The sequence below is a fragment of the Imperialibacter sp. genome (genome assembly GCF_040222815.1).
GTDB lineage: Bacteria > Bacteroidota > Bacteroidia > Cytophagales > Cyclobacteriaceae > Imperialibacter.
Map to the genome: position 1 here is coordinate 1 of NZ_JAVKCH010000015.1, position 57,671 is coordinate 57,671.

A 57,671-nucleotide genomic window follows, 5' to 3' on the forward strand; every position below is an offset into this window, starting at 1 on the left:
AATGTGCCCAAATCATCGACTGAAGTTGCGGCCGACTGAAGGCCGTTCCCATAAGTATACCTGAACAACTTATTATTGTCACGACTTGTAGCAAATAAATACCAAATACCTGAACTCTCTACCACAGACACTCCCAATGGCCTACTCGACCCACTCAATGTGGACACCTTTGTTGAGCTGGGCGTAACGGTCAACTCATCTGCACAAAAATCCCAAAAAAAATCAGAAAAATTTTCTACAGAATAGCTTAAGGGTAATTGCTCGTTGCGGCACAAAGCACCATCAATTGAATCAATAGAAACCGACGGGCAAATCGCTAAACTAGCAAAATGCCACAAAAAAGTACCGGTGAGAAAAAAAAATTTCATCTTATTTATTGAATCCAAGTGCTGCAAAACTGGCATCAAATACCTTCTGAACACTTATACTATTAATATCTAAATCTGATTTTAAAAGATATTTGTCTACTCTCTCCTTCTCCCCTAGGCGATCTACATCCTCTGGAAATACACAGGTTAATTTGTTTGAAATCGCTTTTGGATATGGCATAAACCGACCATAGTGATTCCCATTTGCCACACAAACAACCTGAACATTATGGCTCACACCGATATGCAAGGCCAGCGTATCATTTGTTATGAGAAGGTTTGCGGAAGATATCTGTTTGCAAAGGTTCAAAAGACTGGTCTGCCCAGCCAGATTCTTTACTGATTCCCTGTTCTCAATTTTTGATACAATATACTCCGCCAACTCGACATCGAGCGGCCCCCCCAGCACTCTAATCCGTACCCGGGAGGAAGCCTTGCAAAACTCGCCAATAAGTTCCGAGAAATTATCAGCCTTCCATATTTTAAACGATTCCGACGCAGAAGGGAAAATACATATAACAATATCATCACGCAACTCGTCTGTTTGAGTATTCGACGAGGCTTTTGGAAGCAAGCTAAAATTGAATGCTTCCATCTCTTGAGTTGTAATTTTTTCGACAAAACATTTCAACCTCAAGATTTCAAAAATAAGATCTTCGGGCACTTTTATCAACGTGGTGTAGTTCTTACTGCTCTCATTTACCTGGGTTTCCGGCTGTTCGGACAAGTTTCCCAAAAAACTAATTTTCTCTCTGGAAGAGACTATTCGTACAAAAAAATCTTCGAAGAAGTATCGCCTGGAAAACGTTGGGACTATGACACAATCGTATCTACCGCAAAATTTTAAAACAACCCTTATGAAGACCCTGTAGGCTCTCGAATCAGTAAGGGAGCTCCTCCTAATCCAGATATACTTGTGAAAAAAATGACCATCTAAACCAGTTGCTAGATCCTTCCAGATATAATTACCCAGCAACGTGACCTTATGATGTCGGTATTTGTCTGATTGGAGCAAAGCGGGTAAAAAGTTCCTAAACAGGATGTAGTCTCCTATTGCGTCAACCTTTATGATTAGCAGCTTTTTCCTAGAATGCTTGCCCCAGTAATCGGCTATATATCTCAAAAGATTCGTGTTTAATAGAAATGATCTTTTCTTTGTACTCCGAGTAAGTCTTCTGAAAATCTTTAAACGCTTTGACCAAATCGTCAACTGTGACCTCATTAACAAAAACTGATTTAAGCCCTATTTCGTCAGCCATTCTAGCCCTGGAGTCAGAGCCAATGATTAGCGAAGGAGCATATGAGGAGGCCATTTGAAAGCCTGCATGAACTCGATTTACAATGCCAAACTTAGCTTTCGAATAAAAGGAGACATATTCTTCGTGCTTCTCCGAAAAGAAAATTGAGGCCTCAGCATCTATTGACTTTGCCATTTCAACTTCTGATTTGTTATGACAAACCCAGACACATCGCTCACTATGTTTTACAGCCGAGTAAAATTCGCCAAACTTCGATAGCCACATAGACGAGTCGATGTTGTTCTTGAAGTCATAGTGTCCGGCACCATTCATGAAGTTCAATGCCACATACTCCTTTTTCTCTGGAATTTGCTCTAAAAGGTAGTCGGAGGAAAAAATTGACGGGCACGGGATTTTAGCAGTTTTAAGCCCGAGGGTGTTCAATAGTTTATGGCTTAACTGATCCCTTACAGTCGTAAGAGCACATCTGTTTGAAAAATCTTCCACATAAGACACAAACTTTTCAGACTTAAGAAACTCGGATCCATCGGAAAAGTAGTCCTGACACGTGCCAACCCCTATATTCATTAGTCGCTTATTCTCCATTTTGTCAAATCGCTTGACTATCAAGGGATCATACCATTCTGTTTTGTATGAAGCTGCTCCATTATCTTGCAGCCAAAAAAAAGGGGCGCCACTTTGCACAACCAAATCCGCCGTTAGTATTTTATCTCTAGATGCCCCAACTGGAAGATATTTTTCTATACGCTCCGACCACTTAAGAGACTTGATCTTCTCAAACCCATATCTAACCGTTGCCGGTAGATGCTTGTTAACATAGCTGTAGTGTATCCGCTCTTTGTAGACATTCTCCAAAAGATATTTGATTCCTTCTCTTACAAAATCATCACCAACATTGTGGTTAAGTGTGGTTATAAAGGTGACTTTCATCTAGCTTTAGTTAATTTGAGCACGACCTGCCGAATGTTTCTATCAAGATAGTCTTTCGTTAAGTAATGATATTTTTTTGAGTAGTTTCGAGAAACAATGTAGGGTAGAAGTGGCAATAGTTTGAAGGGAGTATGATTCACCCAATGATTGGCAATAGTCGTATCAATATAACCACTATTATGTATCAATGTTCCATTTGAATCCAGTTCAGGTTCCACTATTGGCCTCTCAGCAATATATGTAACTTCCTCTATTTGAAACCCCGATTCTTCCGCCAGTTTTGATAACTGATCACGATCATACCTCCTTTGATAAAAATGTCTCCCATTACTATCTGTAACCGACTCCCAATAGAACTTCTTTTCTACTTGCCACTCCTGCAGAGGCTTGTGAAAAGCTGGGAGAGAAATAACACAGGCACCCTTTTCAGAAAGAACTCTGTTTACCTCGAGCAAGGCCAATTTATCCCCATCGCCTGGAATATGTTCCAAAACCGAGATTGAAAATATCTTATCAAAAGAACCGGACTCAAAAGGCATGTTGCGAACATCGACCATTTCCAATTCAATCCCACCCGGGATGAGATCAGCATACTTACAAAAATCATCGACAAAGTATGGGTCGGCATCGGTCGCACAGACTTTAAAATTCTTTAATGCCATATACAAGGCCAGTAGCTTTGGGCTTGAAACGTCGAGAACCTTCTCATTCGGTGAGGGATTTAGCAGAGATAGCACCAATGGTATTTCTGCTTGTCTGACGTAGTTCATCGGCATTCTCAGCCATTCCTGATAATGTTTGGTTCTCCTTATACTCTTGTTAAAGAAATTTGATACCAGAAACTTTACAGTAACTCTCTGTAGGTCTTTAAAACAGACATCAAATGGGCCAGTATTGCTAAAGCTCATAATAGGTGTCTAAAAACAAAGGACATCATGCGCAAATAAGCCTTCTCAATAGCGCTACAGCCGACAAGCCCAAGATGCAATTGGTCGTAAATGCCGTCTGCTGAAACTTTTACATTACGAGTAAGTGGTAGCTTTGCCTCATATACAGGTATTGCCGACCATGGGTGGCGCAATTTTGTGTGGGTGGAGTCATCCCCAATTCCAATGTTCTGTATCATATTTCTTGTTGGTACTATAGACATCCCCTGATGTACTAGTCGGCAATAAGTCCACTGATAGTCCCAGGTATCAATTTCCTTGTTATACAATTTCTCATACAACTCAACTCTCGCTACGAGCTGCTTCTTATTGAAATACGGTGAAAGCACGGCCTCTGGATTTGTCTGCGCCCATCCTTTTAGGTCAAAATCATATTTTTCCCAAGCCCTCCTCCAAGTAGCCCATCCCCAAATTCCAGCGAAATACGAGTAAAAGTAGCTTTGTTTTTTCGGTTTCCAGGTCTCAGCAACATTCAATCCAGTTATCATCATTACATTTTCATCGTCCGAATGAAGGGCCAGTGCCTCTTGGCAAAATTCAAAGAAGCCCTGATTCGCCACTATGTCGTCTTCCATTATTATTCCTGCTTCCACCTGACCAAAAAACCAGTCGATAGCCTCACTAACAGCTTTACCACACCCTAAATTATCCGCTCTTAACAATGTTTTCACTTCGCAGTCCCAGTCGATCATTCCGAGAACCACCTCTCTTGCTGCGGCACATTTCTCCTCATCATCTTTTCTTCCCTGTCTCGGCCCATCGGCAGCAACAAAAAGATACCTAGGTTTAATTTCACGAATTCTTTCGAATGAAATTTCGGTGAGATCGGGTCTATTGAAAACAAGATATAATATTGGCGTATCAAACATCAATCACAAAAAGGTTGCCCTCTTTAGGTAATTCTTCACAAAGGTACTCAGTTTGCCTCTCGAAGTAAGGACTTTTCGATAGTCAGTTCAAAAAACTAGATGAACAAAAGTTACGGAGTCAATCCGACAAACTCAACACCTCGAGGTATACTTTTAAAGCCACATCTAATGAAAAGCGGTTTCTGGCGAAGTCTCTCAAAAATGGGGCAACCCCCAGTTTGGTTGAAACCTTCAAGTCGGATAAACCAGCTTCTCTCATTAGCTTGTCAACATCTCCCACTCCCTCACTACACACAACCGGCAGTCCCATCGCCATATACTCGGCTAACTTGGTAGGAGAAGATGCCTGCTTGCTAAACACAGGCTGAATATAAGAGATCGCCAAATCTCCAAGCGAAAGGTAAAGTGGCATCTCAGCCCTTTTGCACGAGCGAACGATGATATTTTTCCTAGCTACTATTAGCTCATCTGCATCTCTATATAATTGTTCTGGGTTATCCTTTGTCAAGACCAAGAACTTCCATCCTTGTGTGCGCTCACTTAGCCCAGCAAAATACTCCAGCATTTCCCGAACCATATACCAGGTACCAAGGGATCCGGCATAAACCAAGACCCTTTCACTCTCGCCGATACCGAGTGCTGCCCTAGCCTCAGACTTTTGCTTGACAGAAATACGAGAGGGGTCAAACAACTCACTATCTACGCAGCAAGGCACAACCGAGATTGCCTTTGGCACCGGATTGTCGTGAAGTTGTCTCATTTCCAAAATCTCCTTCGCCTTATTCGTCAACACAACAACATGGTCTGCTTCAGCAAGGAGCAATTGTTCCTTTTGTTTAAAATACCTATAAACTGCACGAAACACAGGATTGGATTGTGGCCAACTTCCCCCTTCGACCCTCTCATCAGGCCAAAAACCTCTCATATCAAAGATGAAAGGCACTCTAAACCTTTTCTTGAGATAGAGCCCGGCAAGAGCTGGTATATAGCTTCTGCACCAGATCGCTTTAAATTGAAACTCCGCATGAAGCTTAGTGGCTATAGCCTTCATTCTCAAGCTATCATACACGGTGGAGAGTATAGGCGGCGACTTGTGATAATTCATCCCATGCCAGACTATATTTGCATCTGAGGTGAGTTTGTCAATAATGGATTTATTCTCCTGATAGGCTGCCTCCTTTTCGAAGCTCAAAATATGAAAATAATATCCTTGAGCCGAGAGCGCAATTAGGTAAGGCAATACCTGACTTTGCCCCAGGGGATCGGTGAGCCCGTCATATGAAATATATAGGATTAATCTTGCTCTCATTATTTCTTTACAACAAGTCCAACATATTTTCCAGCTACTTCAACTATATGAGGCTTATACCCAATTTGTTCACTGAATTCCTTAAAAGCTATGTTATCTTGTATGTCGTCAGAAATAAATACACCCCCCCGTTTTAAATGCTTCCAAAGTTTTTGATAAGCCCATTTCCTCCCCAGATAGCTTTTGTCACTATCATAGTGAACAAAATCCAGATGTGGAGTTTGAGATATCACTTGAACTATCCCTTGCCTGTCAGCCAGCCTTATCAAACGCCATTTATTCCTCAATCTCTTTGGTACTACAAGGCCAACAAAATCCTCATTGCCCATCTTCACGTACGGCATATCGACGCTGTACAGGTCTCCAGCACCATACTCATGCATGGCCAGCAAAATCGCTAAGCTAGACCACCCGTATGCCACTCCTGTTTCTATGGGATATTCCGGTTTAAAAACTCGTACGATATGATACAATAAGTTGAGTCCAGCGGCTCCGCCCATTTTTACCGGCACTTTTGCTTCTACACTCCTAGCCGCATCAAAATCTTCAGTATATGTCTTTTCAATTGTTTTTTTAGGCATTTGGCCTATTATTTTTTGAAGCACGGCGTCCTCCTCACATGCGTTCTCTTGGCACCACACAATCGCCTCCTTTTCGCCATAGCGATCTCCCTTCCAATAAATTTTACGTTTAAATATCTGCCAACTTTGCGGTAAATATTTAGGGTTCAAAACAAACCACTTGATAGTATTAAGCTTTTCGATCATACAAATTTCTTAACTTTTCGACCATTCCCTCTATTTCGAACAATTTAACTGTACACGTGGGCCCATTCGAAGCGAGCCTTTCTCGTAGCGAGTTGTTCTTAAGTATTTCAAAGACTCCTGTTGCAATGGCAATACTACTTTTGCCCGGCACAATTATCGCATTCTCTGCATCAACAATAAACTCAGGAGCCACACCTGAAAGCGCAAAAACACTGGGCACCCCATGCGCTAGTGCTTCCACGTAGACTTGTCCAAATGCCTCTACTTCTTTGTCTATCGGAGCGTGAACAAAAACATCAAAAAGCCGGTACACTTCCTGTATATTTCGTTCGAATTCAATTTCCCGATAAGAGTCTCCCGGCAGGGCAGATAACAACTTTTTCACCGGTTCAATAAAGGGACCTCTTGCATTTAGCAAAACAAGGCAGGCAGATGGATAAACTTTTAAAACGTCATGGAACGCAGGGATCACATATTGAACTCCCTTCCACTCAATATACCTGGCGATAACTCCAATGATCGGCCTTTTTCCTGCAATTCCGTGCTCTCGGATGAATTTTTCTCTAAACCCATGCTCTTGGGCCATAATTTGGTCAAAGTCAAAGCCGTGATGTATGAGCCGCACCTTAGATTGCTCGACATGTTCTCTTTGTATGAGCACACGCTTGACTAATTCACTTATTGCCACAACATCAGTAGCAAGTCTATTCGCCAACTTGTCGTACCAAACTCCTTTTGGGTGAAAACGATGATGAAAAACTGAATGATGTCGTGTATATACCCTCTGTGAAATTTTGCAAAGGGAGCCTGCAATCAGACCAGTTATACTTGCAAACAAAAAATGGCAATGGATGACGCTAGGCCTAATCCGCATCAGCACTATTACAACTTTGAAAACAATTATTGGCATTGTCAGTGTTGAGCCACGCCGAATACAATATGTTTCAAATCCACTCTTTTTTAAAAACAACTCGAAATAACTCTGCCTGGCATTAATCAAAATAAATGACATCTGATAGTGCTTCGATAGCCTGTCGGCTTGCCATTCAAACGACTGCCATCTGTCAACGTCAGAAATGATATAGGTAATTTTCCTTTTCATTTAGTCGATTTTTTTTCCAGGAAAATAACTTGACTGAGACCAAATGATAATCCTATACAGCCAATACCTAACTCTTACTGGAAGAAACCGGAGTCTACCTTCATCGACCCAGCGCACCCAAACTCGAAAAGAAAACAAACTGTAAAACGGGCGCTTAACACCTTCGTTTTCTATTGAGTGTCTATGTGTAGCTCGATATAACACGCTTAAGTCTAGCAATTTCTCGTGTGCCCGCAAATACTGTCGCCTACGATTAACATATCCAGCACAAGTCTGGAAGTCATCGTGATAAGCAAGGATCGTTTTGTCAATTCCTACCCTAGCTCCCAAATTTAACGCCCGCAGTGCAAACTCAAAATCTTCTTTGTCAGTCAACCGCTCGTCGAATCCTCCCAATCTTTCAAAAGTGGTTTTCTTAATAGACATATGGGCTGCAGTCAAATAAAGGTTGTCCTCATCGAGAAGCATCAGCCCATCGGGAAACCGATCATGCCACTGTCTTTCAAGATGGCTCTTAAATTTCTGAAAATCTGAAACGGTATTTTTTGTATCATCTCCAATTTGTCCGCCCGACAAAATTAAATCCTCAAAAACCTCATGATGTTTATGGTGGGCCGACAAACAATCACTGGTCAGCCTCATATCGTCATCAACAAATACCAAAAGGTTCCCTTCAGCCTCACTGGCACCTCTGTTTCTTGAGCCTGCCCTTCCTCTGTTATTCTGCTCCAATATTTTTATCTTGAAATCAGGGTCATATGCGTTTAGGCGCTCAAACGTACCATCATTTGACCCATCAATTACTACAATCACTTCAAAGGCTTTATAGCCCTGAGAACCTATTGACTTGAGTGTAGTCAATACCCGGTTCGCTCCATTGAAAGTGGGAATAATTACGCTGATCTTCGTGAGTTTTGAACGACGCTCCAATTTTGAGTTGCCTAAGGCAATTATAAGGTTTTAGAATGTGTTCGATCTGGAGCATTGCTGGCTGCTAGCACATCACGCAAAGCAGTTAATGGCCACCTGGTTCGAAAACGAAGCTTGCCCACCAGTTTCAAATCGTCAGCTAATAACTTGCTTTCATCTATTAAACCAAGAATTGCCCTCGTTTTGTCATAGCACCTTCGATAATACTCTAAATCGGCCTGGTGTAGTAAGAAGTATTGAAAGGCTCTCTGAACCAGCGGAGGAAAACTTGGAAACTTCCTGCCTTGCACCAGAACGGAAGGCACGGGGTAAAGAGTCGCTATTTTGCTTGCACTCTCCTCAAAACCATTATTCATGGCCATTCTAACAAAAAGCTGAATTGTTTCCGGCTCAAAGAGACTCGCCTGGGCTACTGTTTTCGATCCTTGGTGCAGTCGAAAGTTGGCAAGTAATGAAGGAGTCTTAGCAATCCCTTTTAACCCATGCTTCAAAAGATATCTCACCCAAATATCTTTATCCATTACATAATGTAACCCAACATCCAGCCCGCCAATCTCATCAAGAATACTCTTGCGAAACCAGGTTTCCGGTTGATCAATCCTGGCCATCCCGATGGTCTTTGCGAGGTTGTCATCATATGTATCTGTTCCTCTGGAGGTCTTTATCACACCCCCACCTGACACTATGTTGCCACGTCCACACAGAACGTTGACACTGCTATCGCTAAAATGTTCTCCAATCAACTTTAAGGCGCCTGGCTCCAGGTAATCGTCAGAATTCAACCAGTTTACCGCCGTTCCTGTAGCTCTTTGAAGTCCCTTTCTTATCGCATGACTTTGCCCTCTATCTGGTTCTGACAGCCAAAAAGTCAGGTGTTTCTCATATCTCTTGATAATGTCAACTGAACCATCTGTGCTACCCCCATCAATTATTATATATTCCAAGTTCTTGAAACCCTGACTTAAAACAGAATCAATTGTCTGCTCTATAAAATCGCTTTGATTAAAAGAAGGGGTGATAATTGAAATTTTCACATCCATTTTTCTTACCCTTACCGGTCAATTGGCTATTTGTGTCATGCATTCATGAATATACCTACCTAGTACCTCTCACTCTTTCACTGCTAGAATATTCTGCATACGAAATATTTCGTTCCTCGTATTATAACTCCCCAACGGAAGGAGCCCTTTGCTTGATATTCGAAAGAATTTGTACCCTTTAAGCAGGTCATAAAAGTCTTTTAAAAAGACTCGGCTTACAATGTTCATTTCGTTGAACTCAAATTGTATAGCATGGATGACACCACTCGAAAGTAGTTTGGTTGCTCCCTGCAGCACTGCCAACTCACTTCCTTCTGTATCAATTTTTAAGAAGTCAATTCGACCTATCTCTCTTTCTGCACAAAAGTCATCAATAGTGGTAATTTGCACCTCTACATATTCAGTATCCTTGCGTCCATGAATATCAGTTAATACATCCCTAAAAACAGAAGCATGGCTGGATTTCTTGCTCGATTTATAATAGTGAAGTAGCTGTTTCCCCCCCTCACTCCCTAAACCAGCATTGATGGTCTCGCATTTTTCGTGGCTTGCCATTTCAGCTTGCAACGATGAGAAGGAATTTGGGTTCGGTTCAAAAGAGAAGACTGTAGCCGAGGGAAACCGCTGACACACCAGTTTTGAAAAATCGCCAACATTTGCGCCAATGTCAAAAAAAATACTCGTTGAGCTAGAATCAGAAAACAGCCCAGCCAAGGCTTTCATCTCCCCATTTTTTTCAGGATTTGTTTCATTCGTGATTCCCTTACCCTCGTATGCTAATTTCTGAAGGTTCACCTTTAAAAAGGTAGCTACTTTGCTTACCAGCTTTTCTTTAAAACTCAACATTTATAACATAGTTTGGAAAAACAACACCTTGAATTTCGTTTGTATTATTGTAAGAAAATGGATTGCCATCCTTTACTAGAAAAGAACAGACATTTGATAACCAATCCTGAATGTCCCCATTTACTCGCAGAAAAAGTGTAACGTAGTAGGTTCCCGGCCGAAGAGCATTTTCAACTTCAATGTGAAGTTTGGTTGCTTCATTCTCCACACTTATCAAGTGGCCCGTAAACAAGTTACTCCCGTGTATAATACCAACAGCTTGCATGTTACTAATTGCAAATGCAAATTCAATGTTCGGAATTGTCTGATTTCCTTTGACCCTTTTCAATATCACATCAAATTCAACATCTTTTCCAAAATCAAATTTCGTTGTTTCGAATACTACTTCTTTGAATTCAACAACCCGGTCCTTTTGCGTTCTCCTGACACCAGAAAGGTCAGTCACATTTTTTAAAGTTTGCGTATTGGAAGTAAGATACCCCTCAACAACTGAAGCAGTATCTCCATCAAGCTTTACTTGCCCAACGTCAACCAACAAACTTCGTGCGCACAAATTTCCAACAGCAGCCATATTGTGGCTTACAAACAAAACAGTCCGTCCCTCGCCGGCCACCTCTTCCATTTTCCCAAGACACTTCTTCTGAAAATCAGCGTCTCCGACTGCGAGCACCTCATCAATAATAAGAATCTCCGGATCCAAATGGGCAGCTACTGCAAATGCCAATCTCACTTTCATTCCGCTGCTGTAGTGCTTGATTGGTGTGTCTATGAATCCCTCTACACCGCTAAAGGCAATGATTTCATCAAATTTTGCTTTTACCTCTGAGCGTGTCATTCCAAGAATGGTTCCATTAAGAAAAACATTTTCCCGTCCCGTTAATTCGGGATGAAATCCGGTACCTACTTCGAGCAACGATGCCACTCTTCCGTAAAGGTCAACTCTTCCTTTAGTTGGATATGTTATACTGCTTAGAATTTTTAACAGAGTGCTCTTACCAGCGCCATTTCGCCCGATAATACCAATCGCCTCCCCGTGCTTCACTTCGAAGGAAATTTCTCGTAGAGCCCAAAAATCATCCTCCTGTGCCCTTTTTCTGAACCACCACGACATTGATTCTCTAAGCGTAGGGGCTTTCGCACTACCCTTCCTATACTGCTTCCAAACATCATCAACCTTAACTGCAATATTTCCCATTAGTATCAATCAACCTCTCATACATTAAACAATATCCGCCATTACACGCTCCATACGCTTGAAATAAAATACGCCAGAAACAAACATTACCAGCACTACCGCAAACGAAATAAACGACGTAGGTGCTGGTGGCTCAGCCCCCAAAATAGACCAACGGAATCCCTCCACAATTCCCGCCATGGGGTTAATGTGGAATAACAACTGATACTTCTCTGGAATAAGGCTAGCAGGATAGGCAATCGGCGTGGCATAGAGCCCAAACTGAACCATAAAGGGTATTACATGCTGGAAATCACGGTACCTGATGGTCAAAGAACTAAGCCAGATGCCAACACCCAGTGCGGCAATAATATTCAACAGCATAAAAAATGGCAGCCAAACGATCTCTACTTGGAGCGGTAGTCCGTGGTATACCATCAATCCAAATAGCAATACAAGGGTTATGCCAAAGTCGACAAAAGCAACAAGTGCCTTACTAAGCGGAATAATAAGTCTGGGAAAATAAATTTTCTTAATCATTTCCTGGGCCCCCACAATAGAAGTACCGCTTTGGTTCATGACGAATGAAAAATATGACCAGGCACTCATGCCGCATAAAGCAAAAACCGTGTAAGGAATAGCACCGGTGTCGACCTTTATCGCCCTGCCAAAGATGAGAGTAAATATCAGCAATGTGAAAAATGGCTGAAGGAGCGCCCAAATCAATCCCAAAAAAGTCTGCGCATACCGTACCTTAAGATCTCTCATGGCGAGTACAAAAAACAAGTCTTTGTAAGCCACAAGCTCCTTCAAGTTTATCCGGCTACCCGATTCAGGCGTGATAGAACGATAAGGTCGCATTCTTTGAGTGTTTTTTGAAATTTAATATTATCAACCCGGCGGCCAGAAAAGGCAACATTGGTATCTTGTATCTTACTAGAGACCCAAAATTATAGGTAGTAACACCGATAGCGAAAGAAAAAAGCAGGCTGAACGAAAAGCATAAAATCAGCAGCTTTTTATTTTCCAGGTCATTAAACCGCCTAAATTTGAATATTCCTCTGACGAAAAGTATCAGAATCACCAAATTCTCCAAGGCGGCTAACAACATCACAGGGTTTCTGGTCTCCCACAAAAAAGGCCTGAAGAGGGCTGTAATGACAGCAAGAGGTATTTTTCTTACAAGACCCGCAGGTGTGAAATCAAAATCTCCAAGCGTGTACCCTGATCCATCGTTTCTCTCACTAACATAGTAATTCCAGCGAGCAGTTTGTTCTGCTGTGTAGGCGACTTCCTCCAAAGAATACCTATAGTGTTCCTCACTCACCAATAAAGTAGCGTAACCGGCCGCAAGTCCCCCTATCGCCAAAAGAACAGGACCTATTGCTATTTTCACAATTAGTGACCTAATCCTATTCTGATAGTTTAGGAAAAGCCAAAAAATTAAAGCAGGAACAAAACATATGATGATGTATATCTTGACTATGTACAGCACATAAAACCCAATTAAGATAGAAATGGCCGCGATAAATATGTTTTTTTTAAATACAAACAGGTGAGTAGCACCAAAAAAAAATAATCCCAAGGCTCCAAGTGTTAGGGTGTCTTTCATTAAGCCAGAGCCCCAAAAAAAAATGGATGGGATGAATAGTATCGCATAAGCAAAATAACTGCTAAGCGTCGGGTAGAATCGACAAAAAGACACATACATGGCCCACACTCCAGTAAAACTTATCGCCGCAAAGCAGAGCGCCGTGGCCAAATAGGTATGGCCAGTAAACAAATCAAAAAAACCAGCTACCCTCACTACAAAGTAAGAAGCCGGGTCGCCATAGGTATATATTCTCGACGAAAACTGAAACAACTCCGACGCATGCTCACCTCCAGCTACGAAAATCATTTTAAATGCATAGTATGGGTTAACCAGAAAAGCTTCCCAGATCCACCTGCTGCCTAAATGAAAATAGGTAAATGTATCTCCGCCGTCATAATAAAACTGATACACCAACCCCAATGCTATCGCCCCAACAAACTTGACCGTCAAGCCCGGAATGAAATACTTGCGGGTGTCCCGGTTAGTCACTTTGGGCCTGATCCAGTAGGCCAGAGCATACAAGAGGAGGAGGTAAACAGGTGTGACAATAAGGTCTTGGAGGCCCATGAAAGTTAATTACAGGTCGCAAATTACTAATTATATCGGAACACCGGTGCTTCACAGGCTGCTGTTAAAGCAGCATTTCGATGAATAACTGTCAATTGGAGATAAGCACCGTTTTATCATAAGGCAATCTTGCACTAATTTCGGCAGGTGAAAATTCTTTTCCTCTTTCCCTACCCCTTGCAGCAAGCGCCGTCGCAGCGCTTTCGGTTCGAACAGTACTTTGAGGCGTTGCTTAAGGCGGGGCATTCGATCGACAGTCAGTCGTTTTGGGGGGAATACTACTGGAAGGTTCTCTACAAAAGGGGCAACGCACTGCAAAAAGCATGGGGGCTAGTCAATGGATTCGGTCGGCGATTCAAAGTGCTTGGCCGGATTTCTTCCGCCGATTTCGTTTTTATTCACCGGGAGCTGACACCGCTGGGGCCGCCTATCTTTGAATGGCTTATTGCCAAAGTTTTTCGAAAAAAAATCATTTTTGATTTCGATGATGCCATTTGGCTGCCCAATACCAGCGAAAGCAACAAAATCGCTGCCTGGCTAAAGTGGCATTCCAAAACTGGCAGCATCTGCCGTTGGTCGTGGAAAATTTCTGTGGGGAACTCCTATCTGGAAAGCTACGCCAAGCAGTTCAATAACCACGTCGTGATCAACCCTACTACCATCGACATGGAGCATCACCGCCTAATCAACAAAAAAACAAAGCCCACCAACGCCCCTATCGTTATTGGCTGGACGGGCAGCCACTCCACCCTCCCTTACCTCGATATGCTTTGGCCTGTGCTTGAGAAACTTGCCAAAGATCAAATGTTCTCCTTTAGGGTCATCTCCAACCAGCCGCCGATAGTAACCTACCCCTGGCTGGTGTTTATACCCTGGAACAAAGAAACAGAAATAGACGATCTGGCTGCCATCGATATTGGCGTGATGCCACTCGCAGACGACGAATGGAGCAAAGGCAAGTGCGGCTTCAAAGCTTTGCAATACATGGCGCTGGAAATACCCACACTGGTTTCACCTGTTGGGGTGAACATTGACATTATAGATAACGGAGTTACCGGGTTTCTGGCAACCTCTGATGAGGAATGGCTGGTGGCATTGAAGACACTTATTGAAAACCCCGGCTTGAGCCAAGAACTAGGGACGCAAGGGCGAAAAACGGTCGAAGCTAGGTACTCGGTAAAGGCGAACACCAAAAATTTTCTTGGTCTATTCAGCAAATAGTTCTTCCAGCGGAATAGTCAACCCCGAGAACAATTTACTTTTCAAAGTCTCATCATTTTTAAGAATGGACAACAGGTAAAACCTCCCATTTTCGTCCAGCACAAACACACGAACATCCTCACCTTCCGGATCAACCACCCAATACTCCTTCACCTCAAATTTCTGATAAAGGAGTAATTTTTCTGACATATCTTTTTTTGAAGTGGAAGGAGAAAGAATCTCCACCACCAGATCGGGTGCTCCAATTGCCCCCTTCTCATCCAGCTTACTTTTGTCGCAAAAAACAGACAGATCGGGTTGGACAACGTTTTCCGTCAGTTCATCCTGTGAATAGTCCTCGGATAAGCGAACATCGAATGGCGATGCATAAACCTCACACTTTTTATTCATCAAAAATTTTTGGAGGTGGAAATGGATGGTTCCACTAATTTTTTGATGCCTTCTGCTCGGAGCAGGGCTCATATTATAAGGCATCCCATCAATAATCTCCCACCTTTCACCGTCGGGCCAGGTGAGGTAGTCAGCATAAGTGACTTTTTTGTTCTTATAGATGGGAAGAGCCATGAATAAATTTACCTGTTTTTCTTATCTAATCCATCTCCTTCAAATTCTTTTTGGCCACTTCCCATGCCCGGTCTTTTCGGCCTGCCAGGCGCTTGACTTCTTTGTAGTATTCCTTTGCCTCTTTTTGATTGTTTTCCTTTTCGGCTATTTCTCCAAGTGCCAGCAGAGAATACAGGTTATAGCCCATTTGTTGGGTTTCATTTTTAGAACTAAACCTTACCGCTTCTTTGTAAAACTTTTTGGCATTTGGATAGTCTTTTCTCGTTTGATATATCTGGCCCAGAAAGAAAGCAGCATACCTACCGCTGTTTTCCTCGTAGCCATCATATCTCTGATAATACTTATCTATGATCTCCAGAGAAGTCTTCTCACAAAGCTGATAGTCGCCGGTGCCATACAATAGCCGTGAATAGTAGCGATGGAAGTACGGGTTGTCAGGAAACGTTTGGTGCAAATATTCTGCTACCTGCAAAGCTTCATACATGTTTTTTCCTTCGCTGGATAAAATCCGCATGAGGAAATACTGAGCTTCTGTTCGGGTGTAAAAAGCATTCCTGGATACTTCTTTTAGCTGAGTAATGCCATCATCTTTATCCCCCTTGTCGAAAAACAACATTATAGGCTTCAGCAGAGGATAGTTCTCCGGCACCCAAACGGAGTAGTAGTTGTACAAAGCGTCGCCAAAAAGTATTTCGGGACTGAGGTCCTCCTGCCCACGGCATTCTTCAAGATAAGCAAGGGCGTTCTTACCTGCCACAGCCGCCTTTGTCCACTTTTTCCGTTCTGAAAGTAACCTTCCCTGAAACGAGTAGGTAGCAGACAGAAAAAAAGCGCCTTCAACTTTATTCACTTCCTTGTAAAGCCGCTCGGAGAGAACAAGAGCGGTATCCATATAAGCATAAAACTTTTTATCGTACTGCTCATTTTCAATATTGGGCACAATCTTCCACCATTCGGACAGCCCCATTAAAAAATAAGGCAGCGGATGCCAACCATACTTTTGCTTCAGCCACCTGAATTGCTTCTCGGCTGTCGCAAAATGAAAGTTATACATATTGTTGAGCGCCTCGGTGGCGTCAAGCTGCACCTTGATGTCGTTAATCAGCAGTGTACTAGCCACATCCACAGTGTCCGCCTTCACCTCTCCCACATTTATGCTTTGAGAAGATGACCGGTCCGCAAGGCCGACTGACAACAATAAAGTGATAATGATGAACCTCATGGTTTGGTGGAGTGCCAAAAGTCTGCCAATTTTCAAATTGAATATTTAAGATAACAACGAATCAACGGCAAACCCGTTCTGTGAATTGTAAATTTTTCCATTGATATGCAACTTTCCAAAGAAAGACGACAAGAACTTCTCGACGAATGGTTTTCATTTGGCACGGGACAGCTGTTTGCTGTCATCTGTGTTGTCACGTTGATACTGCTTTTTATCAAAAAAAGTTTCATCGAAGGAGAGTTAGCCGCATTCGAGATTCTACAGGAGCGGGGTGAGATGGGATTTTTCCACGCCTTAAGTGCAGTGCAGTACCTGACAGTTCCTCTCGTTTATGCCTGGAAGTTTACCGTCACCGCATTTATCCTCTATGTGGGCGGCTTTATGTTTGGCTACAAGCTCACTTTTAAAGACATGTGGCGGCTGGTTTTGGCAGCAGAACTTGTCTTTTTTATTCCCGAGCTTATCAAAATCGCCTGGTTTCTGGTAGTAAACACCGATCCTACCTATCAGGAAATTGGCGCTTTCTATCCGCTCTCTCTAATGAATCTGTTCGATTTTGAGTCACTGGCACCCCGCTGGCACTATCCCCTCAAGGCACTCAATCTCTTTGAGGTTGCCTACTGGATTGCGCTAGCCGCCGGTGTATACGTCATCTCAGGGAAGCAAAGAAAAAACAGCATCATCATAGTGGCAACGTCGTATGTGCTTTGGTTTTTTCTTTGGATTGGATTCTACCTGATTATCTATAAATAGTGCTCCAAGCTACTTCTTTCCTATCCACCCAAGGTGGGTATGTTTGAAATCGTCAGCATACTTTAGCCCATAGCCAAAAACCCTGTCCATGGCACTGTGGCCAAACAAAAGAAGCCCTGCGAACATCCATTCAGGTGACGACATCGCAAAGCCTGCTGCGAAGCAAGCCACAGCTACCCCTTTATGATGTGCTAAGTTGTAAAAGACAGCACCAATTTTAGTGTTGAACAAATAGCCTATCATACTTACATCTGGTGCAAGCAGCCAGGCAAAGAACACCCACCAGGCGTACTCCAGATAAATAGTGCCTAAAAAGGCTGCAATAAATATCGCTGCTTCCTCAAGGTTGAGTAGTGATTTCATGCTTCACAGGTGTTTAAAAGTAAATGCCGATAACATTACACCACATACGCATTAGTAAAGAGCAGGGTTTTTGGTGCAAAAATTATATAGAACGCAAAAGTCTGTTCGCTACGACAAACATTTTATTAAGGGTTCAAATAATATGAAAAGATACAAAATAGAGGCAACCCTGCGTTCATAAACAGAGTCTTAAGCTTATATGTAAAACCAGCTTTTGAGCATGAAGAACTTTAAACTGATCAACAACCTGACCGGTTGGGCGGTATTTTTTGTTGCGCTCACAGTTTATGCCCTCACATTAGAACCGACGGCCAGTTTCTGGGACTGTGGGGAATTTATAGCTGCCAGCTACAAGTTGCAGATTCCACACCCTCCCGGGCCACCCTTTTTTCTGCTGCTCGGTCGCTTTTTTACGTTTTTGGCATTAGGCGACACCGAGCAGATCGCATTTTGGGTGAACATGATGAGTGCAGTGAGCAGCGCTCTGGCAGTAATGTTTCTTTACTGGAGCATCGTTCTCCTTGCCTCCAAAATTCTCAAGGCTGAACACTTTGACCTTCAAAGCAAAGACGCACTTGTGTTGATGGGCTCCGGGGTAACAGGGTCACTCGCTTTCGCCTTCTCCGACACCTTTTGGTTTTCGGCAGTGGAAGCGGAAGTGTACGCCATGTCTATGTTCTTTACAGCAGTAGCGTTTTGGGCTATTCTCAGGTGGGACGCATTGGAAAATGCCTCGCTTTCCAACAAGTGGCTACTATTCATTGCCTACCTGATGGGCCTTTCCATTGGGGTGCACCCAATGAACCTGCTCACGATTCCATCTCTGGCACTCATCTATTACTTTAAGAATTACACTTTCTCCTGGAAAGGGCTTGCCGTTACAATTGTTTCGAGCGGGATAGGTATTCTATTCGTTATGTTTGGATTCCGGGTCGGCGTGATGAGCCTCCTCACCAAATTCGAAATATTCTTCGTCAACTCCCTCAAGCTTGACTTTGGCAGCGGTGCCGCCTTCGGCATGGTCATTATTACAGCAAGCATTCTGCTGGCGGTCTATTTTACGCAAAAAAAGGGGCTGGTGGGTCTCAACACACTTGCACTTTGCATTAGCTTTCTCATTATCGGCTATTCTTCCTTTGGGATACTTACTATTCGCTCGTCAAAAAATCCACTGATCGACATGTGGAACCCGGAGAACCTACCCAATTTTGTGGGTTATCTGGACATGAAGCAGTACGGAACCAGGCCTCTATTGTACGGCAACTACTATGACGCAAAGCTGATTGATCAACAGCCTGGTGATCCGGTTTATCAAAAAGGTGCTACTTCATACGAGATAGAAGACTATGACTATAACCTGACATACGACCCAACCAGAACGACAGTTCTCCCAAGGCTTTGGAGCCAAAGAGATCGTCACCCCGAGGCCTACAGCCAGATTTTAGGTCTACAGCCTGGGCAAAAGCCAAATTTCGCAGACAACCTCAAGTACCTGTTTACTTACCAGCTGGGGCACATGTACATGAGGTACTTTATGTGGAATTTTGCCGGCAGGGAAAGTGATCAGCAAGATGCTGGTTTCGTCGCCCTCACATCTTCAGTGGCTCCTTCAATGGAAGGGAATCATGCCAGAAACAGCTTTTTAATGCTGCCACTTGTACTTGGTTTGGTGGGCTTGTTTTTCAATTATAAGAAGAACGTACAATCATTTTCTGTTATCGGAGTATTGTTCTTCATCACAGGAGTGGGCCTGGTATTATACCTCAATTCCCCACCCTCAGAACCAAGAGAAAGAGACTACATCTACGTGGCATCGTTCTTTGCTTTCTGCATTTGGATTGGCCTTGGAGCCTTCGCATTCCTTCGCCAGTCGCAGCAATTTTTCGCAGAACGAAAGTTGGCCCTGGCCATGGCCTGGTTTGCTACACTCATGGTGCCTGGCATTATGATTATGCAGGGCTGGGATGATCATGACCGCTCCGGCAGGTACTACTCGGTTGATATGGCAAAAAATTACCTGGTTGGGTGTGAGCCAAATGGCATTTTATTTACCGGTGGCGACAACGACACTTACCCGCTGTGGTATGCGCAGGATGTGGAAGGCGTGAGAACTGATATGAGGGTAATAGTTGGCACGCTCTTTAGTGCCGACTGGAACATTGACATGATGAAAAGGAAAGCCTACGAATCGGAGCCCCTGCCCTTTTCTATTGAAAAAACCCTCTACAAGCAGGGAGGTCTGATCGACTACGTGCCCGTAGTAGAGAACCCTAACCTGAAGGGCGAAGCTATTAATCTGATACAATACCTCAATCTTCTGAAGAAAAAGCACCCGGCAATTATGGTGGAAACAAGAAGCGGGTCAAACCTGGCTTCCTTACCTTCAAAGTTGATTCGGCTGCCTGTTAATAAAGACGATGTGCTGGCCAGGCACCTGGTGCCCGACACCATGACCCAATATATTCCTGACTACATCACCTTTGAAGTCACTGGGGGCGGTCTTCAAAAAAGTGAAATCATGCTGCTCGACCTGATCGCCTCCAACAACTGGGAGCGGCCCATCTATTTCACTCATACCGCCCTGAGTTTGCTGCCATTTGATCTCAATAAGTACGTTGTACAGGAAGGAATGACTTACAAATTGCTTCCAATTGAAAATCCTGAGAGTGACAGCCATTTGGTCAATAGCCAGGTAATGTTTGCCAACATGACGGAGACTTACTCCTGGCGAAACCTCAACAATCCTGATGTCAACTATTCATCGTACTACCAAAAGCAACTGATGAACCCCCGCATGGGCTTCAACTCGCTGGCTGAAACCCTCATGCTGGAAGGAAAAAATGATCAGGCGGTCGAAGCACTTCACAAAAGCCTCAGCGCCATTCCTGACGACACCATTCCTTACGATATTTCGGCCGTAGAAACGACCGGGCTACTTATGGCACTCAACGACAGTGACACTGCCCTGACCATCGGAAAAACCCTGATTGAAAGAGCTGACAGGGAGCTCAGTTATTATTCTTCAGCCGTGAGGCAAGATGCTTTTGAGGTGAGGAAGAACCTGTTTGTGCTCGACAGGCTCCAGCGGATACTTAAAGCCTACGGCTTTCATGAAGATGCATTAAAAACTGAAGGCATTTTCAGAAAGCATTACTCGCATTTCGAGGGATAACAATCTCCCAATTTGATTTAGAGGCTCGCTACCCTTTTGTTTAGGTGGCAAGCCTTTTCTTCTCCCTCTCAATATTATAGGTATCCATAAGGCAGATAGCTTATTAATTACTATTTTCGCCCGAATAAAAAATTAATAGAATGAATTATATAAAGGTGAATAACCTTACCGGTTGGTTCGTTTTTGCCATTGCCACCCTCGTTTATTGGCTAACTGTTGAGCCCACCGCCAGCTTCTGGGACTGTGGAGAATTTATAGCAGTTTCGTATAAACTCGAAGTGCCTCATCCCCCGGGAGCGCCTCTCTTCTTGTTGATCGGCAGGTTCTTTAGTCTGTTTGCTCTCGGCGATGTAGAAAGAGTGGCTTATTGGATCAATATCTCAAGTGTGCTGAGCAGCGGGTTTTCTATTTTGTTTCTTTTTTGGACTATCACAGCTCTCGCCAACAAGCTAATGGGATTGAAGCCTGGCCAGGGCACCGACGATCAAAACTGGTCGATTATTGCAGCTGGCCTTGTTGGCAGTCTTGCCTACACCTTTTCCGATTCCTTCTGGTTTTCGGCTGTTGAAGCTGAGGTTTATGCTATTTCATCCTTCTTTACCGCCTTCGTTGTGTGGGCCATACTGAAGTGGGAGCAAATTGACGACGACAGGCACAGAAATCGCTGGTTCCTGTTGCTTGCCTACACTGTGGGTCTTTCTATAGGCATTCACCTTCTCAACCTTGTGGCCATTCCAGCCCTTGGACTTATCGTGTACTTCAAGTACTACAAGGAGGTCACTACGAAAGGCGTGTTAACAACCCTGGCCGTTAGTGGTGCGATCATTCTTATCATCATGGCGGGCGTTATCCCAGGCTTGCCAAGTCTCGCCTTCTCTTTCGAGCTTTTCTTTGTGAACTCACTTGGCCTGCCATTTAAGTCCGGTATCATCGTTTTCGTCCTTCTTTTCCTCGGCGCCCTTATTTACGGCATCATTTATTCCGAGAAAAAAGAGAAGGTCATTCTGAACACCTCATTGCTGGCTTTTGCCTTCATTTTGATAGGCTATTCTTCCTACACAATCGTGCTCATCAGGTCAAATTACAATCCACCTATCGATGAGAACAACCCTGAAAACGTAAACACTTTCGTTTCCTACCTCAAAAGAGAACAATACGGTGATCGCCCTCTTTTCTTTGGACAGTACTTTACCACCGAGCTTCAGGAGCAGAAAAAAGGAGCCCCTGTGTATGCCAAGGGAGAAACGGAATACGATATTATTGACTACAAAGTAGACGCTATTTATGACAAGAGCGGCATGACCATCCTGCCAAGGATGTACAGCTCCAGTGCAGAACATGCCAAGCGCTACAGAGAAATTACCGGTCTCAGGGCAGGTCAGAAACCCACCTTTGGCGACAACCTGTACTTCATGTTCAAATACCAGCTTGGCCACATGTACATGAGGTATTTCATGTGGAATTTTGCAGGCCGTGAAAGCGATGTGCAGGATGCCAGTTGGACGTCGCCCGCCGATGCTTTTAAGAAGGTACCCTGGGAGCTCGAAAACAATAAAGGTCGGAACAACTACCTTTTCATTCCGCTTATTCTTGGATTGATAGGATTCTTCTATCAATACAGAAAAGACCAAAAGAACTTTAGCGTGATGCTGCTGCTGTTCTTCTTAACAGGAGCGGCCCTGGTGCTTTACCTCAACTCCCCCCCCTCTGAGCCAAGAGAACGGGACTATATCTACGTCGGGTCTTTCTATGTATTCTCCATCTGGATAGGCTTTGCAGTATTGGCCATGTACGATTTATTCCAAAGGTTTATTGCCAATAAGAAAGCGGCCATCGCCACTTCTCTCATCATCTGTTTAAGCTGCCCGGCCATTATGGCGAGCGAAAACTGGGATGATCATGACAGGTCGGATCGCTATTTCTCCGTTGACACCGCCAGGAACTTCCTGGCCAGTTGCGCCCCCAATGCCATCCTTTTCACAGGCGGCGATAACGACACTTTCCCGCTTTGGTATGTGCAGGAGGTGGAAGGCTTCCGTACCGACGTGCGGGTGGTTGTACTCAGCTATTTCAACACCGACTGGTACATCGATCAAATGATGAGGCAGGCTTATGAATCTGAGCCCTTCCCATTCTCGCTGACCAGCAAAGACTACCGCCAGGGCGGCTTGAACGACTTTGTGGTGGTGATGGAAAGAGAGAATATCAAAGGCGCTATTAGCCTGGAGCAGTACATGAAGCTGGTGCGTGAAGGCAATCCTGCGCTCAGGGTAGCTACTTCCATCAGTGCCTACAATTCTATTCCTTCTAAGAGTGTGTACCTGAATGTTGACTCTGCCAGCGTAATGTCAAAGGGAATTATTCCTTCTACACTACAAGACTACATGGTGCCTAGAATGGTGTTCAACATCAAAGACAGGGTGCTGGAAAAGAAAGACCTGGCCATTCTGGACATCATACTGACCAACAAATGGGAGCGCCCTATTTATTTCAATAACACCTCGTTGGCCAGTGTTAATATAGACATCAGGCGGTATGCGGTGCAGGAAGGCAATGCTTACCGATTGCTCCCTGTCGAAAACCCAGATAACCAGGAAACCTTTGTAGATGTGGACATTATGTACGACAACATGATGAACAATTTCTACTGGAGAGGTCTTCAGGATCCGAGCATTTACTACACCGAAGACTACAGGAATTTTGTTCTTAACCATAGAGCGAGTTTCAACACGTTGGCTGAATCTCTCCTGATGGTAGACGACACTGAAAGATCCAGAAACGCACTTCTAAAATCTCTTGAAGTAATGCCAGACTCGGTGGTTCCCTATGATCACTTCACTGTGAGAATGGTCAGCCTGTTGATGGAAGTAGGCGAAGAAGAAAAAGCCAAAGAGATAGCAGCTACAATGAGTGTAAGAGCCGATGAAATGCTCACCTACATGTTCGACAATTTGATTGCTGACTCCTTTACTGTGCAAAAGAACCTAATCGTACTCAACGAGTTAGCGAGAGTATTCCGGGCCTATGAAGATCCTGAGCTGGGAAAAACATACGAAGAGCTCTTCCGAAAACACTACGGAATGATGAACAACTAATGAAAAGCCCCGGAATAAGGGGCTTTTTTTATTTCCTCAAAATCAGGAATAAATCAAGAGAAGTATCGGCGTTGTCCGACACCAGGTAATCATCGTGGGAAATGGATGACACCAGGCTGTCGGATGCCTTTTGCAGGTTATTCCGGTTAAACCTGTTCAGCAAATCATAGGGAATCCGAAGCATCCAGGCAGGCAATCGATACTGTAAATTGAGCACATCAAACCTTGTGATCCTTTTCACGGAAGCTCTGTTTTTGTCGTGGTAATCCATCACCTTTTCGCCTCCGGCAATTCCCTTCATTTCTACATTGGGAAAATACTTTTTTGCCAAATCGGTTAATTCCTGTGCTGTATACTCCCGGATATGCCATGGGTTTCTGGTCAGTGTCAGCTTGATGTTGGGCGTAGTGAGCAACGCCACCCCCCCGGGCTTTAGCACCCTGGCCATTTCTTTCAGAAACAGCTCGTCATCCGTTATATGCTCTATTACCTGAAAGGTAACAATGCTGTCGAATGCATTGTCTTCAAGGCCGCTAAATGGAGGAAATACAGCTTGTCTGAAATCACCCTTAGGGTTTTCTCTTTGGAGTTTTTCAACAATCTCCCCGATTTTGTCGAGGGCAGTATATTTCTCCACTAGGGGCATGAGCTCTTTCACTCCACGTCCCTCGCCGCATCCCAATTCCAGCATGTTCCCCTTCACATAGTCTTTGGCAACTATGTAGGGTTTCAAAAGTCGCTGGTGTATCGGATTGTCTGAAAGTATCTCTGCCGAGGTAATTTCCGTAGTATAAACTGCCATGAAGATTCAGTTCGGATTGCTTTTCGGCTTCAAAGTAAGATAAAATTATACTTTCGGTTCAAGTTTTTTAGTTACTTGGTTGTTATATGCTAAACATTCCCACGCATTTCAGTATGAACAAGGTTCAAAGCACCCTATTTTGTTTATTTGTCATTTCCTTATCGTTAGCAGGGCCTGACGTACACAGTCAGTCAATCAATAGTTTTAATCTTTCCTATACCTACAACCCTTCCGGGCCTATTCAATTCAAATATCGTTTGGTTAAATCCGACCCGGGCTACAAAGTTTACTTTCAACTGAATCTTCCGGCCTACGACACCATTGGCAATTACGAGTTAAACACTTTTTACCGAAGCTCGTATTCGGACTCCTCTGCCTTCAATGAGACAACCCACAATTGGGCTGACCTTACCGACGTTTCAGCCTATCCGCAGCTTGCAGGAAAGCTGGCTTTCCTGCCCTCAGAAGGTCAAAATGTAATTGTCTTTCACGTCAAAAGGCCAAGTACGCAAAAGTCGTTCTTTTTCGATGTAGCGCTGGAGGGCGACAACATGTTTACTCCCGATGGGATAACCCCTGTTGATAAAAATGGCATGCCGGTCTTAAAGTCTTTTTTCAGCCCAAGAGATTCGATCTCTTTTACAGCCGAAGACACGACTCAGCTTTACGGATTTTACTACAATATGGATTTTGAAGAAGCCAAGCCACCCATGGTTATCGACACTATTTCGGGAGGCAAAACGATGGCAATTGATAGCTCATTTATGATAAGAGCCGGTTACTTCTCTGCGACCAAGCCAGGTCTCTATCTGTTTCAAACCGATTCCAGTTCCGGCTCAGCGCTGGCCATGCGCCTGGCACCTTTTTATTATCCCAAGTTCGTTTCAGTTGACGAAATCATTGGCACCCTTCGCTACATCAGTTCCAAAGAAGAGTATAACAAGCTGGTTTCGTCTAAAACCCGAAAGAAGGCACTTGATAATTTTCTACTGGACATTTCAGGCAGTCAGGATCGTGCAAAACGAATCATGCAGAACTATTTCACCCGAGTGGCTGAAGCGAACTTGTTGTTTACTGGGTTCAAAGAAGGCTGGAAAACTGATGCGGGCATGATCTACATTATCTTTGGCCATCCCGATGTGGTTGAAAAGAATGACGTGGGAGAAGTTTGGACCTACCTCAAAATGGAGGACAAATCTGACCTTAAGTTTGAGTTTATGAGGGTCAAAAATATTTTCACCCCTGGCTACCTTACGCTAATTCGTAAGGACGATTATGACAGATATTGGTTTCGCTTCGTAGATTTGTGGCGCAAAGGAAGAATTTAAACTGTTCTTCGGCCTGCGGGGTCGCAGAACTAACAAGCATCAGGTGATAAGAAAATACCCTCAACAGCGAAGGCCGAACCCTTCCGACATGATCTATGGCACCAGGGCGGTGATAGAAGCCATCAAGGCCGACAAACAAATCGACAAAATTTTCATCCAGAAAAATGTTAAAAATGAGCTCACCAATGAGCTCATCAAGCTGCTGATCGAAAACGGGATTGTTTTTCAGAACGTACCCGGAGAGAAGCTTGACCGGCTAACCGGCAAAAACCACCAGGGGGTCATCGCCTTTGTCTCGCCCATCGAGTTTGCTGACCTGCACAGGGTTGTATCGTTCATCTTCGACCAGGGCAAGGATGGCTTGATCGTGCTGATTGACCGGGTAACGGACGTGAGAAACTTTGGTGCTATTGTTCGTACAGCAGAGTCTGCTGGGGCCGACACGATTGTTATCCCATCCAAAGGCAGCGCTCAAATTGGCAGCGATGCTGTAAAGACTTCAGCTGGGGCTCTTAATCACCTTCCTATTTGTAAAGTGAATGACTTCGAAGCGTCGGTCAAATACCTCAAAGAGTCAGGCTTCCATGTGGTGGCTTGCACCGAGAAAACAGAGCAACTATATTCAGATGCCGACCTTACCGGGCCTGTAGCGCTCATTATGGGTTCTGAAGAGGATGGTATTTCTGACAGCGTGCTTGAAATGGCTGATACGAAAGTGAAAATACCTATGCAGGGCAAAATTGAATCGCTGAATGTTTCGGTGGCAGCAGGTATTTTTCTTTTCGAGGTGGTAAGACAAAGAATGGCAGCCTTGAGGTAGACTGCCATCCCAAAAAGTTGCAAGAAGTGTTTACACCCCGAGCTTTCAGAGAAGCTCCTCTCCTTTTTTGTTTTTCACATCGTTGACAAACTCTCTGAATTTTGCTTCCTGGTCTTTTTTAACAATCATGAGCACATCCTCAAAATCTGCAACGAGGTAGCCTTCGAGGTCTTGTAGAATAACCAGCTTGTCCTTGTCCGTTTTGATGATGTTGCTGTGACTATCGTAAGAAAGTAGCTCTGCTCCCATCACAATATTCTCCTTGTCTTCCTTTTTTTGGTTGTCGTACAAAGAGCCCCATGAGCCAAGGTCCGACCATGCAAAATCACCGAGCACCACATAGACATCCTGCGCCTTTTCCATGATGCCGTAGTCGATGGATATGTTTCTACATTGCGTGTAGGCCTTGTCGATGTACTGCTGCTCGGTGTCGGTGTAATAATGCTCCATACCATCATCAAAGGCCTCAGCCATTTCGGGCAAGCTATTCTCATATTCCTTGATGATAGTAGACGTTTTCCAAATAAAAATCCCCGCATTCCAGACAAAATCGCCACTTTCCAGAAACTTCTTCGCCCATTCCAACTCAGGCTTTTCCGTGAATGTTTTAACCTTCCTGGCTGCGCCAAATTTCTCTTCCGAATATTGAATATAGCCATAGCCGGTTTCCGGCTTTGTTGGCTTAATGCCTATTGTAACCAGGTTGCCTTCTTTCTGAGCAGCGGCTATCCCGTCTTCTACCGTAGCAATGAACTTGTCTTCATTAAAAATTGCGTGGTCTGCCGGCGTGATTACCACTGTTGCATCAGGGTTTTTCTTGTGGATTTTATAGCACGCATACGCCACGCACGGAGCGGTATTTCTTCGGGCCGGCTCAAGCAGTATTTGATCCTGCTGGAGGTCAGGCAATTGTTCCTTTACTAATTCAGCGTATTGTTGATTAGTGACGATCAATATGTTATCTTTGCCCGCCGTTTGCAGGAACCGGTTGTAGGTCATTTGTAAAAGTGACTGACCAGTACCAAATATGTCAAGAAATTGTTTTGGGCGCTTGTTTCTGCTATAGGGCCAAAACCTACTCCCTACGCCACCGGCCATAATTATTACAAAAGTTTGACTGCTGTTTCTGTCCATTGCTTAGCTAAAACGTATTTCGTTGCAAATATAGGCTTTAAATACGGTCAGCAAAGGTCGTGGAATCATTAAAGAGCATGATGACGTTGTCATAAAACGACTGTGAGTGACGCCCATCACATCTTATAACTGATATTTGGAAAGTGAGAGTGTCATTTGAATTAAAATTAGTATATTCAATTGCTCAGCTAACTGTGTGTAAAAGCTGAAAAAGAAATTGCAGAGCCATATGATTGCGAGCCTGGAGGAACAATTAAAAGATAAGTTAAAAGAAGTTTTTGGGTACAGCAGTTTTCGAGGCACCCAGGAAGCGATCATCAAAAATATACTTGACGGACGGAATACCTTCGTCATCATGCCAACCGGTGCTGGCAAATCACTTTGTTACCAGCTGCCAGCCCTGATCCTTGATGGTGCAGCCATTGTTATCTCACCTCTTATTGCCCTGATGAAAAATCAGGTCGATCAGCTGAATGCGGTGGGCGTCAATGCCCAGTTTCTCAACTCTACGTTGACCAAGACGGAAATGAACAGGGTAAAGAGAGAAACCCTGAGCGGAGAGGTACAACTACTTTATGTGGCACCTGAATCTCTTACCAAAGAAGAAAACATTGAGTTCCTCAAAAAAGCAAACATTTCTTTTGCAGCAATTGACGAGGCTCATTGTATCTCGGAGTGGGGCCATGACTTCAGGCCAGAGTACCGGAGGATCAAGCAGATTCTGGCTCAAATCAGCAACATGCCCGTGATTGCGCTGACTGCCACTGCTACTCCGAAGGTGCAAATTGATATTCAGAAGAACCTGCAAATGGAAGAGGCCGATATTTTTAAGTCTTCTTTCAACAGAGAAAATCTATACTACGAGGTTCGCCCGAAGCAGCACACCAAGAAGCAACTGGTAAAGTTTGTAAAGTCGCAGAAAGGCAAATCTGGCATCGTCTACTGCCTGAGCCGAAAGAAAGTTGAAGAAATAGCCAACTTGCTTCAGGTGAATGATGTGAAAGCTGCTCCTTATCACGCCGGCCTTGATGCTGCAGTACGAATAAAGAATCAGGACGACTTCCTGAACGAAGAAGTAGATGTGATTGTGGCTACCATTGCTTTCGGCATGGGCATCGACAAGCCGGATGTTCGCTTTGTCGTGCATTATGACACTCCAAAATCATTGGAGGGATACTATCAGGAAACTGGCCGGGCCGGAAGAGATGGTCTGGAAGGTAACTGTATCATGTTCTACAGTTACAACGACATCATTAAGCTTGAGAAATTCAATAAGGACAAAACCGTTACTGAAAGAGACAACGCCAGAGTGCTGCTTGATGAAATGGTGTCTTATGCTGAGTCATCACTTTGCAGAAGAAAGCAATTGCTTCATTACTTTGGCGAAAGCTACGACCATGACTGCAACTTTTGTGACAACTGCCTGAAACCAAGGGAAAAATTCGAAGGTGAGGAGTACGTTCAATGGGTACTGAGAGCGGCGATGGAAACCGGCGAAAGATTCAACCTGGCACACCTGGTCGACGTGGTGAAAGGTACACCTTCACAATATGTAAAGAGCTACGGCCATGATGCGTTGTCCATTTTTGGCAAAGGAAAAGAACTGGAAGAAAGCCTCATCAAATCTGTGGTTCGCCAGTCTTTGTTACTGGAGTTTCTTGAGAAAGACATCGAAAATATTGGCGTGTTGAAAGTAACCGCCAAGGGCAAGGACTTTATTGTGGACCCTTTTGCTATCAAGCTCTCAAAAGACCACGAATACGACGTGGAAGTGACCGAGGAAGAAGAGGATGCAGAAAAAGTGCCTACCACAACCAAGGCCTACGACGAAGCCCTCTTCGAAATGCTTAGAAATCTTCGGAAGAAGGTTGCGAAGCAAATGGACCTGCCACCATATGTCGTTTTTCAGGATCCTTCCCTTGAGGAAATGGCCACTATCTACCCGACCACCAAAGATGAGCTTGCCCAGATCAACGGAGTTGGTATGGGCAAGGTGGCAAAGTTTGGCAAGCCTTTTCTCGAAACAATAGCCAAATATGTTGAAGAAAACGATATTGAAACTGCTTCGGACGTAGTAGTTAAATCAGCGGGACAGAAGTCGAAAATAAAAATCTTCATCATACAGCAAATTGACCGCAAGGTAGATTTGGAAGAGATTGCCGAAGCCAAGAGCATGGCCATGGAGGAGATCATCAACGAAATTGAACACATCTGCTATTCAGGCACCAAGCTCAACCTTGAGTATTATATCGATCAGGTACTGGACGAGGACAGGCAAGACGACATCATCGACTATTTTATGAATGCTGAAACAGACAGCATAGCCGTTGCGCTGGAAGAGCTGGGCGACGACTATTCAGAGGAAGAGCTAAGACTTGTCCGTATAAAATTCCTTTCAGAATACGCCAATTAATTGGTGCATCGCCTCCTCCTTCTTAAGTTTGTCGGCTAAACAATTCATCACTATGAACATAGCCGTCATTGGTTCAGGAGGAAGAGAACACGCACTTTCATGGAAAATTTCTCAAAGCCCGAAGTGTGATAATCTCTTTATCGTACCAGGCAACGCCGGCACTTTATCGGTTGGCACCAATGTCTCGCTTTCCACCACCGACTTTCCTGCGATAGCCGAATGGGCACTGAAGGAGAAAATAGAACTGATCATAGTTGGCCCTGAAGAACCCCTTGTAAAAGGCTTTCGGGATTACTTCGAAACAAGAAAAGACCTCGCTCACATAGCCATTGTAGGGCCCGGAGCCGCCGGCGCTGCGCTTGAAGGCAGCAAGGACGTTTCCAAGCAGTTTATGCTGAAACACGGCATTCCCACCGCCAGAGCGAAAACCATTATCGCCGACAACCTTTCCGAGGGCTTTCAATTTCTCGATTCTCTTCAACCTCCCTATGTACTAAAAGCAGACGGACTGGCCGCAGGCAAGGGTGTAATCATCACAAGCGACCTTACGAAGGCGAAAGACAGGCTCAGGTTCATGATTGAAGAGGCCGAATTTGGCGAAGCCAGCAGAAAAGTGCTGATCGAAGAGTTTCTGGATGGTATTGAGCTTTCGGTTTTTGTGCTGACCGACGGAAAAGACTATATCATTCTGCCTGAGGCTAAGGACTATAAAAGAATTGGTGATGGCGATACCGGCCCAAACACAGGTGGTATGGGAGCTGTTTCCCCAGTGCCGTTTGCTCCAGGCGAGTTTTTGAAAAAGGTGGAGGAAAAAGTAGTGAAGCCAACTGTTGACGGGCTGAGGAAAGACAAAATTGACTACAAGGGCTTTATTTTCATTGGTTTGATGAACGTGGGCGGCGAACCGTATGTGATCGAATACAACGTGAGAATGGGCGACCCCGAGACCCAGGTGGTTATTCCACGGATCAAATCAGATCTTGTTGACTTGCTGTTGGCCACAGGACAGGGCAAGCTAAAAGGCCAATCGTTTGAAGTTAGACCTGATTTTGCAACGACGGTGGTGATGGTGGCAGGAGGTTATCCTTCAGGATATGTGAAAGGAAAGCCGATTACTGGCTTGACTGGTAAATACGACTCGGAAGTGTTCCATGCCGGCACAAAAATCTCCGGCGACGACGTTGTTACCAATGGCGGCAGGGTGTTGGCCATTACCAGCTTTGGGAGCTCGATTCAGGAAGCAGTTAGCAAAAGTTATAAAACGATAGATAGTATTACGTGGGATCAGGCCAATTTCAGAAAGGATATCGGTCAGGACCTGGTAAAGTACAATGGATAGCAGGTATTGTTAGCACCTGATGGTTTTGAAATTATTTTTATATTTGAGAAGAGCTAACATAAAATTGCTTAGAGATGGGATGTAGCACATGCAGTAGTGTAACTACCGCAGATGGTAAAGTGGCTGGTTGCAAAAGCAATGGTGGCTGCTCAACAGGTGGTTGCAATAAAATGAACGTTTTTGACTGGCTTTCCAATATGGACATGCCAGCTTTAGATAAATTTGACATTGTTGAAGTACGATTTAAGAACGGCAGAAAGGACTTTTTTCGAAATAATGAAAACCTGCCTATCGTTACCGGCGATGCCGTTGTAGTAGATGTTCCGAACGGCCACCATATTGGCTACGTTTCTCTCCAGGGAGAGCTTGTTCGGCTTCAAATGCAGAAGAAAAAAGTGGCTAATGACAGTGAGGTAAAGAATATCTACCGAATTGCCACTCAAAAAGACCTGGAAAAATTCGAACAGGTTCAGGCCAGGGATCTCCCAACCCTCTTTCGTACAAGAGAAATCATCAGGGAGCTCAAATTGGAAATGAAGCTGACCGATATTGAATATCAGGCTGATAATACTAAAGCGACATTTTATTATTCGGCTGACGACAGGGTCGATTTCCGTGAGTTAATCAAGCTATTAGCCGCCGAGTTTAAAATTCGGGTAGAAATGCGCCAAATCAGCTTGAGACAGGAAGCCGGCCGACTCGGTGGAATAGGTGTTTGTGGCAGAGAGCTATGCTGCTCCACCTGGCTCTCTGAATTCAAGAGCGTGTCCACCTCCGCAGCCCGCTACCAGAATTTGTCGCTCAACCCAAGCAAACTTTCCGGGCAATGCGGCAGGCTGAAGTGCTGCCTTAATTACGAGCTCGACACCTACATGGAAGCGCTTGAAGGTATTCCAGAAATTGAAGCCCCACTGCTCACTGCCCGTGGTGAAGCCTCACTGCAGAAGACGGATATTTTCCGAAAAACCATGTGGTTCGGCTATAGAGATGAAAACACCTGGTATCCTTTAGACGTCGAGAGGGTAAAGGTTATTCTGGAAATGAACAAGAAAGGGCAAAAGCCCGACACGCTGGCTGTAGACAAAGAAGACACTGGAAGAGATGCCAACCAGGCTCTCAACAGCGACCTGGTGAACCTTGACAAGAAATTTGGTGGGCAAGGCAGCGGCAAAAAGAAGAAAAAGAACAAAAAACGATTCAAGAATCGTAACCGGGGTCAAAACAATCAACCACAACAATAGATGAGGACATCATTATCGGGAAGCAACCTTGGCGGCCTCATTTGCCTGTCAGCAGGTTTGATATTCCTCTTGTCATCATGCAGTGATTCAAGGATTTATGATGAGTACCACGACTTTGATGAAAATGTGTGGCACATGGATTCTACAGAGAAATTTACTTTTACTGTAGATACGACAGCAGACCAGTTTCAGCTTTCTTACCTGGTCAGAAACACTGCAGACTACTCGTACTACAACCTCTATCTCAAGTTCACCCTTGAAGACTCCCTTCATCAAGTGATCGAAAGTCAGATGCAGGAGGTTATTTTGTTTGACCCTAAAACCGGGAAGCCCTACGGCAGTGGGCTGGGAGATTTATTTTCTCATGAGTTTCCTGCCATCAGTGGCTTCACATTTCCTTACAAAGGGAAGTTCACCTTTTCAGTTCAGCAATACATGAGGGTGGAAAGCCTGGCGGGCATTCAGTCTCTTGGATTGAAAGTTGAAAGAGTTGAACAAGAATAACTGGTTACTCGATTTGCCCGATAAACTTGTAGAGTCGCTCTTCGGCACCTTCTGGGTCAATCCAAAACTCCCTGGAATAAAACTGAGTAGATCTCCATTTTTTATCCATCAACAAAGTGTGCCGGTATACATAGGTATCTTTTGCTGAAATACTGTTGAAGTAAGTGTCGTCATCCGTAAAAATGAGACCCAGAAATTCTTCCCTTTTCTTGACTGTGAGGTCAGCAAAATTCAGGTCCTCGGTCATGGATATATTTCGCATTTGAGGCACAGTCTCCAACCACTTTGTCATTCTCGATTTGAGGTACCAATGCTGCGAGAAGGTAGGCTCTTTAGGCGCATACGGCCTGAACTCCCCGTTTGAAACAGCAAAAGCGTACCCCAGGTATTTTCTCAGCATCTTAGGCCCCTCATTTCTTAAGCCATCAACGTTTAGCTGATGAGGCAAAATGCTGCTAACGACGAAAATCTGTTCTTTCGCCCTGGTCACGGCCACATTCAGCCGGTTTTCGCCGCCCTCAAGGTTGAGCGAGCCAAACTTCATCTGAAGCTTCCCTTTGGCATCGGGTGCATAGCCAATGGTGAAAATAATAATGTCTCTTTCATCGCCCTGCACATTTTCAATGTTCTTCACAAACAGCGAGTCAGGCAGCAGCTTTTTATGATCTGCCTGATATGTGTCCAGCAAGTCCAAAATATGCGACTGTTGAGCGGCGTTGAAAGTAACCACGCCAATGCTTTTGTCCGGGGACTTTTTAAGGCAACTAACAATCAAGTCCACGACTCTTGCAGCCTCTTCCTCGTTTCGGCTGCTTTCCCATATCCCATCCACTTTTTCGTAGGAAATGGCAGGCTTAGCCTCGTTGATTACCTCAAAATGTGGCACTAGTTGTAGCTTGCCTTTGTAAAAATAGTGGTTACTGAAGTCGATCAGGTCGAGCGAACGGCTGCGATAGTGCCCCTGCAAAGAAACCTGGTTCAGGTGCTGCCTCGCAAGTGTCAGCAAAGAATCCGCCTCAAGGGCTATTTCCTCCTCCTCTTCGCTTTGCTCCCACCTTATTTTATAGAGATCATTGGGCTGCAACTGCTTATCGTCTCCAGACACTACCACTTGCTTGCCCCGGTACATAGCAGCCAGACCATTTTCCACAAAACACTGGGAAGCCTCATCAAAAATGACAAGGTCAAATATCTCATCCAGCTGAAAAATAGCAGAAGCTGCCTCAGGAGATGTAAGCCAGCAGGGCACCAACCTGAACGCCTCAGCCGACATGTGAGCCAAAAGCCTCCTGATAGGCCAAACTCGCTTCTTTTTGGTGACCTGGTGCTGCAGGTCACGGTAAGTGATAGGGTTGTTGAGCCGGTTATACTCCACTTCGCTGTACGTCTTTTCCCTAATCCTCAATAAAAGTATATCGCCGCTCAGCTGGTTCTTCTTCAACACCGCCTCCTGAAGTTCTTTCGTCAAAGTGTCTAATTTCAGAGAAGACACTGCTCTCAAAATAGGATATTTGGTTTCAATGTGGTCGATCCATTGAAGATTGAGGCTATTCTCAAAAATCTCATTCCACTCCTTTTCGTCCCAGTCAGGTGAAATTTCCTCGAGCTTCTCAAAAATCTGGTTTTCATAGGGTAGTACGCTATCCAGCAGCTTATCGTATTCCACCAGGCTATCGAAATCCTTGTCGAGCCGCTTGAGCAACTCCTCTGCATACCCTTTCTTTCCGATAATCATTTTGACCTGCTTCGGCGTGAAGTATCCCTGCCACTGCTCCCATTTCAATGGAATCTCCTCCAAAGCTTCAAATGATCGATCAGTGAGCTCCTTCAGCTCTTCGAAAGTGTAGTTTTTTGGGTTGACTACTTTTGCAACCGGCCTCAGCGAGCTGAAAATCATCTTTGCGTTGATTGCCCTTCTTACAAAGAAAAACCAGTTTTGCAGATCTATCTTCGACATGGCATTCGGCGGATTCAATATCCATTCGCTGGTTCTTAACTTGGTGAGGTTGTGTTCCAGATTCAGGCGGCTGTCTACCATGATCATCAGCTCTTCAAACCCCTTTTTATTGCTCTCCAGGTTATTGGCTACCAGCACCCGGGAAATAAACACTTTGTCTTTAGAAAAGAATTTCCACCTGAACCAGCTAAAAAGTCCCTTTCTCGCCTTCCTTCCCCTTTCGAGGGCTTCCTGCAGCCTGCCTAACTCGCTGCCCGGGGTTGACAATTCAGGGCCCAGCCCCTTGTAGCACTCCATCAATATCCGCTCGTTATTGGCCAGCCAAAGGGCGTCTGTTTCACTATCGGGGTAAGCCGACATGTGCACAAAAGTTTCGTACACAGTCTTGTCATTGATGAGAGAAAACATCTCTTTTACCTGCCCCCGGCGCTCCAGCATGTCCTGGCACTCATCGAAGCTCAATGCCTCACCCAAGGCCTCTTTAGACCTTGTGGCTAAGGCTTGATTGAACTTGAGAATTTCAGCTACCAACTCCTTTACCCGCCCAAGCTCCGCCACCCCAAAATGGCTAAACGACACCCGGTCTACCCAGGGGTGCGCTTCCGTGCGGAAGACTGAAGAATACTTAACATAATAGCCAATCTTGCGTTGGAAGGCCTCCAATTTCTCGTAGGTAAAATATTTATATTCCTGCTTGAGGGTTATGGTTCTCCCTTTGAGGTCAGATGAGAGATAAAGTTCTTTCACAGATTTGCCTGACTCTTTATCGTCAAACAAAGCTTGCTTAAACTCATTGAGCTCTTCCGAAATCTGGTCTATTTTTCTGCTTACCTGGGTAAACTCTCGTTCCAGCTGAATAGCGTCCAGAGAGTTGTTTTTAAGCTTATACTCATCAAGTCGTTCAATTTGGGAGGCTAGCTGCTCGTAAATTTCCTTTCTGTCATTTTTGAAATCGTGCACGAGCGCTACAAATGCTCCCAGATCTTTCTCGCTTAATCGCTGATGCACCACGTCAAGCGCCGCCCTCTTCTGGCAAACCACCAGCACTTTTTTGCCACGTGCAATAAAGTCCGAAACGAGGTTGCAGATAAGCTGTGACTTGCCTGTGCCAGGGGGGCCCTGGATCACAAGTGAATGACCATTTTTTACCGTTTTCAAAGCATTTTCCTGAAAGGCATCAATGGCAAATGGCGTAAAGGTCTGTTCTTCCTTTATTTTGCTGACGTAGGAATACTCCACTTTGTCCACCACATCTTCCAGGTTGGTTTTACCAACGAAGAAGTCTTCCAGGCTTTCAAGCGTGTTTTCCTCAATGAGTTTGAGATAGTCGGGTACCATATAAGACCCATTTTGAGGAAAAATGCCCAGCACGGCTTCGGTCATCAGCTTCAGTTTCCCTGTGTCGTGGCCGAGCTCAAACTTGTCCTTTAGAAAAGGAGTGAAGCCGGTTAGCTGATCGGTAAAATTATCTGGATTGAAATTAACCTCTACCTTACTGTCTCTTAGAAGCTCGTAAAGGGCTGTGCGAAATACCCGGCTATCTTTATCAAAATCGTCGAAAACCCGCTCTATCAGGTCTTCGTCGAGGGAAATCTTGTTATAGTAGGCGTAGCCCAGCAGAAAGGTCTTATTGAGAGTGACGTTGACATCCTTTCGGGGTATCATCACCCAATTTTTCTGATCCATTTCGAGAGACACAGGAAAAAAAAGCAGAGGGCACCTTACCAGCGTGCCATCGCTGAATTTGCCATGTACAAATGGCCAGCCCACGTACAAATCCTTTCCGCCCCTCTCCTGAAAAACAAACTGATCAAGCCTGTGCAGCTTTTTAAGGCCAACGCTCAGGTTGTTGTTATTGTAGTCCCTGCTGTCCATGATCTGACACAGCGGAATCCTAGCTTTTTGTGCAATCAGGTCGCTGATGATATGAAACGAAGGCTGCCCAAGGGTGAAATCGAAATCATGCAAATCGAGAAACTGTTCGGAAGCCAGGCGCAACAAAAGCAGCGACCTATTGTTGGCAGTGAGATTGGTAAGCTTACGAAGGTAGGATTGCAGAATTTTTCGCATAAGACGGCTTGCGGCCTTTCGATAACTATCAGGTAAACGATAAACCTAATTGTTCATTATTCACTAGAATTCAAAATACGGCTTTAACTTTTGGATGGTTGAATCCGGGATGATTTTTATTTCTGCTACATCGTTCCAGCTGGCAAACTTTCCATGCTGATCCCGGTAGGCTACCAAAGCTCTTGCCTGGTTGTAGTTAATATAGGGTTGCCGTTTCAACGAATCCAAATGGATGGTGTTAACCGACAGCTTTACGCAGCAATTAGCAGGATTGAGATCAAATTTTTCCCACAAAGCAGCTACCGTTTCTTGCTTGAGCCCATATACTTCCGCCAGCTGCCCACGGTCGTGAAACCCACCAAGAGCATTCCTGTATTTGATGATCCTGGCAGAATAAGCCGGCCCTATGCCTCTTACAGTTTGCAACTCCTCAGCGGTTGCCAGATTTATATCGATTGACCTGGCAGTTTCCTTAGCAACCGTTGACTTTTCTCCAGCTATTGGCCTGCCCTCATCCGAATCGGGTTTTCTATTCGCTATTGATAAGTACGGGGCAAGCTGCTCAAAAATTGTGGAATCCATTCCATAGAGCTTGAGCAAGTCACCCTTATCGTAAAACCTACCTCCCCGGCTTGTATACTTACTCCAATTGGATGCCAGATAGGGTGGTATGTTCATTTCTCTCAATTGTGCCTCCGAAATCTGGTTGGGATCAAATTTTCCCAAATTGCTAAGGGCCAACATTTGCCGGGCGCTTTCCTTATTCTCCCCGACGTCTTCAGCCCATTGGAGCTCGGCTGCCCATTTGTCTAAAAGTTCCAAATCTTTTTCAGACGAATACTCGTTACTAGCATACCTGTAGTAGTCAAGTGCGTAGACTCCAAGGAACACTACACTAATGAGAAAGAGAAGAATGATGCTACCATTAATTTCCTTTTTACTGTAGCCAAAATTCTCTCTTAGCCATTTATTTAGTTGGCTCATAGACCGTAAGAAGCAATTGTTGAATATTAAGTTAGATATTTTTGGCTTCCAGTAAACAATTTCAAGGCAAAAAACTGTTGATCTACCAGCACCGGGCATTTGTCGGTAATTTAAACTCATTCTAAATTGAGTTATCTGACAAATGTCATTTCCTTTAAAATCAATACGGAGCTATTTTTGAACCCGAATTAAAGTGGAAAATGCATAAGCTTTTCAAAGCAGTAAGTCTATCGTACAAAAGCGCCCCGCTCAATATCAGAGAGCTTGTGTCCTTCGATGAGGAGGCCTGCAAGCGCTTGCTGAAGTATTTCAAAGAATTTACGCCCATCACTGAGGCGCTAGTGCTTTCCACCTGCAACCGAACCGAAGTATACTATTCTTCAGAAGCAGACCTTTCCGAAGACATCATCAAACTTATTGCCCTTGAAAGATCAATCAGTGATATCGGCGACTACAAAGATTTTTTCGTTGTTATCAGCAACCATAAAGACGCCCTTCAGCACCTTTTCGATGTGAGCATGGGATTGGAAGCACAGGTAGTTGGCGATTTGCAAATAGCCAATCAGGTCAAGCGATCATATCAGTGGTCGGCTGATGAGGACATGGCGGGCCCATTTTTGCACCGACTGATGCACACGATTTTCTTCACCAATAAAAAGGTAGTTCAGGAAACCTCTTTCAGAGACGGCGCAGCCTCTGTGAGTTATGCCGCCGTTGAGTTGATTGGAGAGCTCACTGCCGCCATCCCTACACCAAAAATTTTGATCGTCGGGCTAGGCGAAATTGGAGAAGATGTTTGCCGCAACCTGGAGTACATCAAGAGCAAAGAGGTTTTCATTGCCAACAGAACATTTGAGAAAGCTGAAGCAATAGCCCTTGAGTGTGGCTTTCAGGCCATACCGTTCGACACAGTTTATGCAGCCATGAAGGAGGCTGATGTTGTTATTTCGTCTGTAGCTAATAAAGAGCCGCTGATCAGAAAAGAGCACCTTCAAAACGGTGAATCGCTTTCCTTCAAATACATGCTTGACCTTTCGGTACCAAGAAGCATTGAAAAAGAAGTAGAAGAAGTGCATGGCACACTACTTTACAACATTGACGATATCCATAGCAAGACAAGTGAGGCGCTGGAGAAAAGACTGGCTGCAATACCGCAGGTAAAGGCCATTATTTCCGGGTCAATGGCTGAGTTGCTCGACTGGTCTAAGGAAATGGAGGTGTCGCCCACTATAAACAAGCTGAAGAACGCTCTTGAGCAGATCAGGCAGGAAGAAGTTGCCAGGTATCTCAAGGGAGCAAGCATGGATGATAGCAAATTAGTGGAGAAGGTGACGAGGAGCATGATGCAGAAAATCATTAAGCTGCCTGTGCTTCAGCTAAAAGCCGCCTGCAAAAGAGGTGAGGCTGAAACGCTTATCGACGTGTTGAACGACCTGTTTGACCTCGAAAAGCAGTCGGAAACGGCCAATTCGTAAGCACAAAATCCCCGATCGTTTAATTTCTTGCCGCTTTTCCTAACTGTTTGCTTAATTTAGCGGCGTATGAAGCTTTCTGTAGTTAGGTTCCTGTTCTCATTGGTGCTGGTTTTAGCACCAATTCTCTCGTATGGCAAAAAAGCCAGTGAACGGGTATTAGAAGTCTTCGAGCTAAATAACCGGAAAGGCCTGAAGAACGACCAGGGCAAAATTCTCATCCCTGCCAAATATGAAGATATCGGCTGGAGCGATGGGGGTGTCGACCCACTGTCGTCCACTATCGGGTATAAATCGAATGGCTTTTGGGGATTAACAACACTGAGCGACCAGCCTGTTACCAAAGCTGTTTACCGTGACCTCTCCCCCATGAGTAACGGTTTCCTGAGAGCGTCCCGAACCGACAGCTTCGAACATTTTCTTTACTTCGGCGTCCTCGACACCAAAGGCACGGCCCTGGTGGGCTTCCAATACTACGACATTGTCCCATCCGGCGACAACTACATTGCGTCACGCTATGAAAATCAAAAGACTTCCTACGGCCTTATTTCAGGAGTTGAGGCAACCTTAATCCCCTTCCAATTCAAATCCATCCAGTACGTTGGCAACGGCATTTACCAGGCTGTTGATGCAAGAGACAAGCTATCGGTATGGACTGTGGGCGGCTTGAAGTTGCCGGTAGAAAACCTTGATAGCATGTTCCGTGTCAACTCCAACCTCCTTATAATTTCCAAGGAGGGCAAGCTGGGTGCCATGCGCAATGATGGCAGTATGATACTTGAACCGTTTTACAAAGAAATTGTTCCTGAAAACGACTCGGTGCTGCGCCTGACCACCTACCCGTCGTGGCACCTGACCGATGGAAAGAACAAAAGACTGAAAACATTCTCTTTCGACGATATCGAAACCATCGGGCCCAGTTTGTACAGGGTTCAGACTTACCAGGGCGAAGCCATCATCAATATTTCGGGGGAACAACTGAGCAACAAAAGTAACTGGAGTGTTGTGCGCACAGATGAGAATTTTGTTGTGAGCAAAGAGCAAAACAAATTCAGGGTGTACAACAAGTCGGGCGAACCCTTTCTTGAACAGTGTTACGATTCTCTCTATTTCGATGGAAAATATTTTTACACTCAGGTAGTAAAAAACAACAAAGAGCTGTGGGATGTATATAACACTTATGGCCGGAAAGTTACAAGGCATTCTTACGACCAGGTAAAGCCCGAAGGATCCAAATTGATCATGGCCAGACGGGATGCCTACTGGGGGTTTCTTGACTTTAACGGCGGAATGGTTATCGACCACAAATTTGAACGGGCTCATAGCTTTGTCGAAGGCATGTCGGCAGTTGAGTATGTTGGAAAATGGGGCGTTATAGACGTCAACGGCGATTGGGTGGTCGAACCGAAGCACGACTATTGTGAGGTGATCAATGAAGCCGTGATTCTAACCAAAAATGGTGAGTCGACCGACCTCATAACGCCTGGGCGTGGATGGCTATATACAAGCAATTATTCGATATCTGCTAAAAAGTCGTGGCTGATCGAAGAAACTGAATCCGGAAGCTTTGGCCTGCTGACCTCAAAAGGACAAAAAGTGACAGCGCCTGAATTCGACGAAGTAATGATTCCCGATATGGATTCGGTTGTATTTCTAAGGCAAGGGGATTACTGGTGGTCTTATGGCAAAGACGGCAATAAGATTAGCGACGGAACAAGTAAATATCAGGGAGTGTCTGGGCTGAGTGAAGCATTTTTTGGCATTGTGAAAGACGAGAAATTCGGCTTTGTTGACCTCGATAATAAACTTAGAATTGCGAATAGGTACGACAGTGCAGCTTTTTTCCGGGAAGGAATGGCGGCGATAAAGCTCCGGGGACACTGGGGGTTTGTTGACAAAATAGAGCGGCTGGTTGTTCAGCCTATTTACGACTCGGTTACTCCTTTCTCGAATGGTATCTCTCTCGTGTCAAGAAACAGCAAGTCTGGTATCATTGACAAAAACGGCGATGAAGTGGTCGGGCTGGACTTTGACGAAATCAAATCCATTGACAAGAACACTTATATTTTAAGACAGGGAAATCAATACGGCTTTTACCACCGTAAGTCAGCCTACGTCATGCTTCCTCGTTTCAACCAGCTTGAATTACTGCCCAACGGGCTCTTCGTGGTGGAAAAAAGGGGGCAAAAAGGCCTGATCAATGAAAAAGGTGTTGATGTGATCCCTTCTGTTTACGACGACATTCACTACGACCTCTACAACGCCTTTTACCTCTGCAAAGAAGAAGGCAAGACGGAAACTTTTTTGATCCGTTAAGGTTTTCCTGGTGGCCACGAAAAAGGGTGGTGACAAATTAATTACCTAAATACCAACTTCTTAAGTTATGGAATTCCTAATTTTATGGTTTACCAAACTTATCATCCTATGAAAGCACTTAAGATTATCCTTTACATTGTCCTTGCCCTTGTGGTGATTGTGGCGGCGGCGATATTTATGATTCCCACGGAGTACAATGTGGAGCGAAGCACCACTATCAACGCTCCGAAGAAGCTGGTAATGCAACAAGTCGGCAGGTTCGAAAACTTCTCCAAATGGAATCCGTGGGGAAAGCTAGATCCAAATATGACCAAAACCATCACAGGAACTGATGGAGAAGTGGGTGCTAAGTATTCCTGGGAAGGTAATGACGACGTGGGGAAAGGCTCAATGGAAATTACTGCCATAACAGACTCTCGTGTTGACGAAAAACTAGTCTTTCTGACTCCTTATGAGTCAGAGGCGTCTACATACATCATTTTGGAAGAGGCTGACGGCGGAACAAAAGTTACCTGGGGCATGCAGGGAAGTAACCCAAGACCCATGAATCTGATGGTGCCAATGATGGACGGCTTTATTGGTAAAGACTATGAAGCTGGCCTCGCAGAGCTTAAAAAAATGACTGAGGCAATTGCCAGCAGCGACACTTTCAGAGGTTTAAAGGTTGAAAAGATGGAGCTTTCTCCACGAACATATATTGGCAGAAAAGATACTGTAAAATGGGCCGACATGCAGGGTTTTATGGCCAGCAGCTTTGGTGCTGCCTACGGCGAGTTGACGAAGAAAAAAGCACCGATGGCAGGAGCTCCCAGCAGCATTTACTTTGTCTGGGATGAAGCCAACGAACAGACCGTAATGGCAGCGGCCATTCCTGTCGAGGGCGAGTACACTCTCAAGGGGTTTGAGGCATTCCCGGCTGGTGGCAGCGGCTACAAAATTGCCTACTACGGTGCTTATGAGGGCAGCGGCGAAGCACACTACGCCATGGACGACTACTTCACAGCGAAGGGGCTTGAAATGACCGAGGACATCATGGTGATTGAAGAGTACGTAACTGATCCAACTACCGAGGCAGACACCAGTAAATGGCTGACTAATGTGTACTATATATTAAAGTAGTGCAGCCCACTGAAAAGTATGGAAGAAAAAAGGGGGCCAAATGGCCCCTTTTTTAGTATTACACACGCTTCAGTCGCAAATCAAAATGCAAAACATTGTTTCAATTGTCTTTGGCACCGTCGTCGACCCAGCAAGCTATCGTTTGAATCTCCAAATCAGTTAATGAGCCGACCTTTGGCATTGTTTTGTTGCCTGTTTTCACCTTGATAGTGGCAGCATTTTCCTGAATAGCTCCGAATGAAGTGAAGTTTGGAATGCCGGCCGTTCCATTATGGCATGTAGCGACAGCGCAATTAGTGGAGATAATTAAAGAGACCTGATCTTTGAAACTCACACCCGACGGCACCAAAACCTCCTTGTCCTCTTCGCAACCTGCTCCATCCTTAACAGTGACAATGTGAAGCCCGCTTGAAACCCCGGTGAACTCACTTGCGCTGCTGAAGGCACCATCATCCAACCTGTATTGGAAGCTTCCACCATCACCCGTAGCTTCAACGGCAATTGCGCCAGTCGACGCCCCACAGGTCGAGGAAGTGGAAGTAGCTTCGATGGTAAGGCCGTCTTCGTCAGAAAGACTGGCCGCCACAGTCTTCATACAGTCATTGGCGTCCCTCACGGTTACTGTGTAGTCACCTGCTTCCAACCCCGTGAAAAGCCCAGTACTTTGAAATGATTGCCCGTCGATAGAAAACTCATAGCTCCCGGCCCCATTAGCTGCCCTTGCTTCAATTTCCCCCATTCCTTGCCCGCAAACATCGTTTGACGAGCCTTCTATAGACACTGCCAGGTCGCTGACAGTGCAGTCTGGGGTGGCCTCTTCGTCGCCTCCGCCGCAAGAGGAAAGAAATACGGCGAGTCCTGTTAGTAAAAGTAAATCTCTTCTCATGGTCTTAGTTTATGGTTTTTTTAAAAAATGATATTTGGCTGTGACCAGGGTTCCTGTGGTAAACAAACGCACATCACCGTAGCCAACTCCTCCCAGCGGGGCTTTTACAAAAGGCTCTAGCTGAACTGAAAAATCCCTGGTCAAATAGGTCTCGATACTGAATGAAGCTGAAACCACACTGAGCGGATGGTTGCTCCAATTTTCCCCGGACCAACCTTTGTAACGCCCCTCCACGCCGTCTTCGTAGACGTAGCTATAGTTTTCTGACAGCATCCAGTAAGATGACATGCCTGCGCTAACCCAAATCCGGGTTTTGCCAATATTAACCACCTGCAAGCTGACAGTTATGGGTACGTCCAGCACACTACAAGAAGCATCTGTGCGGATCGGTTCTATCCCACCAGGCCAGCCCGACCCAAACGGTGGGTTGTAGTCGCCTGCACCGGCAGCATATACCTTGTCGAACTTATACACACCACCGGACAGCTTCCAGCGCCTGCCAGGACTATATTCAGCTAAAAAACCAAAGCCCTTGCCTACATCTTTAAGACTGGGGTGAAAGCCGATGCTGCTTACATCCGGAGAGGCGGCCAGGCCGACAGCAAACCGGTAAAAACCTTTGTCAGGAATTGTCTCTGGTGGATTGGGCGCATACAGCGGTGCCAGGTTAAGGGCTGCCTTGTAACCGATCAGCGGGGAATGTGCCAATGGCTTGCTATTCAGGTGGCTGATTGCCTCTCGACGCTCTTCATCATTTAGAACTATTTCTGGAGAATCATTTACGTTTCCCACACCGGGGTGATCCGCTGTTTGCAGTGTTTGGGGCACCACTTTGTTTCCATTCGATACTTCTTGTGACTTGTCGGCATCAAAGATGACTCTAGCTGCCTCATTTGCCCTTCCTCGCTGAGGAGATGACTCTCTTTGCTCCGCCCGGCCTTCCCTGGCAATACCCTCTGTGTTGGATGTTGAAGCTTCTCCGTTTCTATATGACAGTTCCTCGCTGCCGGGCAATTTGGCGTCGGTTTCCGTTGGCTGGTTCTCGTTTAAAATTTTCAGCTTACTTTCGCTTTCCTCCGTTGCCTGGCTATCCATTTGAAGAGTTGATGCGTCACTATTTTTTGGTTGGATCACTCTTCCGATCTCCCCATTTTTGCTCTCCCGGTTATCAAAATACTCTTTAAGAAACCACCCTGATAAGAAAGCGATGACAGTAAGCACTACTACTGCCGCAACAGCCTTCAGCCCTACAAAAGAACCCCCTCCTCCTCCGGTAGAAACAGCAGATGCATCGAGTCGGGCCTCCATCAGCAGCCAATCTTCATCTCTGAAAGGAAAGTCCTTTTGGCCAAGCCTCTTCCTGAAAAAGTTTTCGATATTTTGCTCTTTGTCAGACATTTTCCGATTCAAAGAAGTTTTTCAATTGTTCCTGAAGTCTCTTTCTGGCTTTAGCATAGTTAGATTTTGACGTTCCAACAGATATCCCCAGCTGCCTGGCTATTTCCTCATGCTTGTAGCCCTCAATGGCATATAAATTAAACACCGTCCGATACGCTGGTGAGAGGTTTTTCAATATCCCAAGTATCTCTTCATGCGAAATACCTGATAGTACCGTATCGGCACTTTCCGCCGACTCCGCTTCTTCGAGGTCTTTCATCTCATTAAATCGAAGATCCTTCCGTGTTCGGTCGATGGCTGCATTGATCATGATCCTCCGCAGCCAGGGAACGAACGGCCTGGAAAGGTCGAACTTGCCGATGTACTTAAATATTTTCATAAAGCCGTCATTCATAATTTCCACCGCATCTTCCCTGCTTTCTGCGTAGAGTACACAAATATTCATAGCATAGCTGTAGAATGACTGATAGAGCTCTTTTTGCTGAGCCCTTCTTCCATTCATGCAGCCTTTAATAATTCGCTTCAGCTCGCTATGATCAGAATCTTTCAATGACGGTGGTTGAGGTCTTTATAAACAGTACATGGTAACTAGTTGAAAAGGTTGCCTGCTAAAAAAACTATACTTCTTACAGTCAAAACAACAGAAGCGTCGGCTCACCACAAGACATCATGCAAAAGCGGGAGAAAAAACGTGACGCTTTACCGAATTTAATGAGAGTCGACTTTTAGAATGTACGGGTGTTTTACTAATATTGCAATCCCTTTGGGGAATCGAGGTGTCTGTAGTGCTTATTCATTCACCTGCCGATAAATGACTCGAGGTGTAGCGCAGCCCGGTTAGCGCACCACGTTAGGGACGTGGGGGTCGGAAGTTCGAATCTTCTCACCTCGACAAAAGGCCAGCAGAAATGCTGGCTTTTCTGCTTTATTCAAAGCCAAATTATTGTAGGGACGTGGCGGTCGGAAGGCTGGGCGCCCCCGTACTAGGCGTCTCCCATCCAATCTTCTCACCTCGACAAAAGGCCAGCAGAAATGTTGGCCTTTTTTATTCGATTGTAGCCACACACTTTAGCTCAATGGCAATGGGCGTGGGCAAAGCAGTTACTTCCACCGTGGTCCGGCAGGGCTGGTTGTCTTTGAAATATTCTGCGTAAAGGCGGTTGTAGGCAGCAAAGTCGTCTTTCATGTTGGTGAGAAACACGGTCACATCCACCAGGTTTTCCCACTTGCTTCCCGATGATTCAAGAATCAGTCTTACATTGTTAAAAACCGAACGGCACTGCACGTCAATGTCGTAGGAGACTATATGTCCGGCCTCGTCGAGTTCGACACCGGGAATCTCCTTCGCTCCCTTTTTCCTGGGCCCCACCCCAGAGAGAAAAAGTAAGTTTCCTACCTTGCGGGCATGTGGATAAAGCCCTACCGGTTCGGGAGCTCCTTCTGCGTTGAAAGCATTTTTCACGACCTGTTCATCAAGTCCTCGATCTCCTCTGCATGGCATGGCGCACCTGCCAGCAAGTTGATATGGCCCTCTCTGGTGATCACAATATTGTCTTCAATTCTGATTCCAAGGCCCTCTTCACGGATATAAATGCCTGGTTCTACGGTGAAAACCATTCCCGGCTCAAATACCTTGTAAATACTGGCGACGTCGTGTACATCAATACCCAGGTGGTGGCTTGTTCCATGCATAAAGTATTTCTTATAGGCAGGCCACTCAGGGTTCTGCTTCTTAATATCTGTCTTGTCGAGCAAACCAAGCCCCAGAAGTTCGCCCTCCATAATTTTCCCAACCTCCTTGTGGTACTCAGGTATCACGCCACCGGGCGTCAACATATCAATGGCCTCGTTCTTGACACGCAGCACCGCATCATACACTGCCCGCTGGCGTTTGGTGAACTTTCCATTGACCGGCACAGTGCGGGTAAGATCAGCATTATAGTTGCCGTACTCAGCGCCCACGTCCATCAACAGCACATCACCGGACTTAAGTTGCTGGTTGTTTTCGATGTAGTGCAACACACATGAATTGGCACCTCCTCCTATAATTGGGGTGTAGGCAAAGCCTCTGGAACGGTGCAAAACAAACTCATATATATATTCCGCCTCCACCTCGTATTCCCACACACCTGGTTTGATCAGTCCCAGCATTTTTCGAAAGGTGTTAGCGGTGATATCACAGGCGTGTTTGATGATTTCGATCTCTTTCTCTGATTTTATGCATCGCAGGTCATATAGTATTGGAGCAAGCCTTTCGTAGTTGTACAAGGGATATTGCTCCATACACCATTTTACAAACCGCTGATTGCTGGTGGTTACTTCTGAAGCCGCTCTTACATGCTCATTCGATTCCAGGTAGATATTGGTGCTCTCCGCCAGAATGGTGTATAACACTTTATGAAATTCGTGCGACCATTTCACCGTCCTGATGCCGCTTATCTCACGGCCTTCCTCTTTTGTAAACTTGTGCCCCTCCCAAATGGCTATCTCTTCGCTCGTCTCCCGCAGAAAGAGCACCTCTCTGAGGCTCTCATCCGGGAAATCAGGTGCGAGCAGCACGATGGTATCCTCCTGATCGATTCCTGTGAGATAGAAAAGGTCGGCGTTTTGCCTGAAGCCCATGGTGCCGTCGGCATTGGTTGGCATAATATCGTTGGCTCTCACAATAGCCACACTATTGGGCTTCAATCTTTTCTGTAGCTTTTCTCTGTTGTAAGTAAAAAGCTCCTTTCCTGCCGGGCGATATCTCATTCTATTAGTTAGATTTAATTCATCATTGGACCATGTCTGACTCAAAGATAGCACATCGGAAACATTTCAGAAGACGGTACGGACTGTTAAAAGTCTCGTTCATCGGCCTTTTGTTGCTCGAATTCCTGCCTGTTCGTGCGCAAGACAAGTATTGGTATTTCTTTAGCGAAGATATTTCGAAAACTGAAAGCCGAAAAATACTTGAAAACCACCAACTGGAACCGGTGACCTGGAGCAAGTGGTTTCACGCATGGTCGGCCCATGGAGCTCTTGATCACATGGTGGACGGCGTAGACAGCAGCAGAATCGTGACTCCGCTGAAACTGCTGCGCAGTTCATTTGACGAGTCTGCGCTGGGCTTTGCCCTGGAGCAAATTGGTGCCAAAGCGATTATCGAGGATGGACTGACCGGAAAAGGTGTTAAAATAGGCATCATCGATGGCGGCTTTCTGGGGGCTGACGAGAATGCATCTCTGGCATCGATTATTGCAGATGGCAGGCTAAAAGCATTTCGCAACTATCTACAGCCGTCAGATACCATTCCGTTCGGTGGCTCCCGAAGTTTGGATGATCAGCATGGCACCGAGGTGTGGGAGCTGACGGGCGGATACAATGCACAAAAGCGAATTCAATTTGGGCTTGCCACGGGTGCCGACTACTACCTGGCCCGAACAGACCACGGAGCACGGGAGCAGCGGCAGGAAGAAGATTTCCTCATCGCAGCCCTGGAGTGGATGGACAGTCTGGAGGTAAAGCTGGTCAATATTTCGTTGGGCTACAATACCAACTACGACAACCCGTCAGAAAACTACACGCCGGCAATGATGGACGGAAAAACCGTATTGGCCAGCCTTGCGTGCCAAAGGGCAACAGAAGAAGAAGGAATGCTGATCGTAGTGGCAGCGGGAAACGACGGCGACAGCGACTGGAAGGTGATTGACGTACCGGCAGATGCCCCGGGTGTGCTGTCGGTTGGCTCTACGGATCTAAAGTTCTGGCGAAAAATGCCCTTCAGCTCAACGGGTACTGACTTTACCCAGTTTTTAAAACCCGACATAAGCTGCTTTGCCTCATCCGGCACGTCGTTTTCTGCACCAGTAATCACCGGCCTGGCTGCCTGCTTGTGGGAGAAGTCTCCGTCTCTGACAAATACTACCCTCAAAGCACTTATTTTACAATCTGGCCACCTCGCCGGGGCTCCAAACAATTATATTGGCTTTGGTGTGCCCAGTGCAAACTGGCTGCTCGCCAAAATTACCGAGGGCCTGACGGAGATGACCGAACCACAGTTCGTCGCTCCAATATCAGCGAATAAGAAGAAGTCAATTAGGCTAGAGAGCGAAGGCAAAAAGAGCATAGTACTTTATCATAAAAAGGACAGGTTCAACGTGATAAAACAGGAGTTTTTTAGCTCAGAGGCAAACAGCCTTCAGGTGAAGCAGTTTGAAAATTCAAAGTTCACCACGGTAGTGGTTGATCACGAACTGGTGATGGAGGTAGAGTGGAAGTAAACTAGAATGTTTCAACAAACTCATTGAGGTAGCTGGCCTCTTTCAAGTTCAAGAAACGCTTTCTATTGGCTTTCAGGTCAGCGTAGGTCAATTTGTCAATCTCCTCCAGGGAGTAAGACAACATATCGTGCGGTTTCCCCCTTCTAACCACCCCGATCCCATAGTCGCAGTCAAGGGTGAAAACCTCAAGTTCCGGATGAAGAGATCTCAACCTCACTATTGATTTCCAAACATCTCCATTCCACTCATATGTTTCCTTTTTTGGAAACTTCTCTTTCATATCTTGAGGAGAGAAGGCAGGGGCAGCAGCCTCAACACTATCTGGATTGCAGTCATGGAACATAACGACTCCATTTTGCGAAAGATATTTGAAACAGTTCTCGAAGTCTCTGAATGACTGATCATAAGTATGCAACCCGTCTATAAATGCGACGTCCAGGGGCTTTTCTTTAAAAATATTGGAAGCCTGGTTCTTGAAAAAGTCGTCACTCGTCATTTCAAAAAATCTGGATTTAATATAGCTCAAAAAATACCAAATCTTACGTTTCAGCTTTATCTTAAAGGCTGGATCCACAGCTAGTTTTTTGGGGGCTGAAACCTTCAGGAAATTTTTTCCAGTTTGCACTCCAATTTCAAGGTACATTTCCACTCCCCAAGCACTATTAATACGGTTGATTATCTCTTTTCTATTCATTCTTAAAGTCTCCAATTATTAATGTAAAGCTAGTGGGTATTCCGTGATTTCTTTTGAACAAAATAGGACTATATTCTCATTATTGTTAACGTTTTCTTACCGCCATCACAAAAAAGGGCTACAGTCACTCCCTGCATTCAAATTAGCAGCAGCCAGCTATTTCAGCTTTCCCAGCCCATTTCGACAAACAAATTGTTTTTGTTCCTGCTTGTCTTTCATCAGCCGTTCATTTTCCGACTGATCCGTCCAATTCTCTTTATGATACAAATGATATTGTACTGCCAGGTTCCGCAACGAATACAGTTTGAAGCCCATACCCAAAAACCGCCACGTCAAATCAATGTCTTCCCCGATGGCAGGCAAAATATAGTCTTCGTCAAAGCCATTGATCTTCACAATGGCATCCTTGTAAAAAGACATATTACACCCTTTAAGCTGATGCATTTTTCTAAGTTTGGGCACGAAGCCCAACAGGCCATCCGGGTTGATGTAATAAGCCTCCTCGGTAAACTTTGCTCCGTCCTTCTTTGCCTTCGAAAGTTCGCTCTGCACTTGCTTTTCGAAACTAAGCAAACCGCCAGTATTCTGACGAAGAATAGCTGAATACTCAGGCCCCAGCTTCACCCGTTTGCCGGCAAGTATCCTTTCCCTCGACGCATACCTGTGGTGGTTCTCAACAAACTTATGGTGGAGCACACAGTCGCCGTCAATAAATATCAGGTAGCCAAACTTGGCCTTCCTTATTGCGTTATTCAACGCCTGGTTCTTTCTCCACCCAACATCTGGCTGAGTCAAATGCTGATAGTCATTATTAAAAGGGTAGTTGGCTACAAATTCTTTCATTTCCGGGCTCTCTCCGTCCTCAGAAACAATTATTTCAAAACCCTGATCAGTTTGAAAGGAAAGACAGTCGAGCACTACTTTCAGGTCCGCTGTGTTTTTATACACCGAAATAATCAGGGACGATTTCATACCGGCTGATCGCTTTTTTCTATCCCAAATTCAGTCCTCTTCTTGCCCGATTCTCTCGTGTTTTTTCGTATCGATCTGTTCTTGAGCACCGACTCCTGCGTTCTATAGCCCCGTTTATGGTCGAGGTGAATCACAATCGCACTGTACCTTATTTGAACACCACTTATCCCCATGTTTACAAGCCTTTCTCCAAGCTCCCGATCCTGGCCGCCATATTGCATCCTTTCGTCGAACCCATTAGCTTCCAGAATGTCATTCTTCCAGCCAGACGAATTATGGCCATTCCAGGTAGGTTTGGTTCTTGTAAGCCCATTCAGCAAGTATCGAAAAACTCCTCTTGCCGACAGCTTCAGCGTTTTGATGCTCCCCTTCAAGCCGTGTGCCTTAAGCCAGCTTACTTTAAAGCACCGTTGGCTCAAGATATCTTCTTTCCCAATAGCCAGACTTGTTTGCATAGGAAGCAAAAAATAGCCTCCGCTCAAAAAATCACCTGGCTTTCTCCTTTTCAAATGGATCTCAACAAAATCGTTTCTGGGAATGCAGTCTCCATCAGTGAAAATAAGGTAGTCGGCTTCAGCCGCCACAATAGCCTTGTTGAGAATCCGTGACTTCTGAAAGCCATCGTCTTCTTGCCATATATGTTTGACCGGGACGCCCATTTCTGGTCTCAGCCTTTCGATCAACTCTTCGGTTTCTTTCCCCGAACCATCGTCGGCAATGAGTATCTCGAAGTCTTTGGTTGTTTGCTTGCTAAAGCCCCACAACACCTTTTCGAGCCATGCCGTTGAGTTGTACGTACTGAAGATGACCGAAGCCTTCATGAGCGCAATGTTAATGGGGTAAAAATGTAACAAAGGCTTCAAATTTACCAACCTCACGCTACTAACTCCTCACGTTACCCGGACTTTCGCTAAAATATTTCCTGAAGGCAGTGGAAGCAGAATAGATAGAAACTAATTTGGATGCCGGGCCACAGTCTGTAGGAGATGGAAGAGCTTATCAGCCTGAGTGTGAATATTGTAGTCCTGCTCTATGCGCAGACGGGCCTTTCTCCCCATCTCAGCTGCCAAATCTGAATCTTGTGCGAGCCTCAACATTTGCCTAGCCATTCCCTCAATATCATGCTCTGCCACCAAATAGCCTGTCTCGCCTTCAACCACGGCGTCCTTGATTCCACCATGCAAAGTGCTAACTACCGGAAGTCCGCATGCTCCTGCTTCAAGAATGCTATTGGGCGTGCCTTCCATGTCGCCATCTCCGGACTGGACAGAATGTTGGACAAATATTGTTGCCCTGTTCATGAAATCAATAATCTCCGCATGAGGCATGCCCCCGGCAAATACTATTGACTCTTGAATGCCTAGTTCATCAATAAGCTGAACACATTTGTCGAATTCACCCGACTTGTCCCCTACCATAATTAACCGACACCCAGGCATTGATCTAAGCACTATGGAAAAGGCTTTGATCGTGGACTGTGGGGACTTCTTTTCAACAAACCTCCCAACAGTTAAGAATGTCGGCTGCCGGGGCTTGGGCTCATCCGACGGCTTGAAAATGGACAAATCAACACCATAGGGTATGATGTGAATTTTATCGGCACTGGCCCCCACCTCTACCAGCTTTTTCTTCATCTCACTCGAAACAGCGACAATGGCGGCGGCGTATTTAAACAGCTCCTGATAACCATGGGCATAGCGTTTGAACACCTTGCTTTTTGAAGCGTCTCTCCCGTGAAAGTGAGCGACCAAAGGAACGTTTGCCTGATTACAAATAGGAACAAAATATGAAGCGGTTGTTCCGAAATTGACCAGCAGCACTTGAATCCTATTTTTCTTGAGAAGTCTTAGAATGCCAAAGTTTCCAAAGTAATTGTTTTGACGTCCCGTTATCCATTTGTAAACCTGATGAATAAGCCAAAATGGATACGGAGACAGCAGCTTTCCATCATCCGAACGTTGAGGAAGTCTGCCCGAATAAATAGGAAATACTTCAGCCCGCTCTGACAGCCCCTTGATCTGATTTCTAATGAACGTCTGGGTCAAAACATCCTTATGGGAGCGAGCGATACAAATTCTCATTTTCTTTATCAAAGCGGGGGGTTTGTTTCAGTAGCTATCAATTTAACAGGTTTGATCCAACGTTTTCCCACAAAATCAGAAATACAGCCCTCTTTGTACCCGGTTCTCTGGTATTTTTTCGTGTCGTTCCGGTGCTCACAACAGAATCCAGCGTTCCGTAGCTGTTTATGATCGAGATGAAACGTAACCGCATTTTACCTTACTTGTATCCCGTGAACACTAGTATTGAAAAGACACTTTCCAAGCTCCCGGCCCTCTTCATACCGCCATCTTTCACAGAACCTTCATCGGCAATGGGTATCCCGAAGTCTTTCAAGGCCTCAAATTTACCAACGTCACATTACTAACTCCTCACATTACTGGGACTTTCGCCAAAATATTTCTTGAAGGCAGTGGAGAAGTGATTGGCATTCCGATAACCAAGTTTATCGGCTACAAGGCTTATGGTGGTGCTTTTTTGTGAAAGTAATTGCCGTGCAAACTCCATGCGAAGCTCCTGGATATAGCCAAACACAGTCCTTCCGAAGTGAGCTTTGAACCCACTTTTTAGTTTACACTCATTAATTCCAAACTCCTTACCAATCGCTTTCAAGCTTAAATCGTCCTGGAAGTGCAATTGAAGATACTCTCGTATGGCATGCATCAATTCAACATCTTTGGCCGCAGGCTGGTGAAAGTCAGATGTTTCATACTCCCTTTGCCAAACCTCAATTTGTAACGCCAGCAACTCGTAGACCTTCGACTCAATAAACAAGCGCCTGGCAGCTCCCTTTAGCGGGCAAAACCTGATGGACTGAATAATTGACTTTACTTGCACGGTAAGAGGCAAACTTGTTCTAAAGCCAGGAATCCCATTTTCCTTTAAAATACAATCCGCAAAACGATCATAAAGCGGGTCACCCTCGCCGATCAGCGAAAGTAACTTTTCCGCCTCAATGGTCATATGAAAAATGTTGTATGAGGTGCCACTATTAAAATAATGAGCCTTGGCTGGATCCGGATCGAAAAAGAAGTTGTAGTACCCTTTCCCAAGGTCATAGCGTTGCCCACAGTGCCTGGAGGCTACGTTTCCTTCAAAATTAAAGCAAAAGCTAAAAGTGCGCCTGGGCTCTTCATAAGAGATTTCCAACGCACTGGAAAATTCAGCTAACAAAAACGAAGTTTGGATTCCTTCGAAAAAATGGTTGGTGCAAATGTGGCTGCCAAAATCGGCCTTGAGCTTGAACTCTACATCGAGGCTAGATTGCACTTTGGGCTCAGCCTCTGGGGCAAATGGAAATACATCCGCATAAGCCAATTTCAAAAAATTATTGGATGGCATAAAAAATACTTTTTGCGTAGTAAACCCTCCGTTTTACGTAGCACCATGGCAAAGGTTTGCCCGTTAACCGCCTAGTCACAACAAATTTTTTATGCTAAAGAAAACATTCAAATGGGTCGGTATTGTTCTGGCCTGCATTTTTTCGCTGTTGATTATCGCCTATGCTTACATCTATCTGAGCACCGAGGCAAGGTTCAATAAAAAGTATTCGTTTCGGGAAGATCCTGTTACACTGTCTACAGACTCCGCTGTACTATCCAGAGGAGCCCACCTGGTGGCCATCAAAGCATGCGACGATTGCCACGGGCCCAACCTGGCCGGCAAGGTGTTTATTGACGATCCGTTACTTGGGCGAATCGTTTCCTCTAACCTCACCTCCGGCAAAGGCGGTCGCCCGTCGGACTACGGGGTGGTTGACTGGCTCAAAGCGCTTAGGCACGCAGTAAACAAGGAGGGCAAACCTTTATTGTTTATGCCATCGCACGAAATCGTTCAGCTTAGCAAAGCGGACATAGTCGCTATTTTGTCGTACCTCCAGACAATTCCACCTGTAGATAGCGACCTGCCGTCACACGACATCCGCTTTCTTGGAAGAATACTCACCCATTTTGATAAGGTTCCGTTGCTGCCCGTCGACATGATCGATCATAACATGGGCTGGCCCAAAGAGGTAGAGGAAAATGTATCAGCTGCTTTTGGCAAGTATCTGGTAGCTGTATGCACCGGATGCCACAGAGAGAACCTCAAAGGCGGAGGACCAATCGCTCCCGGATTGCCTCCTGTTGCTGATATCACTTCCACAGGTAGGGTTGGTCAAATGACAGAAGAGCAGTTCATGAATACGCTAAGAACCGGAATTACTCCAGAAGGAAGAACTCTTGATCCAAAAGAAATGCCCTGGCCCACTACCTCAAAGTATACAGAAACAGAGCTAAAAGCCATTTATGCTTATCTCAAATCAATATAAGAGACCGCCATTTTTTTGTCTGTCCGTCGGAAATCAATGAGCATCTTTGCGTAGTGTGAACCGGCAATTTTTTTTGGCCAGGAAACTTCCTGGCCATTTTTTTTGAACTTTCTTTCATAAAACGCATTATAACTCCATCGGCATTGTTGATACCGCTAACCTTCATAAAGAGAAAAACATTAGTTTTGCAGGCTGACAAATGTAAATGGCTGAATTCGACCTTATTACTTTACCTAACGGTATTAGATTAATCCACAAGCAGGTAGCTTCCACTAAAATCGCTCACGTTGGCATCATGCTGGACGTTGGGAGCAGAGATGAGTCGCCCGACCAACTGGGCATCGCCCACTTCTGGGAGCACATGGCTTTCAAGGGCACCAGAAAAAGAAAATCGTTCCACATCCTCAACCGGCTAGATTCGCTTGGAGGGGAGCTCAATGCCTACACCACCAAAGAAAAGATTTGCTTTTATGCCAGCGTCCTCGACCTTCACCTCGAAAAGGCACTGGAACTCCTTACAGATATCACTTTCAACTCCACCTTTCCGGAAAAGCAGATCGAAAAAGAACGAAATGTGATCCTTGAGGAAATGTCGATGTATAAAGACAACCCGGAAGACGCCATCATGGACGATTTTGATGAGGTGGTTTTTGCAAAGCATCCGCTGGGACACAATATACTCGGCACTCAGGAAACTGTTGGTGGGTTCAGTCAAAATGATTTCAGAAGGTTTTTAGAAGAAAACCTCGACTCTGAAAGAATGGTTGTTTCCACGGTAGGCAACTTTTCGCTGAAAAAAATAGAGCGGCTGGTGCGAAAACACCTCAACGACTCGCCAACTTTTAGTTCTTCTAAGCAGCGAAAGTTGTTTGGCCCTTATCGTCCCTCGTCTCTATCAGAAGTGAAGCCCATCACACAGGCCCAATGTGCCATAGGCCGGCCTGCCTACAAAATAGCCGACGAACGAAGAATTCCCTTTTTCATGCTGGCCAATATTCTGGGAGGGCCTGGGATGAATTCCCGACTGAATATGTCGCTCAGAGAAAAGTATGGCTACGTGTATTCCATTGACGCCAGCTATAACCCTTATGTCGACACAGGGTTGTTCTCAGTATTCTTTGGCACTGACCCCAGGCATATTTCCAGAAGCTTCCAGCTGATCAAAAAAGAGTTTGCCATGCTGAGAGAACGAAAACTCGGAGAGGTGCAATTTCACAAAGCCAGGGAGCAGCTCATGGGGCAACTGGCCATGAGTGAAGAAAACAATGGCAGCATGATGCTGATGATGGCTAAAAGCCTGCTGGACATGGGCTCTGTTCCAAGTCTGGAAAATGTGTTTCAGGACATTCGAAAGATCACCAGAGAGCATATTATAGAACTTGCTAATGAAATGCTGGTAGACGATGATATGAGCACGCTGGTGTTTGTTCCTGAAAATGGCAAACAAGGACATTAGTAGAAAAGCATGCTATTCCTTCAGAAAAAGGTATCTCATACCC

Annotated in this window: 48 protein-coding genes and 1 tRNA gene (1 of these 49 running past the window's edge); 17 read left to right on the forward strand and 32 right to left on the reverse strand. The window is 45.1% G+C overall.

Features of this window, described 5'->3' with window-relative positions:
• The 14 genes from RIF36_RS04560 to RIF36_RS04625 form a co-directional block, all read right to left on the reverse strand.
• A partial coding sequence (locus tag RIF36_RS04560) for a hypothetical protein (RefSeq protein WP_350121358.1) occupies positions 1 to 368 on the reverse strand: 368 nt, incomplete at its 3' end.
• Position 369: 1 nt separating this feature from the next.
• Positions 370 to 1,491, reverse strand: coding sequence for a glycosyltransferase family 9 protein (locus RIF36_RS04565; protein ID WP_350121362.1), 1,122 nt, complete (start codon positions 1,489 to 1,491; stop codon positions 370 to 372).
• The gene (locus tag RIF36_RS04570) at positions 1,454 to 2,557 is read right to left on the reverse strand and encodes a polysaccharide pyruvyl transferase family protein (RefSeq protein ID WP_350121365.1); all 1,104 of its coding nucleotides are present in this window, start codon (positions 2,555 to 2,557) and stop codon (positions 1,454 to 1,456) included. The genes RIF36_RS04565 and RIF36_RS04570 overlap by 38 nt, the downstream gene beginning before the upstream one ends.
• A complete protein-coding gene (locus tag RIF36_RS04575; protein ID WP_350121367.1) occupies positions 2,554 to 3,465 on the reverse strand; it encodes a class I SAM-dependent methyltransferase in 912 nt (303 codons plus the stop codon). Before RIF36_RS04575 ends, RIF36_RS04570 begins: the two co-directional genes overlap by 4 nt.
• Entirely contained in the window at positions 3,462 to 4,376 is a 915-nt protein-coding gene (locus tag RIF36_RS04580) for a glycosyltransferase family 2 protein (RefSeq protein ID WP_350121370.1), read from the reverse strand. Before RIF36_RS04580 ends, RIF36_RS04575 begins: the two co-directional genes overlap by 4 nt.
• Before the next feature lie 115 nt (positions 4,377 to 4,491).
• A complete protein-coding gene (locus RIF36_RS04585) occupies positions 4,492 to 5,682 on the reverse strand; it encodes a glycosyltransferase (protein ID WP_350121373.1) in 1,191 nt (396 codons plus the stop codon).
• A complete protein-coding gene (locus tag RIF36_RS04590) occupies positions 5,682 to 6,449 on the reverse strand; it encodes a class I SAM-dependent methyltransferase (protein WP_350121376.1) in 768 nt (255 codons plus the stop codon). Before RIF36_RS04590 ends, RIF36_RS04585 begins: the two co-directional genes overlap by 1 nt.
• Complete coding sequence (locus tag RIF36_RS04595; RefSeq protein ID WP_350121379.1) at positions 6,433 to 7,551, reverse strand: glycosyltransferase family 4 protein; 1,119 nt, start codon at positions 7,549 to 7,551, stop codon at positions 6,433 to 6,435. The genes RIF36_RS04590 and RIF36_RS04595 overlap by 17 nt, the downstream gene beginning before the upstream one ends.
• Positions 7,552 to 8,481, reverse strand: a complete 930-nt coding sequence (locus tag RIF36_RS04600) for a glycosyltransferase family 2 protein (RefSeq protein WP_350121382.1) — start codon at positions 8,479 to 8,481, stop codon at positions 7,552 to 7,554. It lies immediately after the preceding gene.
• A 20-nt stretch (positions 8,482 to 8,501) separates the two neighbouring features.
• A complete protein-coding gene (locus tag RIF36_RS04605; RefSeq protein ID WP_350121385.1) occupies positions 8,502 to 9,521 on the reverse strand; it encodes a glycosyltransferase family 2 protein in 1,020 nt (339 codons plus the stop codon).
• Positions 9,522 to 9,590: 69 nt separating this feature from the next.
• A complete protein-coding gene (locus tag RIF36_RS04610; protein ID WP_350149317.1) occupies positions 9,591 to 10,364 on the reverse strand; it encodes an FkbM family methyltransferase in 774 nt (257 codons plus the stop codon).
• The gene (locus RIF36_RS04615) at positions 10,354 to 11,562 is read right to left on the reverse strand and encodes an ABC transporter ATP-binding protein (protein WP_350121391.1); all 1,209 of its coding nucleotides are present in this window, start codon (positions 11,560 to 11,562) and stop codon (positions 10,354 to 10,356) included. Before RIF36_RS04615 ends, RIF36_RS04610 begins: the two co-directional genes overlap by 11 nt.
• Before the next feature lie 24 nt (positions 11,563 to 11,586).
• The gene (locus RIF36_RS04620; protein WP_350121394.1) at positions 11,587 to 12,402 is read right to left on the reverse strand and encodes an ABC transporter permease; all 816 of its coding nucleotides are present in this window, start codon (positions 12,400 to 12,402) and stop codon (positions 11,587 to 11,589) included.
• Positions 12,374 to 13,702 (reverse strand): hypothetical protein, encoded by a 1,329-nt coding sequence (locus tag RIF36_RS04625; protein ID WP_350121397.1) that lies wholly within the window; start codon positions 13,700 to 13,702, stop codon positions 12,374 to 12,376. The genes RIF36_RS04620 and RIF36_RS04625 overlap by 29 nt, the downstream gene beginning before the upstream one ends.
• A gap of 147 nt (positions 13,703 to 13,849) precedes the next feature.
• On the opposite strand from RIF36_RS04625, the gene RIF36_RS04630 reads away from it, so the two are divergent.
• The gene (locus tag RIF36_RS04630) at positions 13,850 to 14,923 is read left to right on the forward strand and encodes a glycosyltransferase family 4 protein (protein ID WP_350121400.1); all 1,074 of its coding nucleotides are present in this window, start codon (positions 13,850 to 13,852) and stop codon (positions 14,921 to 14,923) included.
• Here the strand turns inward: RIF36_RS04630 and RIF36_RS04635 are convergent.
• A complete protein-coding gene (locus RIF36_RS04635) occupies positions 14,909 to 15,487 on the reverse strand; it encodes a Uma2 family endonuclease (RefSeq protein ID WP_350121403.1) in 579 nt (192 codons plus the stop codon). The two genes, RIF36_RS04630 and RIF36_RS04635, sit on opposite strands and share 15 nt — an antisense overlap.
• A 25-nt stretch (positions 15,488 to 15,512) precedes the next feature.
• Positions 15,513 to 16,709: a tetratricopeptide repeat protein gene (locus RIF36_RS04640; RefSeq protein ID WP_350119909.1), complete on the reverse strand. Its 1,197-nt coding sequence runs from the start codon at positions 16,707 to 16,709 to the stop codon at positions 15,513 to 15,515.
• 105 nt (positions 16,710 to 16,814) lie between these two features.
• On the opposite strand from RIF36_RS04640, the gene RIF36_RS04645 reads away from it, so the two are divergent.
• On the forward strand, positions 16,815 to 17,462 hold the full coding sequence (locus RIF36_RS04645; RefSeq protein WP_350121406.1) for a hypothetical protein: 648 nt from the start codon (positions 16,815 to 16,817) through the stop codon (positions 17,460 to 17,462).
• 9 nt (positions 17,463 to 17,471) lie between these two features.
• Here RIF36_RS04645 and RIF36_RS04650 read toward each other — a convergent pair whose 3' ends face one another.
• On the reverse strand, positions 17,472 to 17,825 hold the full coding sequence (locus tag RIF36_RS04650; protein ID WP_350121409.1) for a DUF4260 domain-containing protein: 354 nt from the start codon (positions 17,823 to 17,825) through the stop codon (positions 17,472 to 17,474).
• Positions 17,826 to 18,045: 220 nt separating this feature from the next.
• On the opposite strand from RIF36_RS04650, the gene RIF36_RS04655 reads away from it, so the two are divergent.
• On the forward strand, positions 18,046 to 20,997 hold the full coding sequence (locus RIF36_RS04655) for a protein O-mannosyl-transferase family (RefSeq protein ID WP_350121412.1): 2,952 nt from the start codon (positions 18,046 to 18,048) through the stop codon (positions 20,995 to 20,997).
• 140 nt (positions 20,998 to 21,137) lie between these two features.
• Entirely contained in the window at positions 21,138 to 24,092 is a 2,955-nt protein-coding gene (locus RIF36_RS04660; protein WP_350121414.1) for a glycosyltransferase family 117 protein, read from the forward strand.
• Positions 24,093 to 24,120: 28 nt separating this feature from the next.
• Here RIF36_RS04660 and RIF36_RS04665 read toward each other — a convergent pair whose 3' ends face one another.
• Complete coding sequence (locus RIF36_RS04665; RefSeq protein WP_350121417.1) at positions 24,121 to 24,894, reverse strand: class I SAM-dependent methyltransferase; 774 nt, start codon at positions 24,892 to 24,894, stop codon at positions 24,121 to 24,123.
• 113 nt (positions 24,895 to 25,007) lie between these two features.
• Between RIF36_RS04665 and RIF36_RS04670 the strand changes: the two genes are divergently transcribed.
• A complete protein-coding gene (locus RIF36_RS04670) occupies positions 25,008 to 26,222 on the forward strand; it encodes a GWxTD domain-containing protein (protein WP_350121420.1) in 1,215 nt (404 codons plus the stop codon).
• A gap of 43 nt (positions 26,223 to 26,265) precedes the next feature.
• Positions 26,266 to 27,042: a 23S rRNA (guanosine(2251)-2'-O)-methyltransferase RlmB gene (gene rlmB / locus RIF36_RS04675; protein WP_350096060.1), complete on the forward strand. Its 777-nt coding sequence runs from the start codon at positions 26,266 to 26,268 to the stop codon at positions 27,040 to 27,042.
• A gap of 45 nt (positions 27,043 to 27,087) precedes the next feature.
• Here the strand turns inward: rlmB and RIF36_RS04680 are convergent, their stop codons facing one another.
• Entirely contained in the window at positions 27,088 to 28,176 is a 1,089-nt protein-coding gene (locus tag RIF36_RS04680) for a mannose-1-phosphate guanylyltransferase (RefSeq protein ID WP_350076318.1), read from the reverse strand.
• Between the two features lie 229 nt (positions 28,177 to 28,405).
• Here RIF36_RS04680 and recQ point away from each other — a divergent pair, with 229 nt between their 5' ends.
• The 4 genes from recQ (at position 28,406) to RIF36_RS04700 (ending at position 33,673) form a co-directional block, all read left to right on the forward strand.
• Positions 28,406 to 30,589, forward strand: a complete 2,184-nt coding sequence (gene recQ, locus RIF36_RS04685; RefSeq protein WP_350121422.1) for a DNA helicase RecQ — start codon at positions 28,406 to 28,408, stop codon at positions 30,587 to 30,589.
• Positions 30,590 to 30,641: 52 nt separating this feature from the next.
• Complete coding sequence (gene purD / locus RIF36_RS04690; RefSeq protein WP_350121425.1) at positions 30,642 to 31,928, forward strand: phosphoribosylamine--glycine ligase; 1,287 nt, start codon at positions 30,642 to 30,644, stop codon at positions 31,926 to 31,928.
• A gap of 74 nt (positions 31,929 to 32,002) precedes the next feature.
• Positions 32,003 to 33,169 (forward strand): PSP1 domain-containing protein, encoded by a 1,167-nt coding sequence (locus RIF36_RS04695; RefSeq protein ID WP_350121428.1) that lies wholly within the window; start codon positions 32,003 to 32,005, stop codon positions 33,167 to 33,169.
• Positions 33,170 to 33,673: a gliding motility lipoprotein GldH gene (locus RIF36_RS04700; RefSeq protein ID WP_152001133.1), complete on the forward strand. Its 504-nt coding sequence runs from the start codon at positions 33,170 to 33,172 to the stop codon at positions 33,671 to 33,673. It abuts the gene before it with no gap.
• Positions 33,674 to 33,677: 4 nt separating this feature from the next.
• On the opposite strand, the gene RIF36_RS04705 is transcribed toward RIF36_RS04700, so the two are convergent.
• Both RIF36_RS04705 and RIF36_RS04710 read right to left on the reverse strand, forming a co-directional pair.
• A complete protein-coding gene (locus RIF36_RS04705) occupies positions 33,678 to 37,700 on the reverse strand; it encodes an AAA domain-containing protein (RefSeq protein WP_350121431.1) in 4,023 nt (1,340 codons plus the stop codon).
• Between the two features lie 63 nt (positions 37,701 to 37,763).
• On the reverse strand, positions 37,764 to 38,684 hold the full coding sequence (locus RIF36_RS04710) for a helix-hairpin-helix domain-containing protein (protein ID WP_350121434.1): 921 nt from the start codon (positions 38,682 to 38,684) through the stop codon (positions 37,764 to 37,766).
• 200 nt (positions 38,685 to 38,884) lie between these two features.
• Here RIF36_RS04710 and hemA point away from each other — a divergent pair, with 200 nt between their 5' ends.
• The 3 genes from hemA (at position 38,885) to RIF36_RS04725 (ending at position 43,591) form a co-directional block, all read left to right on the forward strand.
• A complete protein-coding gene (gene hemA, locus RIF36_RS04715; protein ID WP_350121437.1) occupies positions 38,885 to 40,159 on the forward strand; it encodes a glutamyl-tRNA reductase in 1,275 nt (424 codons plus the stop codon).
• A gap of 66 nt (positions 40,160 to 40,225) precedes the next feature.
• Entirely contained in the window at positions 40,226 to 42,472 is a 2,247-nt protein-coding gene (locus RIF36_RS04720) for a WG repeat-containing protein (protein ID WP_350121439.1), read from the forward strand.
• Positions 42,473 to 42,580: 108 nt separating this feature from the next.
• Positions 42,581 to 43,591 (forward strand): SRPBCC family protein, encoded by a 1,011-nt coding sequence (locus tag RIF36_RS04725; protein ID WP_350121442.1) that lies wholly within the window; start codon positions 42,581 to 42,583, stop codon positions 43,589 to 43,591.
• 100 nt (positions 43,592 to 43,691) lie between these two features.
• Here the strand turns inward: RIF36_RS04725 and RIF36_RS04730 are convergent, their stop codons facing one another.
• Genes RIF36_RS04730 through RIF36_RS04740 form a run of 3 tightly spaced genes read right to left on the reverse strand, consistent with a single transcriptional unit; the run spans position 43,692 to position 46,425 of the window.
• The gene (locus RIF36_RS04730) at positions 43,692 to 44,477 is read right to left on the reverse strand and encodes a hypothetical protein (RefSeq protein ID WP_350121445.1); all 786 of its coding nucleotides are present in this window, start codon (positions 44,475 to 44,477) and stop codon (positions 43,692 to 43,694) included.
• A gap of 9 nt (positions 44,478 to 44,486) precedes the next feature.
• A complete protein-coding gene (locus RIF36_RS04735; RefSeq protein ID WP_350121448.1) occupies positions 44,487 to 45,875 on the reverse strand; it encodes a hypothetical protein in 1,389 nt (462 codons plus the stop codon).
• Complete coding sequence (locus RIF36_RS04740) at positions 45,868 to 46,425, reverse strand: RNA polymerase sigma factor (protein WP_350121451.1); 558 nt, start codon at positions 46,423 to 46,425, stop codon at positions 45,868 to 45,870. The genes RIF36_RS04735 and RIF36_RS04740 overlap by 8 nt, the downstream gene beginning before the upstream one ends.
• 267 nt (positions 46,426 to 46,692) lie before the next feature.
• Here RIF36_RS04740 and RIF36_RS04745 point away from each other — a divergent pair.
• A tRNA-Pro gene (locus tag RIF36_RS04745) sits at positions 46,693 to 46,767 on the forward strand.
• A 153-nt stretch (positions 46,768 to 46,920) separates the two neighbouring features.
• On the opposite strand, the gene RIF36_RS04750 is transcribed toward RIF36_RS04745, so the two are convergent.
• Positions 46,921 to 47,337, reverse strand: a complete 417-nt coding sequence (locus RIF36_RS04750; protein ID WP_350121454.1) for a RidA family protein — start codon at positions 47,335 to 47,337, stop codon at positions 46,921 to 46,923.
• Entirely contained in the window at positions 47,334 to 48,626 is a 1,293-nt protein-coding gene (locus RIF36_RS04755) for an aminopeptidase P N-terminal domain-containing protein (protein WP_350121457.1), read from the reverse strand. Before RIF36_RS04755 ends, RIF36_RS04750 begins: the two co-directional genes overlap by 4 nt.
• A gap of 32 nt (positions 48,627 to 48,658) precedes the next feature.
• Between RIF36_RS04755 and RIF36_RS04760 the strand changes: the two genes are divergently transcribed.
• Positions 48,659 to 50,137 carry a S8 family serine peptidase gene (locus tag RIF36_RS04760; RefSeq protein ID WP_350121460.1) on the forward strand — a complete coding sequence of 493 codons (1,479 nt, stop codon included), beginning with the start codon at positions 48,659 to 48,661 and terminating at the stop codon, positions 50,135 to 50,137.
• A 1-nt stretch (position 50,138) separates the two neighbouring features.
• Here the strand turns inward: RIF36_RS04760 and RIF36_RS04765 are convergent, their stop codons facing one another.
• From RIF36_RS04765 to RIF36_RS04785, 5 genes are all read right to left on the reverse strand, one after another.
• Complete coding sequence (locus RIF36_RS04765) at positions 50,139 to 50,831, reverse strand: class I SAM-dependent methyltransferase (RefSeq protein ID WP_350121463.1); 693 nt, start codon at positions 50,829 to 50,831, stop codon at positions 50,139 to 50,141.
• Positions 50,832 to 50,987: 156 nt separating this feature from the next.
• Complete coding sequence (locus tag RIF36_RS04770; RefSeq protein WP_350121466.1) at positions 50,988 to 51,803, reverse strand: glycosyltransferase; 816 nt, start codon at positions 51,801 to 51,803, stop codon at positions 50,988 to 50,990.
• Entirely contained in the window at positions 51,800 to 52,624 is an 825-nt protein-coding gene (locus RIF36_RS04775) for a glycosyltransferase family 2 protein (RefSeq protein WP_350121469.1), read from the reverse strand. Before RIF36_RS04775 ends, RIF36_RS04770 begins: the two co-directional genes overlap by 4 nt.
• 132 nt (positions 52,625 to 52,756) lie before the next feature.
• Complete coding sequence (locus RIF36_RS04780) at positions 52,757 to 53,896, reverse strand: glycosyltransferase (RefSeq protein ID WP_350121472.1); 1,140 nt, start codon at positions 53,894 to 53,896, stop codon at positions 52,757 to 52,759.
• 331 nt (positions 53,897 to 54,227) lie between these two features.
• Positions 54,228 to 55,205, reverse strand: a complete 978-nt coding sequence (locus RIF36_RS04785) for a helix-turn-helix transcriptional regulator (RefSeq protein WP_350121475.1) — start codon at positions 55,203 to 55,205, stop codon at positions 54,228 to 54,230.
• Positions 55,206 to 55,296: 91 nt separating this feature from the next.
• Between RIF36_RS04785 and RIF36_RS04790 the strand changes: the two genes are divergently transcribed.
• Positions 55,297 to 56,172, forward strand: coding sequence for a cytochrome c (locus RIF36_RS04790; protein WP_350121478.1), 876 nt, complete (start codon positions 55,297 to 55,299; stop codon positions 56,170 to 56,172).
• Between the two features lie 205 nt (positions 56,173 to 56,377).
• A complete protein-coding gene (locus tag RIF36_RS04795) occupies positions 56,378 to 57,628 on the forward strand; it encodes a M16 family metallopeptidase (protein WP_350121480.1) in 1,251 nt (416 codons plus the stop codon).
• A 12-nt stretch (positions 57,629 to 57,640) separates the two neighbouring features.
• Here the strand turns inward: RIF36_RS04795 and RIF36_RS04800 are convergent, their stop codons facing one another.
• On the reverse strand, positions 57,641 to 57,671 hold the end of the coding sequence (locus RIF36_RS04800; protein WP_350121483.1) for a hypothetical protein. The gene runs 443 nt beyond the window's last position; the window shows 31 of its 474 coding nt (coding positions 444–474); the start codon falls outside the window, past its right edge; its stop codon occupies positions 57,641 to 57,643.

Bases quoted from the DNA above. Each gene is read 5' to 3' on its own strand.
- RIF36_RS04570 (WP_350121365.1), bottom strand. From the start codon at position 2,557: ATGAAAGTCACCTTTATAACCACACTTAACCACAATGTTGGTGATGAT.
- RIF36_RS04575 (WP_350121367.1), bottom strand. From the start codon at position 3,465: ATGAGCTTTAGCAATACTGGCCCATTTGATGTCTGTTTTAAAGACCTA.
- RIF36_RS04585 (WP_350121373.1), bottom strand. From the start codon at position 5,682: ATGAGAGCAAGATTAATCCTATATATTTCATATGACGGGCTCACCGAT.
- RIF36_RS04590 (WP_350121376.1), bottom strand. From the start codon at position 6,449: ATGATCGAAAAGCTTAATACTATCAAGTGGTTTGTTTTGAACCCTAAA.
- RIF36_RS04595 (WP_350121379.1), bottom strand. From the start codon at position 7,551: ATGAAAAGGAAAATTACCTATATCATTTCTGACGTTGACAGATGGCAG.
- RIF36_RS04605 (WP_350121385.1), bottom strand. From the start codon at position 9,521: ATGGATGTGAAAATTTCAATTATCACCCCTTCTTTTAATCAAAGCGAT.
- RIF36_RS04615 (WP_350121391.1), bottom strand. From the start codon at position 11,562: ATGGGAAATATTGCAGTTAAGGTTGATGATGTTTGGAAGCAGTATAGG.
- RIF36_RS04620 (WP_350121394.1), bottom strand. From the start codon at position 12,402: ATGCGACCTTATCGTTCTATCACGCCTGAATCGGGTAGCCGGATAAAC.
- RIF36_RS04625 (WP_350121397.1), bottom strand. From the start codon at position 13,702: ATGGGCCTCCAAGACCTTATTGTCACACCTGTTTACCTCCTCCTCTTG.
- RIF36_RS04635 (WP_350121403.1), bottom strand. From the start codon at position 15,487: ATGGCTCTTCCCATCTATAAGAACAAAAAAGTCACTTATGCTGACTAC.
- RIF36_RS04640 (WP_350119909.1), bottom strand. From the start codon at position 16,709: ATGAGGTTCATCATTATCACTTTATTGTTGTCAGTCGGCCTTGCGGAC.
- RIF36_RS04645 (WP_350121406.1), top strand. From the start codon at position 16,815: ATGCAACTTTCCAAAGAAAGACGACAAGAACTTCTCGACGAATGGTTT.
- RIF36_RS04650 (WP_350121409.1), bottom strand. From the start codon at position 17,825: ATGAAATCACTACTCAACCTTGAGGAAGCAGCGATATTTATTGCAGCC.
- RIF36_RS04655 (WP_350121412.1), top strand. From the start codon at position 18,046: ATGAAGAACTTTAAACTGATCAACAACCTGACCGGTTGGGCGGTATTT.
- RIF36_RS04660 (WP_350121414.1), top strand. From the start codon at position 21,138: ATGAATTATATAAAGGTGAATAACCTTACCGGTTGGTTCGTTTTTGCC.
- RIF36_RS04665 (WP_350121417.1), bottom strand. From the start codon at position 24,894: ATGGCAGTTTATACTACGGAAATTACCTCGGCAGAGATACTTTCAGAC.
- RIF36_RS04670 (WP_350121420.1), top strand. From the start codon at position 25,008: ATGAACAAGGTTCAAAGCACCCTATTTTGTTTATTTGTCATTTCCTTA.
- RIF36_RS04680 (WP_350076318.1), bottom strand. From the start codon at position 28,176: ATGGACAGAAACAGCAGTCAAACTTTTGTAATAATTATGGCCGGTGGC.
- recQ (WP_350121422.1), top strand. From the start codon at position 28,406: ATGATTGCGAGCCTGGAGGAACAATTAAAAGATAAGTTAAAAGAAGTT.
- purD (WP_350121425.1), top strand. From the start codon at position 30,642: ATGAACATAGCCGTCATTGGTTCAGGAGGAAGAGAACACGCACTTTCA.
- RIF36_RS04695 (WP_350121428.1), top strand. From the start codon at position 32,003: ATGGGATGTAGCACATGCAGTAGTGTAACTACCGCAGATGGTAAAGTG.
- RIF36_RS04700 (WP_152001133.1), top strand. From the start codon at position 33,170: ATGAGGACATCATTATCGGGAAGCAACCTTGGCGGCCTCATTTGCCTG.
- RIF36_RS04705 (WP_350121431.1), bottom strand. From the start codon at position 37,700: ATGCGAAAAATTCTGCAATCCTACCTTCGTAAGCTTACCAATCTCACT.
- RIF36_RS04710 (WP_350121434.1), bottom strand. From the start codon at position 38,684: ATGAGCCAACTAAATAAATGGCTAAGAGAGAATTTTGGCTACAGTAAA.
- hemA (WP_350121437.1), top strand. From the start codon at position 38,885: ATGCATAAGCTTTTCAAAGCAGTAAGTCTATCGTACAAAAGCGCCCCG.
- RIF36_RS04720 (WP_350121439.1), top strand. From the start codon at position 40,226: ATGAAGCTTTCTGTAGTTAGGTTCCTGTTCTCATTGGTGCTGGTTTTA.
- RIF36_RS04725 (WP_350121442.1), top strand. From the start codon at position 42,581: ATGAAAGCACTTAAGATTATCCTTTACATTGTCCTTGCCCTTGTGGTG.
- RIF36_RS04730 (WP_350121445.1), bottom strand. From the start codon at position 44,477: ATGAGAAGAGATTTACTTTTACTAACAGGACTCGCCGTATTTCTTTCC.
- RIF36_RS04735 (WP_350121448.1), bottom strand. From the start codon at position 45,875: ATGTCTGACAAAGAGCAAAATATCGAAAACTTTTTCAGGAAGAGGCTT.
- RIF36_RS04755 (WP_350121457.1), bottom strand. From the start codon at position 48,626: ATGAGATATCGCCCGGCAGGAAAGGAGCTTTTTACTTACAACAGAGAA.
- RIF36_RS04760 (WP_350121460.1), top strand. From the start codon at position 48,659: ATGTCTGACTCAAAGATAGCACATCGGAAACATTTCAGAAGACGGTAC.
- RIF36_RS04765 (WP_350121463.1), bottom strand. From the start codon at position 50,831: ATGAATAGAAAAGAGATAATCAACCGTATTAATAGTGCTTGGGGAGTG.
- RIF36_RS04770 (WP_350121466.1), bottom strand. From the start codon at position 51,803: ATGAAATCGTCCCTGATTATTTCGGTGTATAAAAACACAGCGGACCTG.
- RIF36_RS04775 (WP_350121469.1), bottom strand. From the start codon at position 52,624: ATGAAGGCTTCGGTCATCTTCAGTACGTACAACTCAACGGCATGGCTC.
- RIF36_RS04785 (WP_350121475.1), bottom strand. From the start codon at position 55,205: ATGCCATCCAATAATTTTTTGAAATTGGCTTATGCGGATGTATTTCCA.
- RIF36_RS04790 (WP_350121478.1), top strand. From the start codon at position 55,297: ATGCTAAAGAAAACATTCAAATGGGTCGGTATTGTTCTGGCCTGCATT.
- RIF36_RS04795 (WP_350121480.1), top strand. From the start codon at position 56,378: ATGGCTGAATTCGACCTTATTACTTTACCTAACGGTATTAGATTAATC.